The organism is Sphingobium boeckii (assembly GCF_014199215.1).
Classification (GTDB): domain Bacteria; phylum Pseudomonadota; class Alphaproteobacteria; order Sphingomonadales; family Sphingomonadaceae; genus Sphingobium_A; species Sphingobium_A boeckii.
Map to the genome: position 1 here is coordinate 360,070 of NZ_JACIJC010000001.1, position 57,671 is coordinate 417,740.

Below are 57,671 nucleotides of genomic sequence, written 5' to 3' on the forward strand. Positions count from 1 at the left end.
GCTCGTGGCCGAAAAGGGCTTGGATTTCGGCATTGCCTTCGATGGCGATGGCGATCGTATCGGCGCGATCGACGGCAAGGGCCGCGTGATCTGGGGCGATCAGCTTCTCGGCATCCTCGCCGAACCCGTGTTGAAGGCCGTTCCCGGCGGCACGATCATCGCCGACGTGAAGACCAGTCAGGCACTCTATGACCGCGTGGCCGAACTCGGCGGGAAACCGCTGATGTGGAAGACAGGTCACAGCCTGATCAAGGCGAAGATGAAGGAAGTCGATTCGCCCTTGGGCGGCGAAATGAGCGGCCATATCTTCTTCGCATGGGATTATTACGGCTTTGACGATGCGCTTTATGCTGCCGTCCGCCTGATGAGTGCCGTGCGCCAGTCGGGCAAGTCGCTCACCCAGATCAAGGACGACATGCCGGCGATGGTCAACACGCCTGAAATGCGCTTCCAGGTGGATGAAAGCCGCAAATTCGCGGTGGTGGACGAAGTGCTGGATCGGCTGGAAGCCGACGGGGCGGACGTCAACCGCACAGACGGCGCGCGCGTCAACACAGCCGACGGCTGGTGGCTGTTGCGCGCTTCCAATACGCAGGATGTTTTGGTCGCTCGCGCCGAAGCCAAGGATGAGGCGGGGCTAGAGCGGCTGATGGGAATGATCGACGGTCAGCTCGCCGCTTCGGGGATCGAACGCGGCGAACAGGCGGGTCACTGATCACTGCAATTGCGGTTGCAATATTTGCATGTCTCGCGGTGTCTTTCGCACTTGCACAAATAAGTGCTGCGGTGCACAAAGAGGGTGCCTTTCAGGCATCCTCTCCTAAAACTTTCAAGGCCGGTCCTCAGGGACCGGCCCTTTTTTTGTCTGAAGCAGATCGCGACTCACCGGTGCGGGATGGTCAATCCTCAATCGTCCTCGTCGTCATAGCCTACCAGATCGAGCGCACGGGCCTTGATCTGCCGGGTCATGCACCAATGGACGAGCGCATCCTCCCGGCCATGGGTCACCCAAACTTCCCTGGGGGCGATTTCGATCAGCGTATCGGTCAATTCCTCCCAATCGGCGTGATCCGAGAGGATCAACGGCAGTTCCACATTGCGCTGAACCGCGCGCTGGCGCACCCGCATCCAGCCTGAAGCCATCGCCGTGATCGGATCGGGCAGGCGGCGCGACCAGCGATCGTTGAGCGCGGAGGGTGGCGCGACGATGATATGCCCGCGCATTTCGTCCTTGCTGGCATCCGTCGCCGCGCGCAATTCGCCCAGATCGACGCCGTGGGCCACATAGAGATCGCACAGTTTCTGGAGCGCGCCGTGAATGTAGATCGGCGCGGCATGGCCCAGCGCGCGTAGCTCGGCGATCACCCGCTGCGCCTTGCCCAGCGCATAGGCACCCACCAGCACGCAACGCTCCGGATTGGCGTAAAGCGCGGCCAGCAATTTGTCCATTTCGTCATGGGTTTCGGGATGGCGGAAAACCGGCAGGCCGAAGGTCGCCTCGGTGATGAAGACATCGCATGGCACGGGCACGAACCGCGCGCAGGTGGGATCGGGGCGGCGCTTGTAATCGCCCGACACCACCACACGCTCGCCCTTATGCTCGAGCAGGATCTGCGCAGACCCCAGCACATGACCGGCGGGTATGAAGCTCACCGTCACGTCGCCCATCGTCAGCGTTGCGCCATAAGCCACGCCATGTCCGCCCGGCTGCGGGCCATAGCGCGCCTCCATGATCGCCAGCGTTTCGGGTGTCGCCCAGACTTGGTCATGCCCGCCGCGCGCGTGATCGGCATGGCCATGAGTCACCAGCGCACGCGGCACCGGGCGGGAAGGATCGACCCAGGCATCGGCGGCCGGAATATAGATGCCGTGCGGATGCGGCTCGATCCAGGCGCCCAGTGCGGCCATGGGATCAGGGCGTGGGTTCAACCGTCGTTGATCGACCCGCTGCCAGCCATCCGCCGATGACGGCGGAGACCATCACCGCGACATAGCCGGTGATCAACGGCTGGGCATCGGTCTGCTCCGCCCCGCGGAACAGCACAGCCGGCACGAGATCGATCAGGATATAGATGCCAGCGACCAGCGCGCCTCTTTTTGCACCGTCGATCTTCGTCGACGCGCTTCGGCCGATCAGCCAGCCCGCGCCGAGAAAGATCGGCACGCTGACGATCAAACCAAGTTTTGCGCCATTGTCTGTCGCATAAGCCCCATAAAAGGCGAGTTGATGCCCCGGATCGATCGCAGCGGCGTAAATGGCCAGCCATATGACCAAGGCGATGATGGTCAGGATGGTCGCGGCGATGGCGATCAGGATGGCATTTCTGATGATGCGTGCGTTCATGCGGCACCTTCTACCGGCAGCGATACGGGCCGGGCAAGCGGGATCATTGGGATAATTGCGAGGCAGACTATATAGATACGATGGTCTTCACATTTCCGTCATTCCTGCGAACGCTGGAGTCTCTTTCCGCAGACCCGGTCAAAAGAAGCCGGATTGCCGCGCTCGCGGGCATGACGGCGGGTGTGAAATGACGGAGCAAAGCCTTCCGACCCCGCTGACAGACTGGTTCGCCGCCAAGGGCTGGGCGCCGCGGCGTCATCAGATGGAGATGCTGGCGGCCGGTCGCGCTGGACAACACGCCTTGCTGGTCGCGCCGACCGGGGCGGGCAAGACACTCGCTGGTTTCCTCCCGACGCTGGCCGAATTGATCGAGAGGCCGACACCCGGTCTCCACACGCTCTATGTGTCTCCGTTGAAAGCGTTGGCTGTGGATGTGCAGCGCAATCTGCTGACGCCGATTGCCGAGATGGGCGTCGATATCCGTGTCGAGACCCGCACCGGCGATACGCCATCCGATCGCAAGGCGCGGCAGCGGATCAAGCCGCCCCAGATTTTGCTGACCACGCCCGAATCGCTCAGCCTGTTGCTCTCTTATCCGGACAGTTTCCTGATGTTCTCAGGCCTGAAGACGATCGTCGTGGATGAGGTCCATGCCTTCGCCACGGGCAAGCGTGGTGATCTGCTGTCGCTGTGCATGGCGCGGTTGCAGAAGATCGCGCCCGGGATGCGCCGGGTGGCGTTATCAGCCACCGTTGCCGATCCGGACGATTATCGCGCCTGGTTGGCACCCGATGGCGATATCGATGCCGTGACGCTGGTGCAGGGTGAACCGGGTGCCGAACCCAATGTCGCGATCCTGTTGCCCGAAGGCCGCGTGCCCTGGTCAGGTCATTCAGGGCGCTATGCCGCCGAGCAGGTGATGGCGGAGATCGAAACGCATCGCACCACGCTCGTCTTCTGCAACACGCGCAGCCTGGCCGAACTCATCTTTCAGGATCTGTGGAAGGCCAATATGATGAGCCTGCCCATCGGCATTCATCATGGCTCGCTCAGCCGCGAGGCCCGGCGCAAGGTCGAATCGGCGATGGCGGATGGAAAGCTGCGCGCCCTGGTCGCCACTGCCAGCCTCGATCTGGGGGTGGATTGGGGAGATGTGGATTGCGTGATCCAGATGGGCGCGCCCAAGGGATCGTCGCGTCTGCTCCAGCGAATCGGCCGCGCCAATCACCGGCTCGACGAATCGTCCGAAGCTATCGTCGTGCCGGGCAATCGCTTCGAATATCTCGAAGCCCGCGCCGCGCTGGATGCAGTGGAGGCGGGTGAACTCGATACCGATGTTTTCCGGATGGGCGCGCTCGATGTGCTGGCCCAGCATGTCATGGGCTGCGCCTGCGCCGCCCCGTTCGAACAGTCTGTAATGCTGGACGAAGTGCGCTCGGCCTTGTCCTATTCCGCGCTTGATGCCGAGACATTCGATCGCGTGCTCGGCTTCATCCGCGACGGCGGCTATTCGCTGCGGGCCTATGATCGGTTCAAGCGACTGACGCAGGATGCTGATGGCACGTGGCGCGTAAGCCACCCCCGCTTCGTGACCCAGCACCGGCTGAACGCCGGGATCATCGTGGAAGCGACGATGCTCAACGTGCGCTTCAAAAATGGACGTAAGCTCGGCAAGGTGGAGGAGGGCTTCGCCTCCTCCCTGAGCCACGGCGACACCTTTTTCTTCGCTGGGCTCAGCCTTGAGGTGGAAAAGATCGATACCGAGGATCTGATCGTCCGTGCCACCAGCCGCCCGGCGCGGGTTCCCACCTATGGCGGCGCACGAATGCCGCTGTCCACCAATCTGGCGGACCGGGTGCGCGGCTTCCTCGCCCATCCCGCAGAATGGCAGCGCTTTCCCGATGACGTGCGCGAATGGCTCGAGGTGCAGACTTATCGCTCGATCCTCCCTGCACCCGGCCAGCTTCTGGTGGAGACCTTTCCGCGGGAAGGGCGGCATTATATGGTGGCCTACAGCTTCGAGGGCTGGAACGCGCACCAGTCGCTCGGCATGTTGCTGACCCGGCGGATGGAGACGCTGGGCCTGAAACCGCTTGGCTTCGTGGCGAACGATTATGCCATCGCCACCTATTCGCTCGATCCCGTCACTGATCCCGCACCGCTTTTCTCACCCGATATATTGGAGCATGAATTCGTAGACTGGGTCCAGCAATCGCATCTGCTCAAGCGCGCGTTTCGCGAGGTGGCGGTGATCGGCGGTCTCGTCGAGCGCCAGCATCCCGGCAAGAAGAAGACGGGCAAGCAGGTCACCTTCTCCACCGACCTGATCTATGACGTGTTGCGCAAATATGAGCCGGGTCATCTGCTCCTCGAAGCCGCCTGGGCCGACGCCCGCGCACGGATGACCGATGTCGGGCGTCTGGCTTCGCTGATCGAGCGCGCGGTGGATACGATGGTGCATGTGCCGCTGGAGCGCGTATCTCCGCTTGCCGTGCCCGTGCTGACTCTGATCGGCCGCGAACGCGTGGCGACGGGGACGGCGGACGATGCCTTGCTGGCCGAGGCGGAGACGTTGGCGGCGGAGGCGATGCGCATGGATTGAGAGGGCGTTGCGCGCCGCCTGATTCTGTCGTTTAACCTGTAACCCTAAAAAATCGGGGAGCATCTTATGCGCGGATTGGGCTTTTTTACGGTGTCGGCGGCGTTGGCGGTGGTGCAGCCGCTTGCCGCACAGACGCTTCGCCCCGATCAGGCTGCGTTCCGCGAACTCTACAGGGAGTTGGTTGAAACCAACACCACGCTCTCATCAGGAAGCTGCACGCTGGCAGCGGAGAAAATGGCCACCCGGCTCAAGGCGGCGGGCTATGCGGATGCCGACCTGACCCTGTTTTCTATCCCGGAGAATCCGAAAGAAGGCGGTCTGGTTGCCATGCTGAGGGGCAGTGACCCCAAAGCCAAGCCGATGCTGCTGCTGGCCCATCTCGATGTGGTGGAGGCGAAGCGCGAGGATTGGACCCGCGATCCCTTCACCCTGATCGAGGAAAATGGCTATTTCTACGCCCGCGGTTCGGCGGACGACAAGGCCATGGCCGCGATGTGGACTGACAGCCTGATCCGCTTCAAGCAGGCGGGCTATAAACCCAAACGCACGATCAAGATGGCGCTCACCTGCGGCGAAGAGACGACTTATGCTTTCAATGGCGCGCAATGGCTGGCGCAGAACAGGCCGGAACTGATCGCCGCCGAATTCGCGCTCAATGAAGGCGGCGGCGGGGATACGGATGGCAAGGGCAAGCTCGTCAGCCAATCGATGCAGGTCGGCGAGAAAGCGGTGCAGAATTACCGGATCGAGGCGACCAATCCGGGCGGGCACAGCTCGATCCCGGTGCGCGATAATGCGATCTATGACCTTGCCGATGCGATCGCCAAAATTCGCGACTATGAATTTCCCGCGCAATTGACCGACACCACCCGCGCTTTCTTCCGCGCCACGGGCAAGGCCAAGGGCGGCGAGGAAGGCGCGGCGCTGATCGCGGTTGCCGCGAATGTGGAGGACAAGGCGGCCGAAGCGATCGTCTCCAAGGATCGCACCTATCATTCGATGCTGCGCACCACCTGCGTTGCCACGTTGCTGGATGGCGGCCATGCCAATAATGCGCTGCCCCAGCGCGCGGGTGCGAACATCAATTGCCGGATATTTCCGGGCCATCCGGTGGAGGAAATCCAGGAGGAACTGGCCAAGGTGATCGGCAATCCCAAGATCACCATCACTCTGGTGCCGCCGATCCGCCCCGCCGCGCTGCCCACGCCGCTCGATCCCAAGATCATGGGGCCGGCGACCAAGCTCGCGGCGCAATATTTTCCCGGCGTTCCCGTGACCCCGGTGATGTCCACCGGGGGGACAGACGGCATCTTCCTCGCCGCGATCGGCATCCCCGTCTATGGCGTGCCCGGCCCATGGGGTGATCCGGATGGCAATGGCGCTCATGGCCTGAACGAGCGGATCGAGGTTAAATCCGTCTATGTCGGGCGCGATTACCTGTTCGATCTGGTCAAGCTCTATGCAGACAGGAAATAGAACCGTGCGCAGTCTCCCGGTGTTTCTCATCCTTGCCGCCTGCGCGACGCCCGAAGCCGCGCCGCCGCCTGTCGCGATCAGTCCCGCAGCGGTGCATGAGCGTCTACTGGTGCTGGATACGCATCTCGATACGCCGGAGATTTTCGGGCGGCCCGGATGGAATATCGCCGTGCGGCACAGTTATGAGGGCGATCTGAGCCAGGTCGATTTTCCGCGCATGAAAGAGGGCGGACTCGATGGCGGTTTCTGGGTGATCTACACCGCCCAAGGGGCGCTCACGCCCGCCGGTTTCGCCAAAGCCAGGGTCGATGCGCTTGAGCGGTCGGATGAGATCAATGCGATGTTGGCGGCGCATGAGGAGGCGATCACACTGGCGACCACCGCCGCCGACGCCACGAGAATCGCCGCCACGGGCAAGCGCATCGCCTATCTTAGCATCGAGAATAGCTATCCCTTGGGCGAAGACCTGTCGCTGCTCTCCGAATTCTACCGCCGTGGCGTCCGGCTGGCTGGGCCGGTGCACAGCAAGGATAATCAGTTCGGCGATTCGACCACGGGCACGAAGACCTGGGGCGGCCTCAGTCCGCTGGGCAAGCAATGGGTGGCCGAAATGAACCGGCTGGGCATGGTGATCGACGGCAGCCATTCATCGGACGCGACATTCGATCAGATGCTGGCGCTTTCGAAGACGCCGCTCATCCTGTCGCATAGCGGCCCCAAGGCACTGTTCGATCACCCCCGCAATCTGGACGACGGCCGGATCAAGGCGCTGGCCGCCAAGGGCGGCGTGATTCAGATCAACAGCATCTTCCTGGCCCCGTTGAAAAACACGCCGGAACGAGACGCCTTGGACAAGCGCAAGCAGCGCCTGCATGAAATGACGCCCGCCCAACAAGCGGCGCTGGCAGCAGACTATGCCGCGCTCGATGCCGTGGCCCCTTGGCAGGATGCCGATTTCGAGATGTTCATGGCGAGCATGTTGCATTGCCTGAGGCTGGTCGGCCCCGATCATGTGGGCATGGGCGCGGATTGGGATGGCGGCGGCGGCGTGAAGGGGATGAACGACGTGGCGGCGCTTCCCAAGGTGACCGAGCGGCTTTTGAAGGAAGGCTATTCCGAAGCCGACATCGCCAAGATCTGGAGCGGCAATGTGTTGCGGGTTCTGGCCGCGGCGGAGGCGGCCAAAGGGCGTTAGACGCAAACCGCTTGCTCCCGCCCCGGCACAGGCATAGCCTCTCCCTGATAAGCCGCGCTTCGCTTGGAGAGGAGAAGCCGCAGATGAGCGCCCTGTCTTTATTGAGGCCTGCATGGCTTGCCGGCCTGTGTCTGGCCGCCAGCGCGCCCGCGCAGGATGTGGTGCCGCTGGCCGACGAGGCAGCAGCATATGATGTCATTCTCTTGGGTTCAGACCGGACGATGCGGATGACCGTCCCGGTCAGCGTGGGGAGCAGCGGCCCTTATGCGTTCGTTGTGGATACGGGTGCCGAACGCACCGTGATCTCACGGGAGCTGGCAGGCGAGCTTGGTCTCGATCCGGCGGGCAGCATCACCATGCACTCGATGAGCGGCACCGCGCCGGTCGATACGGTGATGATCCCCCGCCTCATCCTCAGCAAAGGCACGGTCAGGGATATTCGCGCACCTTCGATCGGGCGGGTCAGCCTGGGCGCGGCGGGGATGCTGGGGATAGACAGCCTGCAGAAGCAGCGCATCCTGCTCGATTTTCTCAATGGCACGATGACGATCACGCCGTCCAAGGAGCGCGAGCAGCGTCGCGACAATGACGAGATCATCGTCACGGCACAAAGCCGCTTCGGGCAGCTCGTGCTGGTGGACGCCAGCGTGGGAAAGGACAAGATCCACGTCATCATCGATACGGGCGCGCAGGTGAGCGTGGGCAATGAAGCGTTGCGTCGCCGCGTGGCCGGGCGGAAGGCGGGGAAGCTCTTTCAGCCGATCGATCTGATGAGCGTGACCGGGGGGAAGATTTCCGCGGTTTATTCAACCATCCCCAACATCCGCATCGGCGGGGTCAACATGACTGATTTGCCCGTGGCGTTCGCCGATGCGCCCCCATTCAAGAAGCTGGGGCTGGAGCACAAGCCCGCCTTGCTGCTGGGCATGGACGGGCTCAAGCTGTTTGATCGTGTATCGGTCGATTTCGCCAAGCGCAGGGTTCGTTTCCTGATGCCGGAGGGCGGCAATCGCGACAATGATATGCTGGTCTCGACCGATCCTGCCGGGATACCGCGCGGATAAACATCCAGACCTTGCCCCGCCCCCGCCCGCCGCGCTAGAGCGGGGCATGGTTCCCTTTTCGTTCGCAGGTCATGATCTGGTCGCGCTCCCGCAGGGCGCGCTCTACTGGCCTGCGCGCAAGGCGCTGCTGGTGGCCGATCTGCATTTCGAAAAGGCAAGCTGGTTCGCGCGGATCGGACAGATGCTGCCCCCTTATGACAGCATCGCGACGCTCGCCGATCTCACCGCTCTGGCGGTCGCAACGGATGCGAGGGAAATCTGGTGCCTGGGCGACAGCTTTCATGACAGCGCCGGCACGGCGCGTTTGCCGGCACGCGCGCTGGAGATGCTGCGCGCGCTCACCGGCGGCACGCGCTTTACGTGGATCACCGGCAATCATGATGCGCTGATGGCCGAAGCTTTGGGCGGCACCGTGATGGAGGAAGCGCTGGTGGATGGATTGGTGCTGCGCCATGAGGCCGAACCGACCGAATTGCGGCCCGAGCTTTCCGGCCATTTCCATCCCAAGCTGCGCGTGAAGGTCCGCGGGCACATGGTGTCTCGCCGCTGCTTTATCGAAACCGGCACCAAGCTGATCCTGCCGGCTTTCGGGGCGCTCACCGGCGGGCTGGACGCCGCCCATCCCGAAATCATCCGCGCCGTGGGCGGCGGCGAAGCCCGTGCTTTGGTCGCGCTGAAGGACCGGCTGCTGCGATTCCCTTTGGCGGCGTGAGCTACCGCGCCAGCGCCGGGTAGGCCGCGCGAAACGCCGCCACCTTGGGCTTGTCCCAACGCACGATATAGGGGTGGTTCGGGTTCTTGCGCATGAAATCCTGATGATCTTCCGCCGCGGGATAGAAGCGGCCGATCTCGATCTTCGTCACGATCGGTTTTCTGAACACCCCTGATTTGCCGAGCTGGGCAATATAGGCGCGCGCCACGCGCTCCTGATCCGGCCCGACCGGGAAAATCGCGGAACGATAGCTGGGGCCGACATCGGGGGTCTGCTGGTTGAGCTGCGTGGGATCGTGCGCGACGGAAAAATAGATGCGCAGCAGCGTGCCATAGCTCACTTTGGCCGGATCATAGGTGATGCGGATCGACTCGGCATGTTTGGTGCGTTCGCTGCTGACCGCGGCATAATTGGCGGTGCTGGCTGTGCCACCGGCAAAACCCGAGGTGACGCTTTTCACCCCCTTCACATTTTCGAATACCGCTTCCATGCCCCAATAGCATCCGCCCGCGAACACCGCGGTCTGCGTGCCTTTTGCGCTGGTCAGGTCAGCCGCGGGCGCGGCGATCGGCACCGCCTTTTCGGCCGATGCAGGCGCGCTATGCAGCAGCGGCCAGGCAAAGCACGCCGCGGCGGCGGTCATCATGAGCAGCGGCAATATCGGCTTTTTCAGGGTCATCGCAACGCATCCTCTTCAAGTCTTGCCTGAGAGATACGATCGAACAGGCCGAATTATGAGTCGCGCAGGCGAAACAATCTTCGTCCGTCAGGCAATCAGGCCGGTCGCGCTCTTCAGGATGGTGAGCAGATTAGTCGCATCTTCGGGGGTTTGAAACATGATCATTGCGATCGCGCCCACAGCGAAGCCACCGGCAAAGCGGAGGAACAGATCGGATTTGACGAACGATACCATATTGAATTCCCTGGATCCCCGACTGCCTTACCAGCCGAATGCTTTAACAAATGTTGCTGACCATCCCTGTCACACGTCGGATGACGCGGCTGTGAACGGGATCACAGGGCAAATGAAAGGTTCATCCGACCAAGGCCGGGGTGAATCCGACCAACGACATGTTCACGATGGACAGTGGCAAGCCGTGCTCAGCGCAATGCGGCTGACGCCTCCTGGATGCGCTCGCACGCCTTGGTGAGGATTTCCTCGGACGTGGCATAGCTCACCCGGAACGCGGGTTCGAGGCCGAAGGCCGCGCCATGCACCGCCGCCACGCGCGCATCATCGAGATAATAATCGATCAGATCCGCATCATTGGCGATCAGCTTGCCGCCCGGCGTGGTCTTGCCGATCAGGCCGGCGACGCTGGGATAGACATAGAAAGCGCCCTCGGGCTTGGGGCAATGAATGCCCTCCACCTGATTGAGCATTGAAACCACGAGATCGCGGCGCCCCTGGAACGCGATGTTGCGCGCCGCCAGGAAGGACTGATCGCCGTTGAGCGCTGCGGTCGCCGCCGCCTGCGCGATCGAGCAGGGATTGGACGTGGATTGCGACTGCAATTTGGCCATCGCCTTGATGATCCATTCCGGGCCACCGGCAAAGCCGATGCGCCAGCCAGTCATCGAATAGGCCTTGGAACAGCCGTTCACGGTCAGGGTGCGCTCATAGAGATCGGGCGCGACCTGCGCGATCGTGGTGAATTCGAAATCCTCATAGACGATATGCTCATACATATCGTCCGCCATCACCATCACATGCGGATGGCGGCGGAGCACGTCGGCCAGGCCTTCCAGTTCGGCGCGCGCATAGGCTGCGCCCGTGGGATTGCTGGGCGAATTGAGCAGCACCCACTTGGTCCTGGGCGTGATCGCCGCCTCAAGCTGCGCCGGCGTGATCTTGTAATTCTGGTCCGCGCCCGCCTTGATGAACACCGGCGTGCCGCCCGCAAAATTGACGATATCAGGATAGCTTACCCAATAAGGCGCCGGGATGATCACCTCATCGCCCACATCCACACTGGCGACGAGCGCGTTGAACAGGGTGTGCTTGCCGCCCACGTTCACGCTGATCTGGCTGGCCTTGTAGGTCAGATCATTGTCCCGCAGGAATTTGGCGGCGATCGCATCCTTCAGCTCTGCCGTGCCATCGACATTGGTATATTTCGTCTGGCCGTCGCGGATCGCCTTGATCGCGGCTTCCTTCACGAAATCGGGCGTATCGAAATCGGGCTCGCCGGCGCCCAGGCCGATCACGTCAATGCCTTCGCGCTTCAGCGCGATCACGCGGCTGGTCATCGCCAGAGTTGCTGAAGGGTGGATGCGGCCGAGTGCGGCGGAAGTCTGCGACATGGGGAGAATGTTCCTGTGCGAGTGCGGCTCGCGCATAGGCGCAGGCGCGCGTTCGGGCAACAGTTTTGGCGGTGGTTTGCGCAATTTCCTTGCGTCCAACTGCGGGGCGAGGCGCATCGGCACGCCGTCACCAGTCCTGCGGAATCGTCCGGATATTTACCCGCCTTTCATCTTATTGGTCGATCATGGTCGGGCAGGCGCGCCAACAGGACGCACCTCGATGGGGATAGAATGTCGAAATCAATTGCAGCCGTCGCGATGATCGCCATGATGAGCATACCCGCCCAGGCCGCGACATTGCTCGACCCAGCCAGCGTCACCTGGGTCGCACCGGCCCATGGAGAAGGCAAGAACCTCGGACAATCTGGCATCCAAAGTGCTTTCACCAATCCGGGCGCTTCCGAAGCCCGCAACCAGAACTTCGCGGCAGGGCGAAGCGGCAACGGCAGGGCTGCAGACCGATCGATCACGCCCCCATCCATCAGCGCCGTGCCCGAACCCGGCACCTGGGCGATGATCGTGGCCGGTGCGGGCATCATCGGCTTCGCAATGCGCCGCCGCTCGAAAGTGCGCACCAACACCAGCTTCGTCTGAGAATAGTCACATGTGATGGATGCGGTGCATAACGCACAATACCATGCGTTTAAGCTGGTGCTAACGGTTGCCTGCTAAAACAATCGCACAACTGTTGGCACTTAAGATGATGGATGCACAATTCTTATTGCGCGATGCAACCTCGCCCTGGCCGCTCACCATCCTTCTGTTCGCAGCCATTATGCTGGGAGTATATGGAGAGCGATGGAGGGCAAGGAGCCGTTCACGCGCATGGCGATTGCGCCATCGGAATCGCGGCATTCGGAAAGGCTCTGGTCCATTTCCTAAGTTGGTGCCCGCGACGCCCGTGTGGGATGCAGCACACCAACTCCGACAGGTCATGGAGGCAAATTTCACGCGGCGGCGTCTGTTGAATAAAAGCGAAACGCGGGTCTTTGCGGCTCTTGAACGCGCGGTCTCAGAAGAATCACCCCGATGGCGCGTTATGGCGCAGGTTAGTCTGGGAGAAATTCTGGCATCGCCGAATGAAGAAGCGTATCGCGCGATCAATTCCAAGCGGGTTGATTTCCTTCTCATCGACGAAGCTGGAATGCCGCTTCATGCGATCGAATATCAAGGTGCGGGCCATCACCAGGGATCGGCGGCGGCACGGGACGCGGTGAAGCGTGAAGCTCTGCGTCGTGCTGAAATAGGCTATATAGAAGTCATGCCGGGTGACACGCCATCAGAGCTGAAAGGCCTGATCACGAAACTTGTCGCCAAGCAGAAGAACGGATCGATCCTGCCCGCCTAGCTCTGCGGAACGATCCGCGCAGGCATCAGGCCGCGCAGGGCATTGCCGATCAGGAAGCCGCCCGCCAGATCTTCCGCACGAAGATCGGCTTCGATGGCATCGCCCGTCTCGATCAGTTCGGCACGCAATACGCCGGGGAGCAGCCCGCGGCTGAGCGGCGGGGTAAGCAGTTTTCCGGCACGCTCCACGAAAATATTCGTGAAGCTGCCCTCGGTGACGAAGCCCTTTTCATCCAACAGCGCGACTTCGAATGTTCCTGCGGCGGTCCGTGCCGCGGCATAGAAATCGCGGTCGGTCGTCTTGTGCCGCAAGCGAAAATCATCGCGCGCCACGGGCAGGGGCACTGTTTTCACGGTTACCGGGCCTGAGGGCAGAGACGGCATGGGCTGGATCTCGATCGCAATCCGGCCGCTACGGGACAGCAACATGCGAACGCGCGCGGGCGCGCGCAGGCGAAAGGTTGCAGCCTGCAGTTCGTTGCGGGCATCGTGACGGTCGAACACAAAGCCCAGTGCGTCGGCACTCGCCTTCATCCGCGCGATATGCCGCTCCAGCCTGAGCACACCCTCCTTCGGATCGAAGGCCATCGTCTCGATCAGATCGAACGGTCTTGCGCCCGCCGTCACGAAGCGACCCTTGGCATGAGCCTCGGCCCATTCGCCCGCCAGCGTTGAATCCGCGACGATCGCACCGCCCAATCCGATTTGCGCTTCACCGGCCCCCCGTTTCATCGACAGCGTTCTGATCACCACATTGAACGCTGCATTGCCCGCGGGATCAAGCCATCCCATCGATCCCGTATAGATGCCGCGGGCGGACGGTTCCACCTCGGCAATGATGTCCATCGCACGGATCTTGGGCGCGCCGGTGATCGAGCCGCAGGGAAAGAGCGCGCGGATCACGTCGATGGCATTGCGGCCCGGCGCAAGATTGGCGGTGACGGTGGAGGTCAAGGTGTGAACGGTGGGATAGGTCTCCACCCTGAAAAGATCGGGCACTTTCACGGATCCGGCGCTGGCCACGCGGGACAGATCGTTGCGCAGCAGATCGACGATCATCAGGTTTTCGGCGCGCTCCTTCGGGCTGGCGCACAAAGCGGCCGCGGCGGCGCGGTCCTGCTGCGGATCGGCGTCTCGCGCGGCGGTGCCCTTCATCGGACGCGCGACGAGCGCATCGCCACCCAGCGTGAAGAAAAGTTCTGGCGATGCAGACAGCAGCCAATGCTCGCCTGTAAAAATCGCCCCGCCCCAGCCCGATTCCGAAGCGGCGCGCAGTCGGGCATAAAGCGCAAGCGGGTGTCCCTGAACCGGGACGCGCGCCCGGAAACTGAGATTGGCCTGATAGATATCGCCCGCGGCGATATAATCCTGAATCCTCGCGAGCATGTCCGCATAGTCGGCCCGCGAGATTTCCGGTTCGGGAACGCCTGCCCAGACGCCAGCGGGATCGGGCAGGCGATCGACGATCGCGTCTGCCGCAATGGGTTCATAGTTCGGGAAAATGCCGAACCACAGGAGCGGCATGGCACCTGTCGATCTGGCCGAGGCGGCCGCCACGCCGGAACGATGGTTGGCGTCCAGCGCCTGCCCCGCCTCATAGGCGATATAACCTGCAGCGTGCAGCCCTCCGGCTGTGGCCGATGCCAGCCGCTCAAGCGCCATCGGCACATCCGCGAGAGCCGAAGCGGAAATGATGTCCAGCGGATCGTGATACAGCCGGGCCGGTCCCGCGCCTTGAGGCCGGGCATCGTCGAGCAGGATGAAGGGTTTGGTGGAATCCAGCAGCATCGGGCGTGCAATTGCCTCAATTGAGGCGCACCCGTAAAGCGAAAGCCGCACATTCATGGATGGCGGCGGCCGCCGTCCGCGATCGTTCCGCGCCGCCCTGGAGTTCTCTGCCCAATGGTTGCCAGCGTATTCGACCTGTTCAAGATCGGGGTCGGTCCATCAAGCTCGCATACCATGGGGCCGATGACGGCGGCGGCGGATTTCGCAAGCCGGCTCGCGGCTGTGATGGCGCGCGTGGCACGGATCGATACGGCGCTTTATGGATCGCTGGCGCTCACCGGCAAGGGCCATGCGAGCGATAGCGCGATCCTGCTAGGAATATCCGGGAAAATCCCCGCGCAAATCGATCCGGACGAAGCGGAGGCGATCGTGCGGCACATCCGCGAAAGCGGGCGACTGGCGGTGGGCGGCGTGCATGAGATCGGGTTCGACGAGGCGCGGGATCTGCGCTTCCTGCAGCGCGAGCGGCTGGAATTTCACAGCAATGCGATGACGTTCACCGCCTTTGATGCCGATGGCACCGAACTGGCGCGGCGCACCTATTATTCCGTGGGCGGTGGCGCGGTGCTGGATGAGGATCAGATCGGCCGCAATGCTGCGCCCGAAGGCGGATGGGACGTGCCTTATGTATTCTGTTCCGGCAGCGCACTGCTTGCACTTGCCAATGAGAACGGGTTGACGATCGCAGGCCTGATGCGCGCCAATGAGGAAAGCGCGATGACGCCGGCGCAGGTGTCTGCAAAGCTATCGGCGATCCGCGCTGCGATGTCCGCCTGCATTGATCGCGGCGTGCGATCCGATCTGGCCGAACTTCCGGGCGGCCTGCGCGTGAAGCGACGCGCGCCGGGTGTTCACCGAACATTGCTGGAGCGGCAGGAGCGGGCATTGACCGATCCCCTGACCGTGATCGACTGGATCAATTTATGGGCGCTGGCCGTCAACGAAGAGAATGCGGCGGGCGGCAGAGTGGTCACGGCGCCCACCAATGGCGCGGCCGGCATCGTGCCGGCCGTATTGCGCTATTATGAGCGCTTCGCGGCCAAGGCGAGCGAGCAGGGGGCCGAGGATTTTCTGCTGACCGCCGCGGCGATTGGATCGCTGTTCAAGGAAAATGCCTCCATCTCCGGCGCGGAGGTGGGATGCCAGGGCGAAGTGGGCGTGGCCTGCTCCATGGCTGCCGCCGGCCTGGCAGCGGCGCTGGGTGCGACGCCCGAACAGATTGAGAATGCCGCGGAGATCGGGATGGAGCATAATCTGGGGCTGACCTGCGATCCGGTCGGCGGGCTGGTGCAGGTGCCCTGCATAGAGCGCAATGCCGTGGGATCGATCAAGGCAATCGAAGCCACCCGCCTTGCGATGCTGGGCGATGGCACGCACCGGGTCAGCCTTGATCAGGTGATCGAGACCATGCGCAAAACCGGCCTCGACATGTCCGAACGCTATAAGGAAACGTCGCTTGGCGGGCTGGCCGTCAATGTGGTGGAATGTTGAGGGTTAGCCGTTCAGCGTGCGGGCTTGCGCGATCACCAGAATGGGAACGCCGTCTTTGACGGGGTAAGCCAAACCTGCCGCCGCAGAGATCAGTTCATCGTTTACGGTATCATAATCCAGCGACGCACGCGTCGCCGGGCAGACGAGAATTGCCAGCAACGCGGGGTCGAGGCTCATTGGAGCGTCACGGCATCATCGTCCCCGCCCTGATGCCGCCCGAAAAACTGCATCAATTGCACGATCATCTCCGCGCGCTCCGCGAGATTGCGGGTTTCCAGCAGCGCCTGTTTTGCCGCGACGTCGAAGGGCGCGATTTGGGCAATGCCGTTGACGAGGCTTTCATCATCGAGCCGGGCGACGGCCTCCCAATCGACCGCATAGCCTTGTGCTTCGGCGAAGCGGCGCGATTCGATCTCGATCGCGGCGCGCTCGATCGGGGCCAGCGGCGCGGCTTCGGCCGAATCGTGAAATTCCGCGATGCTGATCTCGATCTGGCGAAAAGGCGTGGTGACATCCAGTTCCCGCACCAGCCTGAAGCGGGTGATTCCCTCCAACACTATATTATAGCGTCCATCATCGAGCGCCTCCACATTCGCGATGCGGCCGATACAGCCGATGTCGAACAGTGGCGGCTCCGCATTTTTGCGCGCGCTTTGCGCCGGGCGGGGCTGGATCATCCCAATCCGCCTGTCCCGCGCCATCGCATCGCTCACCAGCGCCCGGTAACGCGGCTCGAAGATGTGCAGCGGCAATTGCATCCGCGGAAACAGGATCGCGCCGCCAAGCGGAAAAACCGATAGCCGGGTGCCCGCGATGACCATCAGGTGAAAAGGATCGCGGACAGGCGCCGCCGCTGTGCGGAAACCCAGGGATCCTGAAGACCGACAACCTCCATGAGCTTCAACAGGCGCTGGCGCGCGGCACCCTCATTCCAATCACGATCACGCGCGATGCTTTCGAGCAACTGATCCGCCGCGCCATCGCGGTCGTCAGCTGCCATCAACGCGCCCGCCAGTTCATAACGGGCCTCATGATCATCGGGATCGGCGGCGATTCGAGCATAGAGCGGGGCCAGATCATCAACCGGAGCGGCTTCACGCTTCAGAGCGAGCGCCGATTCGGCACGCTGTATCGCGGGATCCTTGCGCAACGCCTCGGGCAATGCGTTGAGCATCGCCTCCGCTTCATCCACCTGGCCGAGCGCTACGGCGGCACGGAGCTGGCCCGAAAGCGCGGCAGGCTCCTCAGGCGCCATATCCAAAATCTGTGCGAAGATCGAATACCCCCTTTCCGCATCACCGGCGGCCAATATCTCCTCGCCCATCGCGATCAGCGGCTCGATCTGGCTTTTGAGATCGGCCTCTTCGCTCTGCACCGGCAATTGCCGCAGGATATCGTCAAGCATCTTGGACAACTGCCCTTCGGTCCGCGCGGGCGTAAGGTCCGCTACGATCTGTCCCTGGAACACAGCATACACCGTGGGAATGGATTGAATGCGGAATTGCGCCGCCACCGCCTTATTTGCATCGACATCGATCTTGACCAGCTTCACGCCTTTGGAGGCATAATCCGCGGCAACCTTTTCGATCACGGGGCCAAGCTGTTTGCAGGGGCCGCACCATTCCGCCCAGAAATCGATGATCACAAGCGCGGTCATGGAAGGTTCGATCACATCGCGTTTGAAGCCTTCAAAGGCCTCCTTGTCTTCCGCGCCCAATCCCAGACTTGCCACTTATAAACTCCCTAACCGTGCTTTGGCCTTTATGTGGGGCGGAGGAGCGGGATGCCAAGCCCTAGAATAAGGGGATTGAGCGGTGACGCCCGCCAGAAATGCGCTCTTCGCGATGCGGTGATTCGCGCTGCAGTGCGGCAACAAGCTGATCAAGGTTAACAAAAGACGCAAAAAGATACATTCTGACCCAGTCTGATACAGGAAATTAAGAAAATGGTGCTTTGCACAATCCTTAATTTTGCGTAAATTGCAGGCAAGGGCTACGAGTCGCACCTCGATAGAAAACAGGGTCCATTCGCAGAAAGTTAAATTTCTGGTTTTTTCAAGCCGGAAATCGATCAGAAATTTTCCTAAAAGGGAGTGTGAGATGAAGAAACTAATTCTAGCAGCGTTGGCGACAGTAGCGGCCGTGGCCCCGGCACAGGCGGCCGTGAGCTTTTCGGTAATCGACGGCGGCTCGATTACCTTTGAAAATTCTGCTGGCGTGCTGGGCGTAAACACCTTCGATGGCCTTACGGTTGGAAACCCTTTCAATGGCGGCGTCGTGCGGCAGGGATCGACCCCTTTCGTCAGCGCTGAGCCCATGGGAAGTGATGGCAGCAAGTATCTTCAGATTGGCGCGGGTCAGACCGCAACATTCACTTCTGCAGTTGGAACGAAATTCTTCGGGCTTTACATTGGTTCGATTGATAACTTCAACAAGATCACATTGTATGATACTTTGGGCGGCTTCCTCGCGACTTTTGATGGTACGCAGTTCGGCGATCCCGGGAATGGCGATCAGGCTGCTCCCGAGAATAATCGCTGGGTAATTTTCGAAGATACTGCCAGCTCGCTTGGCAAGGTTGAGTTGTATTCTGACCAACGGAATGCTTTCGAAGTCGACAATGTCGCTTTTTCGAATGCCGTTCCTGAGCCTGCTACGTGGGCGATGATGATCACGGGCTTCGGCTTTGTGGGTGGCGCAATGCGCCGTCGTCGTGGCGAAGAGACGCTCGCGACCGCCTGATCCGTCGATCAGCGATCGTTTGGAAAGCGCCGCGTGCCGCAAGGTGCGTGGCGTTTTCTTTTTGGTTCGGCTACGGGCGACCGCCTCTTGTCCGAATGCTTTCGAAAGTCGCGCAATTCTTTGCATTTTGAGCTTGCCGGGCCTTTGGAGCGATGCTAACAGCCGCGCCTCACCCCCCTGCGGCTTGCCGTATGGGACGCACCGAGCGGGCGTAGCTCAGGGGTAGAGCACAACCTTGCCAAGGTTGGGGTCGAGGGTTCGAATCCCTTCGCCCGCTCCAGTTTTCCATCCCGGATGGCGAACGATCAAAGTCCGAAGACACCTGCCCCTTTACGGGGAGGTGCAAGGCGCGATTTCATTCGCTACACGATAGCCGATGGACACACCTTCCACGGGCACCCCCCTCTCGATCGATGCGGCTTTGGCGCAGGCCAGTGCCCTGCTGCGCCAGTCGCCGGCGCACGCCGCAGCGCAGGCGCGCAAGATCGTTTTCGCGGAATTCGGCAACGCCGATGCGCACAGGCTTCTCGCGCGCGCCCTCCGCGCGCTGGGCGACGTCAGCGCGGCGGAACAGGCTGAACTGGATGCCATCACCGCCTCGACGCGCGATCCGGTGCTGGTGGAGGCCGCTGGCGCGTTGCTCGACAACGATCTTTCCGTCGCAGAGCGCATTCTGCGTCCCCGGCTGAAAGAGAATCCGTTCGATGTGGCTGCGATCCGGATGATGGCCGAACTCGCCGGTCGTCTTCGCCGCTATGGCGACGCCGAAAATTTGTTGCGCCGCGCGCTTGAACTCGCGCCCGCCTTCTCCGCCGCCCGCGCCAACCTCGCCACCGTGTTATATCGTCAGAATCGCCCGGCCGAGGCGATCGGCGAGCTCGATCTTTTACTGGGCGACGATCCGGCCCACGCCGGACATGCCAATCTGAAGGCGGCCGCGCTGGGCCGGGTGGGCGGTTATGATGAAGCCATCACGCTTTATGAGGAGATATTGGCCCAGGCACCCCGCCAGCCCAAGATCTGGATGAGCTATGGCCATGTGCTCAAGACCGTGGGCCGTCAGGCGGATAGCGTTGCCGCCTATCGCGAAGCCCTGGCTCTCGCGCCCGAGCTTGGGGAAGCATGGTGGAGCCTCGCCAACCTCAAGACCGTCAAACTGGACGATGATGATATTGCGGCCATGCAGGGCGTGCTGGCGCGCAGCGCAAAGCCCATCAGCGACGAAGACCGCTTTCATCTCGATTTCGCCCTGGGCAAGGCGCAGGAGGACGCGGGCCGTGTCGAACAGGCTTTTCGTCATTATGCAGCGGGCAACAGCCTGCGCCGCCAATCGATCAGCTATGACGCCGCCGACACCAGGCTCCATGTTGACCGGAGCATCGCGGCGCTGACGCCGACCTTCATCGCGCAGCGTGCCGGGGAGGGGCACCCCGCGCCCGATCCGATCTTCGTGCTGGGGATGCCGCGGGCGGGGTCCACGCTGATCGAGCAGATATTATCCTGTCATTCGATGATCGAAGGCACCCAGGAATTGCCCGAGATGATGGCGATTGCGCTCAGTCTCGATCATGGCAAGCCGATCGGGCCGAAAAGCCGCTATCCCGACATCCTGGCTGATCTCTCGGCCGACGAACGCGCCGCGCTGGGCGCGCGCTATATCGACAATACGCGCGTCCACCGTAAGACCGCCAAGCCGTTCTTCATCGACAAGCTCCCCAACAACTGGCTTCACGCCGGGTTGATCCATCTCGCGCTGCCCAATGCCAGGATCATCGATGCGCGCCGTCATCCGCTCGATTGCGGCTTTTCCAATTTCAGGCAGCATTTCGCGCGCGGTCAGGGCTTTTCCTATGCGCTGGAGGATATGGGCCATTATTATGCCGATTATGTCCGGCTGATGGCGCATCTCGATGGTGTAGTGCCTGGCCGTGTCCATAGGGTGATCCACGAACGCCTGGTCGACGACACCGAGACGCAGGTTCGGGCGCTGCTCGCCTATCTTGGCCTCCCCTTCGAGGACGCGTGCCTGCGCTTCTGGGAAAATGACCGGGCCGTGCAAACCGCGAGTTCGGAGCAGGTCCGCCGGCCGATCAACCGTGATGGGGTCGATCGCTGGCGGCTCTACGAGCCCTGGCTGGGGCCGCTGAAAGCCGCGCTCGGCCCAGTGCTGCCTGCTTATCCGGATGTGCCGCCCTTTTGATTCGTTGCATTTGTGCAACATGATTCCCGCATTTTATGACGGCCGTGCGACGTTCGCCGAAATCCGTTTGACCGCTTGAGAGGAACGCGCTCATCTTGCGGCAACGCACAATAAATGGCGAAGGGGGCTTCGATGAATTCCGGACGCATTTCCAATATCCGCAGCATATTGGCAGCTTTGCTGACATCCTCGGCGCTCGCCGCTTCTCCCGCATTTGCACAATCCGCGGCTGAGGACACGGCTTCTTCAGGCGGCGATATCATCGTCACTGCGCAGAAACGCGAGCAAAATCTGCAGGATGTGCCGATCAGCATCCAGGCCTTGGGCGAAACCCGGCTTGAGAATGCGCAGGTTTCAAGCTTCGATGATTATGCCAAGATGCTGCCGAGCGTCAGTTTCCAGTCCTTCGGCCCCAGCCAGGCGCAGATTTCGTTTCGCGGCGTCACCAGCGGCGGTGACGGGTTGAGGATCGGCCCGCTTCCCACGGCCGGTCTCTACGTCGATGAAATTCCGGTATCCACGATCGCCGGCGCGGTCGATTTCCATATTTATGACGTGGCCCGTGTCGAGGCTTTGTCCGGCCCGCAAGGCACGCTCTTCGGCGCGAGTTCGCTCTCAGGCACGTTGCGCATCATCACCAACAAACCCGATGCCACGGCATTCTCGGGTGCTGTGGACGCCGAAATCAATAAATATGGCAAGGGCGACATGGGGGGGCAGATGGAGGGTTATCTCAATCTACCCCTGTCCGAACGGGCGGCGCTCCGGGTGGTCGGATTCTATCGCAAGGAAGGCGGCTATATCGATAATATTCCAGGCACTCGCACCTTCACGCTGGATGACGCCGCGAGCGATCCCGATAATCTCACCAATTTGACGGTGAGCAACGGCGCGCTTGTCGAGAATGATTATAATGACATCGAAACCTATGGCGGTCGCGCGGCGCTCAAGATCGATCTCGACGAAGACTGGACGGTCACGCCCCAGGTCATTTACCAGCGCCAGCGCGCCAATGGCGGCTTCCTCTTCGACCCACGCAAGGGTGACCTCAAGGTCACTGATTATTTGCCGTCGAAGAATCTGGACCGCTGGTATCAGGCTGCGCTGACGATCGAAGGCAAGCTGAGCGATTGGGATATCGTCTATTCGGGCGGCTATTTTGAGCGCAAGGTCGATAGCACATCAGATTATTCTTATTACACAGTGGCTTACGACACCTATGGCTATTACGCGACCTATTTTCCGGATGCGAATGGCAATTTCATCGATCCCACGCAGAATTCGATCCTGGGCGACAAATTCACCAAACAGACGCATGAAATCCGCGTTTCCTCCCCCGCGACGGACCGGCTTCGCCTGACGGCCGGGCTGTTCTACCAGCGCCAGACGGACAAGGTGTCTGCTGACTATCAGGTGCAGGGGATCAGCAGCATCCCGACGCCGATCTGGTTCACACCCTATCCGACCAGCATCTATCTCGATTCGATCTTTCACACGCGGATCGATCGCGTCGATCGCGATTACGCCGCCTTTGGCCAGGCCGAATTCGATATCACACCCGATCTGACGCTGACGGCCGGCGTGCGCGGTTTCATCGCGAAGAATACGATCTTTGGATATTCCGGCCTTTTCAGCACGAATTATGATCCTGCGGTATGCGTGCCGACTGCGCAGACGGATCGCCCCTGCAACAATGTCGACAAGAAGAATGACGAGAGCGGAGTCACCTACAAGTTCAACCTCCGCTGGAAGGTCACCGACGATGCGATGGTCTATGCCACGCTTTCCAAGGGGTTCCGGCCCGGCGGCAACAACCGCCGTGCCAGCGTCAATCCGTTCAAATCGGATACGCTGACCAATTATGAGGTGGGCGCGAAAACCTCGATCGGCCCCTTCACGTTCAATGCGGCTGCCTTTTACCAGAAATGGAAGGATCTGCAGTTCGGCCTCGTGCCGCTGAACAACAATGGCGTGACCAACACCTACAATGCCGGGGATGCGCGTATCTATGGGGCGGAAGGCGATATCAGCGTCCGCGCCGGCGGGCTCAGCCTCACGGCGGCAGGCACCTATATCGACGCCAAGCTGACCACCGATTTCTGTTCGATCGATCCGGCCACGCTCAATGTCGTCTGCGTGCCGGGAGAGACGCCGGCGGCCTCCAAAGGCACGCGCCTGCCGATTCAGCCGAAATTCAAGGGCAATCTGACCGCGCGCTATGAATTCCCAATCGGCCTCAGCAACACCGCCTTCGTCCAGGGATCGATGCTCCATCAGGGCGGAACACGGTCGTTCCTGACCGACGCCGATTATGCGGCGGTGGGGCCGACCAAAGGCTTTACGAGCTTCGATTTCTCGATCGGCACGACATGGGACAAATGGAAGATAGAGGCCTATATCCAGAATGCGTTCGACAAACGGGGACAACTGACTTGGAACACCGCCTGCGCCACGTCATTCTGTGGCCCTTATGCGCGCATCTATCCCATCAAGCCGCAACTCTTCGGGCTGAAGCTGGGCACCGAATTCTGATCCTGGACAGGGGAGCGTGACAGACGCTCCCCCCGCCCATCCGCGGCTGATGGGGCCGTGGATGGCGACGGCGCTGGTGATCGGCAACATGATCGGCTCCGGGGTGTTCCTGTTGCCTGCCAGCCTGGCCCCGCTGGGCTGGAATTCCCTTTATGGCTGGCTGCTGACGATCGGCGGCACGCTCTGCCTGGCCTATATCTGCGCACGGATGGCGCGCGATATGGCGGGGGGCTGCGGCCCGCTCACTTATACGCGCGCGGCGTTCGGCGATGGCATGGGGTTTATCGTCGCGTGGAGCTACTGGATCTCGGTCTTCGTCGCCAACGCCACGCTGGCGGTGGCCGCGATCAGCAACCTTTCGATCCTGTGGCCCGTGCTGGGCACGACACCGGGCGCACCCGCCATCGCCGCGGTGGCGGTGATCTGGCTCTTCACGATCATCAATTGTCTGGGCGTCCGCACCGCGGGCGGGGTTCAGGTGATCACCACCCTGTTGAAGCTCGTGCCCTTGGCGGGGGCGATCGGGGTCGCGGCCTGGATTCTGCTCAGGGACGGCAGCGGTGCCGTCGCACCCTATGACGCGCAACCAATCACAGCTTATAATATCAGCGCCGCGGCCACGCTCACGCTTTTCGCATTGCTCGGCTTTGAAAGCGCGCTGGTTGCGGGGGATCGGATCGCCAATCCACGCAAGCTCATTCCGCGGGCCACGCTGGTCGGGGTCGGACTCACCGGGTTGATCTATCTCCTGTGCAGTTCGGCGGTCACTTTGCTGTTGCCCGCCGACGCCGTGGCCGGGTCGGCATCCCCCTTTGCGCTGTTCTTCGCGACGTTCGTTCATCCAGCGCTCGGTCCGCTGGTCGCGCTTTTCGCCGTGATCGCCGCCTTGGGCGCGATCAACGGCTATGTTCTGCTCCAGGGCGAAATCCCTCTGGCGCTGGCGCGGGTCAACCTCTTCCCGCACTGGTTTTGCAGGCTGAACCGTAACGAAATCCCGGTGCGCGCGCATATCCTGTCGAGCACGCTGGCCAGCCTGCTCGTGCTGACCAATTATTCGCGAAGCATGGCCGATCTGTTTGTGTTCATGCTGCTGGTGACAACGTCGGTGTCGCTGCTCTTCTATCTTGCCGCCGCGGCCTCCAGCCTGAAACTGGTCCGGCTCGGCAAGATCCAGTCATCACCGGGCTTCGATCTGATCGCGGTGACGGCGTTTATCTATTCCTGCTGGACGCTTTATGGTGCCGGGATCGAGGCCAGCGTGTGGAGCGTGGTGATGACCGCAACCGGGCTGCCGGTCTATTGGTGGATGCGCCGCCGAAACGCCGCCGCACCCGCATAGGAATCAGGCCCGCAATAGCCGCCCGAAGAAGCTGCGATCCGCAAGAATCTCGCGCGCCGCATTATGCCCAGGCGCGCCGGTGACCCCGCCGCCCGGATGCGTGCCCGCGCCGCACATGTAGAGCCCCTTGATCGGGCCGCGATACGCGCCATTGCCCAGCACCGGCCGCGCGGTCCAGAGCTGATCGAGCGACATATGGCCGTGCATGATGTCGCCGCCGACAAGGCCGAATTTGCGCTCCAGTCCCTTGGGCGAAAGCGTCATCGTGCCGAGGATCGATTTTCGGAATCCGGGGGCATAGGCCTCCACCGTGTCGATGATCGTGTCCGCGGCCTTGTCTTCCTCAACATCCCAATCGCGACCATTCGGCAGCACAGGCGCGAATTGCTGGCAGAACAGGCTGGCGACATGCTGGCCCTTGGGGGCGAGACTGTCATCGATGATCGAGGGGATCAGCATCTCGACGATCGGCTTTTTCGACCAGCCATGCGCCTTCGCGTCGATGAAAGCGGCATCCATATAGTCCAGCGTCGGCGCGATGATGATCCCGCTCTGCAGATGTTCACCCGGCTCGGGCAGTGCGGAGAAGCGCGGCAATTCGGAGAGGGCGACATTCATGCGGAACGTGCCCGACCCGGCCTTGAACGCTTTGGAGCGCTTCAGGAATTCCGGACCGATATCCGCTGCGTCGATCAGCCGCTCATAAAGCAGTTTCGGCCCGACATTGGCGATCACGGAATCCGCCATGATCTCTTCGCCACCCACCAGCTTGACGCCTGTCGCCCGATTTCCTTTTGGGCCACCTTCGACGATCACGCGCTCGACGGGTGATTCCAGGCTGATCTCGACGCCGGCGGCGGTACAGACGCGTGCCATGGCCTGTGTGATCGCGCCCATGCCGCCGATCGCATGGCCCCAGGCACCCTTCTTGCCATTCACCTCACCGAAGACGTGGTGGAGCAGCACATAGGCGCTGCCCGGCGTGTCGGGGCTGGCATAATTGCCGACCACGGCGTCGAATCCGAACGCCGCCTTCACGGCCTCGCTCTCGAACCAGTTATCAAGGAAGGTGCGCGCCGATTTGATGAAGATATCCAGCACGTCGCGCTGCTGCTCGATATTCAGCTTGGAAAGCTTGCGCCCCTGCCGCGCGCCATCGATCAGCGTCTTCAGGCCATCGCCGATATTGGGCGGGGATTTGAGCGCAAGATCACGCAGCACCTCGGCCACATTCTCCAGAGACTCATAATAAGCCGGCAGCACATCGGCATCGTGATCGGAGAATTTGCGGAACTCCGCCTGCGTCTTTTCAAGCCCACCGCCGAGCTTCAGATAGCCGCCGTCTTCCTGCGGCAGGAAATTGGAGATCGGGCGTTCGATCACCCTATAGCCCTGATCCACCAGCTTCATGTCGCGGATCACCTTGGGCTGCAGCAGGCTCACGGTGTAGCTCGCCACCGAATTGCGGAAACCCGGATGGAATTCCTCGGTCACCGCGGCACCACCCACGGTGTCGCGTGCCTCGACGATACGGACCTTCAGGCCGGCCTGGGCGAGATAGAAGGCGCAGACGAGGCCGTTGTGGCCGCCGCCGATGATCACGGCATCATATTTCTGGGTCATGAAACGGCACTCACAGAGGAACGGTGGCTCCAGCCGGGGGCCGGTGCATGATGAAGACGGGATTCAGGGATCAGCCCCCGCATCTTCCGGCAGAAGGCGCGCAGGCAGACTTCGCTTGCGCCCAGCGGCCCGACGGTAAAGCTGGACGACGCCATGCCATCCTGCACGCGCTGGATCAGTTCGGTGTCCTCAAGGTTCACCTGCCGGTTGATCCGCCAGTTCAGATAGCGCGCGGCTTTCATCTCGCGGCGCCATTTTTCAGGAGTTTCGGCATCGGGCAGCGCATAGCTGATCTCGCGGATCATCGTTTCCGTCGGCGAGACGGGGATGAACTGCATGAAATCCACCTGATCGGGATAGATATCGAACGCCACATTGGGCCACAGCTTGAAATAGAGCCACAGCCGCTGCGCCTCATCGGGCAGGTGATCCACCCGCGGCAGGATCTTCTGATACATGCGCTCGGAAAGATTGGTGGATGGCTTGTCGATCAGCCCGCCCCACATGCGATCGACATGCTCTTCGGCCTCAATCCCATAGCCCTTGCCAAACAGGCGGGTGAGGCCGGGATGTGCGACGGGGATGTGGAGGCCGTCGGAATAATTGTCCGCCACATTCTTCCAGTTCACGGTGCGCGGGCGCATCGTAACGCGGCCCACCGCGCGGAGATCCTCGAACCGGTAGGGTGCGATCATCTCTTCATAGGGTGCCATCATCGACGCGACCGAAGGCCCGCCGCCTTCCAGCCGCACGAACACGAACCCGCGCCATATTTCGCTCTCGACCGCGGCCAGGCCGCTCTTGTCCATGTCCAGCGTCGGATATTCGCGCTTGCCGGGGACGCCGGAGAGGCGGCCGTCCAGTTCATAGGTCCAGGCGTGATAGGGGCAGATCAGCTTCTTCGCGCAACCCGATGATCCATCCACCAGCCGCGAGCCGCGATGGCGGCAGACGTTGGTAAAGGCGCGGACCTTTGTGTCCTCACCGCGGATGACGATGATATTTTCGCCAAGGAAATCGAGTGTGTGCCAATCGCCGACGCCCGGCACATCGCTTACATGGCACACCACCTGCCAGCTCGGCCGCATGACGCGCGCGGTCTCGATGCGGAAGAATTCGGGATCGTGATACACCCAGGCGGGCAGGCTCCAACCCTCGTCTGGGTCTGCATTATGATGCGCAACTGGCGACAGGCTTGGCATGGCGAGCTCCCTTGTTATACACGTGTATAGTAACGGGGGCGCGCTATCAATCCCTTTGCTTCACTTTCCTTCCGCGTCCGTTTCATCGAAAGGAGAAGGATGAGAGCCAGCTTCACGCGCGAAGATGCCGATACCCGCCGTCAGGCGCTGATCGAGGCCACCGCCGAGAGCCTCGCCGCGGCGGGCGTGGCGGGCACGTCGGTGCGTGCTATCTGCACTCGCGCAGGCGTGTCACCGGGGTTGCTGCGGCATTATTTCGAGGGCATCGACGCGCTGATCGCCGAGACCTATCGTCATGTGACGGCGATGGTTTCGCAATCGCTCGCGCTGGCGGTGGACGGGGCCGGCCGCGATCCCCGGGCGCGGCTGATCGCGCACGTCACCGCCAGCTTCCGGCCGCCGGTCTCCGATCCCGCATTGCTCTCCACTTGGCTCGCCTTCTGGAGCCTGGTGAAGACCGATCCCGCGATCGCCGCGATCCACGCGGACAGCTATGCCGCATCCCGCCGGGATCTGGAGGCGCTGCTGGCCGAAAACGGATTGAGCGCGGCGCGGGCGATCCCCGCCGCGATCGCACTGACCGCGCTGGTCGACGGACTCTGGCTCGAACTGACGCTGGACGCGACCACCTTCACGCCGGAAGAGGCCAGCGCGATGGCGGTGCGCTGGCTAGATACACTGCTGGGCGATCCGAAGATTTAGATTAAATCCTCCCAATCCGTTTGTCCCGAGCGCAGTCTAGGGACGTGCCACCTGCAAAGTGCATGTCTCGACTGCGCTCGACACAGAAGGGTTTGAGTGATTGGTCTATTGGCTCCCGATATCCCGCAGCACCGACTCCCACTGATCGAGCGCCGCGCCCAGGGTCCGGATATCCACGCGCTCATTCAACCCGTGCGCAAAGCTATCCTCGCTGCGTGCAAACAGCGATGACACGCCATAGCTTGGCACGCCCAAAGCCCGGAAATACAGGCTGTCCGTTGCGCCGGCGGACATGCTCGGCGTGATCGTCAGGCCCGGATAGCGCGCGTTGACCGCCTTGGTGACCGCCGCCACGACATCCTTGCGCAGTGGCGACGCGTCGCTTGCCAATGGATCGCCCAGCACGGTGACCTTCGCTGTGGCATCTGCCACCACTTCGGTCAGCTTCGCCTGGATCGCTTCCACCGAGACGCCGGGAAAGATGCGGCAATTGATGTTCGCCGTGGCGCTTTGTGGCAGCGCATTTTGTGCATGGCCCGCATTGACCATCGTCGCCACGCAGGTTGTGCGCACCTGGCCCACATATTCCGGGCGGGTCGCGATGAGGTCGGCCGCCGCCGCATCGTTCGGATTGCGGGCATAACGCGCCATCGCCGCGCCCACCTCTCCGCCGACCTGCGTACTGGCCGCTGTCAGCGAGGCCTTGGTGAGTTCGTTGATCTGGTTGGGAAAATGATAGCCGCCGACACGGTCCAGCGCTTTGGCGAGCCGGTAGACGGGATTGGTGGTGGTCGGTGCGCTCGAATGGCCGCCGGGATCGGTGAATGCGATTTGATAATCGGCATAGGATTTTTCGCCCGCCTGCAGGCCGTAAAAGAGCGGCTTGCCATCTTCGGAGAGCAAGCCGCCGCCGCCGTCGCCGTTCAGCGCGAATTCCGCGCCCTTATATTTCTCGGCCAGCGCAGCCGTGGTCTTCATCTCCGTTTCTTCATCGCCGGACAGCACGAGAATGATGTCCCGCCTGGGCTTGAAGCCCTCCTTCTTGAGCTTCGCCATGGTGGCGATCATCAGCGTGACATCATATTTATTGTCCTCCGATCCACGACCGAAGACATAGCCATTTTCTTCTACCGCCACGAAGGGATCGCGCGTCCAGTCCGCGGCCTTGGCCTCCACCACGTCCATATGGCCCAGCAGCACGATGGGTTTTCCACGCGTGGTGCCTTTCAGCGTGGCGGCCAGCGTCGCCGTCTCGCCCATCGGCGTGATCTCGATATCGGTGTCGGCATACCCCGCTTGCTTGAGCACCGAGGCGATATAGGCGGCATAAGCGGGCACCTGCCCCTGGCCCTCCACGGTGCGGAAGCCGACGCCCTTCATCAGCAATGCCTTGGCGGCGGCCACATCGGCCGCGCTGGCCTTGGCGAAGGCTGCGCTGCCCGATCCCAGCATGAGCGTCGCCACCGCAGCCATTCCAACCCATTTCGCCTTGTGCATGATACTTCCCTTTTTACGCGATGACGCCTGAAGATTGCAGCGCGGCGATCCGTGTTGCGTCATAGCCGATCCCGTTTAGGACGGCCTCGGTGGCAGACTGGCCGTCCGCCATGCGGGGCGCAACTGTTTCCAGCGCGGAATAGCGTGGCGCAGGCGCGGGTTGCATCACCCCGTCCGCTTCGACGAATGTGCCGCGCGCCGCATTGTGCGGATGCGCCACCGCTTCGTCGAAGCCCAGCACCGGTGCAAAGCAGATATCGGTGCCTTCCATCAACGCGCACCATTCTTCGCGTGTCCGCGTCAGAAACAGCGCGGTGAGCTTGTCCTTCAGCACCGGCCATTGCCGCGGATCGAGTTGCGCATCGAAGGCGGGATCGTCTGCCAGTCCGGCCTTCTCCCGCAGCAGCGCATAGAATTGCGGTTCGATCGATCCGATCGAAACCCATTCGCCATCCGCCGTCTGATAGACATCATAGAAATGCGCGCCGGTATCGAGCAGGTTTTCGCCACGCCGGTCGTTCCACATGCCCTGTGCGCGAAACGACCAGATCATCGCCAGCAGCAGCGCGGACCCATCCGTCATCGCGCAATCCACCACCTGGCCCCGGCCGCCATTCTTAACATGGAGCAGCGCGGCCAGCATTCCGAACGCCAGCATCATCGCGCCGCCGCCGAAATCGCCCACGGCATTGATCGGCGGTGTGGGTGGCCCATCCTTGCGGCCAAAGGCATGGAGCGCGCCGGACAGGGCAATGTAATTGATGTCATGCCCGGCGGCGGGTGCCAGCGGTCCGGTCTGCCCCCAGCCCGTCATGCGGCCATAGACCAACGCCGGATTGTCGGCCTGAAGCACCTCCGGCCCCAGCCCCAGCCGCTCCATCACGCCCGGCCGAAACCCCTCCACCAGCCCATCGGCCGAACTTACGAGATCGCGGACCAGGGCGATGCCCTCGGGTGATTTCAGATCGACGCGGACGGTCTTGCGCGATCGCAGCAGCACATCCTGTTTCTCATCCGGCAGGAAATGGATGTTCTTGGCCAGGCGATCGATGCGGATCACCTCTGCGCCATGATCGGCCAGCATCATGCAGGCGAACGGGCCGGGGCCGATCCCGGCCATTTCGATGATCCTGATACCTTCCAATGGTCCCGCCAAGATCGCTCTCCTCATTGTATCATTCTCATTTTTCATTTGAGTTGAAGCCGCGGCGTGACGCAAGCTGATCTCTTGCCGGGATGCCAAGGGGGACTGACGTGAACAGGATCAAATCGACCGTAGCAGCCATGATGCTGCTTTCCGCCAGCCCCGCCACGGCGCAGACCATCTATGTCCATGCTGGAAAGCTGGTGGATGTTGAGAAAGGGCAGGTGCTCCCCGATCGCAGGATCCGCATCGAGAATGATCGGATCGTCGCGGTCGAGCCATGGTCGCCCGCGCCCGAGGGCGCGATCGTCATCGACTGGTCCGGCATGACGGTGCTCCCCGGCCTGATCGACATGCACACGCATCTGGCGGATTGGGGGCAGACCAACAATGTGGCCGAGCCCTTGCTCCATTCAACGCAGGAAATGGCTTATGTCGGCGCGAAGAACGCTTACGCCACGCTGAAGGCCGGGTTCACCACCGTGCATGATGTCGGCTGTTTTCGTGCCTTTGCCGATGTCGCTTTGCGCAATGCGATCAATGAGGGGATCGTGCCGGGGCCGCGCATGAATGTGGTGGGCGCCTATATCACCATTCCCGGCGGCGGCGGCGAAGTAACCGGCCTCGCGCCCGATGTCTCCGTGCCTGATGATATGCGCGTGGGCGTCTATCACGACACCAATGAGGCGAAGCTGAAGACCCGCTATCTCTTTCAGCATGGCGTGGACACGATCAAGATGATCGCGACCGGTGCCGTGCTGGCCGAAGGCACCGAGCCGGGCGAGCTTGAAATGACCGAGGAGGATATCCGCGCGGTGACGCAGCAGGCGGCGATCCACAAAAGCTATGCGACGGCGCACGCGCATGGCGCGGAGGGGATCAAGACCGCGATCCGCGCGGGCGTCCATTCGATCGAACACGCTTCATTGATCGACGATGAGGGCATTGCGCTCGCCAAGGCCAAGGGCGTCACGCTGGTGATGGATATCTATAATGGCGATTTCATCGAGGCGGTCGGCACCAAGGAGGGCTGGCCCGAAGGCTATCTCCGCAAGAATCGCGAGACGACCGATGCGCAGCGCGTGGGTTTCCGCAAGGCGGTGAAGGCCGGCGCGATCATCGCCTATGGCACTGACGCGGGTGTGTATCCGCATGGAGAGAATGCCAAGCAATTCCCGTATATGGTGCGTTATGGGATGACCCCGATGCAGGCGATCCAGTCCGCCACGGTGGTCGCCGCGACCACGCTGGGCTGGCAGACGGATGTCGGCGCGGCGTCCGCAGGGCATTTTGCGGATCTGGTGGCGGTTGCCGGCGATCCTTTGAAGGATATCTCGGTGCTGTCCAGCGTCGCCGCGGTGATGAAGGGCGGGAAATTGGTGCCGTGATCGCGCCCTTCTCAACCTGAAACCGTTCGTCCCTCGACTTCGCTCGGGACAAGCGGATGATGTCGGCCTCAATCCGGCAGCACAGGCGTTTCCGCACTCACCGGCGGCGCTGCGATCGGCGCAGAGGCGGGCAGGGCGGCTGCCTTCGGCTGGACCACCGCCGCGGCTTCCAGCGAATCGAGCGCGCGGCGCACCTCGATATAGCGCCGCGCCGCCTCCATCCAGTTTTGCGCTTCCGCTTGCCCAGGCATCCGCGCGACTTCGGCAAGCGCCGCATCCACCTGACCGCCGCCCAGCTTCTGGCGCGCACGCTGCAGACGCTCAGCCGGCGCGGGGGAGGGGGTGCCGGCGCGACGGATCACGATGAGTTCGGAAATCTCGCGCCGGAAGCTGCCCCACCAATCGCTCTCCGGTCCGCCGCCGCTGAGCGCCGGTGCCAGATCCTCCAGCCCGATCTGCAATTCTTCCAGCGTGACCGGCTGGCGCGCGGCGTCGAGGATCGTCTTGACCGCCAAAGGCTGGCTCTGCGCGAACCGATCGCGCAACTGACCTTCGAGATAGCCGAGCGGCACGCCGCGATCGAGCGCACGGCGCGTGGCGAAGGCGATCAGCAGCGATTCGGCGCGGCCGGCATTGCCGGCGGCGCCCTGCGCGCGCACGTCGATCTGCGCCAGGCGAAGCTCAAGGTCGCGGATGCGTGCGGCCAGCAGATCGGCGGTCGTCAGGTTCATGCCGGTGAGCGCGCCCTGCGCCGTCTGCGGCACGGGCATCGGGGCGCCGCCCGGTTGCTTTACCGCATCGCTGGCGATCGGACGGCCGAAATAGCCGGCACCGCCATTCCAGCGCGTGATGATCCAGCCCATGGCGACCAGCCCCAAGGCAAAGGCGATCAGCCCGACGATCATCGCCGTTCGGTAAGGGCGCGGCGGCTTCGTCGTTTCGGGTTCCGCCGCCAGATATTCGCTCGTCATGCCATTCCTCGTGTTCACGCGATCTTCGCACAGCCGCGCTGCAATCGCCAGCAATGCCTCATCGTCGGGCCGTTCCGCAACCGCGATGGATGCCCATCCCGTTCCGGCGGCTTCCGCGGCAGCCTGGCTGATCGCCGCCAGCGCCATGTCCGCGCGATCTGTGACCAACGCCGCCAGCCGGCGCGCGGCGCGCGGCGAATGCACCAAGGCGACGCCGCCGCGCAAATCCCCCGGCGATTCGATCGCGCGCGCTTCATAGACGGGGATGGGCGTGATCGTAATCCCATCGCGCGCGGCGTCGCGGCGGTCGATCCCGCAGAGATGGAGCAGGCGCAGTGGCGGATCGAGCGAGGCTAGGAGCGCGGTGATCGTGCCCGGCCCCGTAATGACGTCGGCCAAACCGGCGTCTCGCGCAGCCTGCGCCGTCGCCTCCCCCACCGCGTAAACCGGCAGTTTGTGATAGAGCGTCAGCGCCGGGCCGCCCTGCCGAACAGCATTGGCGCTGGTCAGCAAAAGCGCCTCGAACCCCGCGGGATCGGGCGCGGTCCATGCGATCGGAAGAATCTCGAACAGGGGCGCGGCGCGGGCGTCGAGGCCCATCGCCTTGGCGCGCGCCGCGGTGCGGCTGGCACCCGGTTCGGGGCGGAGAACGAGAAGCGGAGCCATCGCCGCTTGTGCTACCGGCGATCAGGACTAGATGAAAGCCCATGGCCATCATCCTCGGCATCGAATCGAGCTGCGACGAGACCGCAGCGGCGCTGGTGACCAGCGAACGGCATATTCTGGCGCACAAATTGGCGGGGCAGGAGGAAGCGCATCGGCCCTTTGGCGGCGTTGTGCCGGAAATAGCGGCGCGCGCGCATGTCGATGCGCTGGAGCCGCTGATCGCCGCCGCGCTGGACGAAGCCGGGCTGGAGTTGGCCGATGTGGACGCGATCGCCGCCACCGCGGGGCCGGGCCTGATCGGAGGCGTGATGGTGGGCCTCGTCACCGCCAAGGCGCTGGCGCTGGCGGCGGGCAAGCCGTTGATTGCGGTCAATCATCTCGAGGGTCATGCACTGACCCCGCGGCTCGCCGATCCTGCGCTGTGCTTTCCCTATCTGCTGCTGCTCGTATCGGGCGGGCATTGCCAATTGCTGCTGGTGGAGGGCGTGGGGCGGTACAAAAGGCTCGCGACGACGATCGACGACGCGGCGGGCGAGGCGTTTGACAAGACCGCCAAGCTGCTCGGCCTGGGCTTTCCGGGCGGCCCGGCGGTGGAGCGCGCCGCGGCGCTGGGCGATCCCAAGGCTGTGAAGCTGCCGCGCCCGTTGCTGGGCAGTGCGGAGCCGCATTTCTCCTTCGCGGGGCTGAAAAGCGCGGTGTTGCGCGCGCGCGACGCGCAGACGCACAGCGCCGAGGATATCGCTGCGGGTTTTCAGCAGGCGGTGATCGACTGCCTGATCGATCGGACGAAGCGGGCCATCGCTGTCGCGCCGGGTGCCACCGCCCTGGTCGTCGCAGGCGGGGTCGCGGCCAATGGCCCGATCCGCGCCGCGCTCCAGCAACTCGCGGCGGCGCACGACCTGCCTTTTTCAGCGCCGCCGCTCTGGCTGTGCACAGACAATGCGGCGATGATCGCCTGGGCGGGTGCAGAGCGCTTTGCGCTGGGGCTGACCGATCCGCTCGACGTGGCGGCGCGCCCGCGCTGGCCGCTCGATCCGGAGGCGGATAAGGTGCGCGGAGCAGGGGTTAAGGCATGAAGATCGGCATTATCGGCGGCGGTGCGTGGGGCACCGCCTTGGCGCAAGTGGCGGCCGCCGGCGGCGAGATTGTGCGGTTGTGGGCGCTCGAACCCGATGTGGTGGCGGCGATCAACACCGGCCATGAAAATCCGGTCTATCTGGCGGGCGTGCCACTCGCGCCCTCCATCCAGGCTACGGGCGATCTGGCCGATCTGGCCGGCTGCGATGCGCTGCTGGTGGTCACGCCCGCGCAACATGTGCGCGCGATGCTCGGCGGGCTGAACGCGGCGGGCAAGCCGCTGGTGCTGTGTTCCAAGGGGATCGAGGCGGGGACGCAATTGCTCGTTTCCGAAGTGGCGGCCGAGGTGCAGCCCGATGCGGCCATTGCCGTGCTCTCCGGGCCGACCTTCGCGCATGAGGTGGCCAAAGGGCTGCCGACAGCGGTCACGCTGGCCTGCGCGGACGAGGCCATGGCGGCGGCGCTCTCCGCGCGCCTCGCCCGACCGCATTTCCGTCCCTATGCCTCCACCGATGTGATCGGGGCCGAGATTGGCGGCGCGGTGAAGAACGTGCTCGCCATCGCCTGTGGCGTGGTGGAGGGCCGGGGACTCGGCCTCAACGCACGCGCGGCGCTCATCGCGCGCGGCTTTGCGGAAATGACGCGCTTCGGCCTGGCGAAGGGCGCACGGGCCGAAACACTCGCCGGTCTTTCCGGCCTGGGCGATCTCGTGCTGACCTGCTCTTCCACCCAGTCGCGCAATTTCTCGCTCGGCAAGGGGCTGGGCGAAGGCCGTGACGCCGCCGTGATGATGGCGGATCGCAAGACCGTGGCCGAAGGGGCGTTCACTGCGCCGGTGCTGCAACAGGCGGCCCGCGCGATCGGGGTGGACATGCCCGTGGTGGATGCGGTGTGTGCGCTGCTGGCCGGCCAGGCGGATGCGGAGGCCGTGGTCGGTGCACTGCTCTCCCGCCCCCTGCGCGCCGAATCGCTTTAACCGCACGTCGCTACAATTTGCGACATTTGAGCAGGCAATTGCCATAATTGCGCGACAGCCTGGCCCTATCCGGACGTCACATGGGCAATCGTTCCGGGGATAGTGACACACATGCGTACACATCGATCAGTCTTCACAATGGCGCTGCTGCTGGGGACTTCTCCCGCCGCGCTGCAGGCGCAGGATGCGGCACCGCCCGCTGCGGCCCAGGTGCCGGGCGAAGAGGAATATGAAGAGATCGTCGTCAATGGACAGGCCAAGGAACGCGGCGCAGTCGAAGGGGATATCACGCCCGAGCAGCGCCTGAACGCCGGGGACGTTCGCGCTTACGGCGTCAGCTCTATTTCAGAATTGCTCACCGAGCTTGCGCCGCAGACCAACGCGGCCGGTGGATCGCCGGTGGTGCTGCTCAATGGCAAGCGGATATCGAGCTTCTCGGAAATCCAGGACATCCCGACCGAGGCGATTCAGCGGGTCGAGATTCTGCCCGAAGAAGTGTCGCTCACTTATGGCTATTCCGCCAATCAGAAGGTCGTCAACATCGTCCTGCGTCGTCGTTTCAATGCGCTTACGGGGGAAGCGCGCGGCGGTGTTACGACCGAGGGTGGTCGCGAGAATGGCCAGATCGAAGCCAATGTCCTGCGCATTCAAAACGACAATCGCCTCAACGTGAACATCAAATATACCGCCGCAGACAGCCTGCTCGAAAGCGAGCGGGATATCGTTCCGGTCACCTCTGCCACGGGCGATCTGGTGATCGGATCCAGCGGCGAAGAGATCGGCAATCTCCCCGATTATCGAACGCTCAGCCCGTCCACGAAGAATCTGGCGATCAACAGCACATTGGCGCGCGCATTGCCCGGCGGCATTTCCGGATCGATCAACGGCCGGCTGGAACTGAGCGACAGCGACTCCCTCCAGGGCCTGCAGGGGCGGCTCTTTGCCTTGCCCGCCGAAAATCCCTTCTCACCCTTCGATGATCCGGCGCAATTATATCGGTATATCGACGAAATCGGCGCGCTGGCACAGGGCGTGAAAGGCACGACGGCGCATTTCGGACTCAGCCTGAACGGCGAGGTGAAGCCATGGCGCTGGTCGTTCACGGGTGCCTATGATTATTCGGATACGCGCACGAAGACGGATCGCGGGATCGACACCAGCGGCATTCAATCGGCGCTCACCGCGGGCGATCCCTCGGTCAATCCGTTTGCCAGCCTTCCCCCCAGTCTGCTGTCCAACCGCCTGACGGACAGCGCGCGCGCCAAATCGTCCGGCCTTACGGGTGATTTTCTGGTCAGCGGGCCGCTTTTCGATCTGCCGGCGGGCAAGGTCACCAGCAGCTTCACCCTGGGACTGTCTTCCAACAGCTTCGACAGCCGTTCGCTGCGCTCGGGCATCGCGCGTTCGGCCGAATTCTCCCGCGATATCGCCAGCGGGCAGGCCAGCATCGACATTCCGATCGCCAGCCGCCGCAATAATGTGCTCTCGGCGATTGGAGACCTGTCGCTGAACGGCAATGCGGGGGTCCAGCACCTCTCCGATTTCGGGACGCTCACCACCCTGGGCTATGGCGCGCGCTGGACGCCGATCCCTGCCATCCGTCTGATCGCCTCGGTTTCCGAAGACCGGAATGCGCCGAGCGGGCTGCAGATCAACAATCCCCAGGTGCTCACGCCCAATATCTCGGTTTTCGATTATGCCCGCGGTGAAACCGTGTTCGTATCGCAGATCGGCGGCGGCAATCCGGCATTGCGCGAAAGCAACCGCCATACCACGCGGCTGGGCCTGACGCTGAAGCCGTTCGAAAAGACCGACATCACGTTGACGGCCAATTATACGCGGTCGCGCACCGACAATCCGATCGCCAGCTTCCCCACGCCGACACCGCAGATCGAAGCGGCTTTTCCTGATCGCTTCGTGCGGGATGCCGATGGTGTGCTGATCCAGGTCGACGCGCGCCCGATCAATTTCGCCAGTGCCCGCAGCAGCCAGCTTCGCTGGGGCGTGAATTATTCCATGGCGATCAAATCTGCACGGCAGAAGGCATTCGAGGCCTGGCGGGCAGCGGGCAGCAAGCCCGAGGACCGGCCGGTGGATCTGCGTGCGCTGTTTGGCGGCAACAATCGGCAAAATCCGCCGGGCGGGGGAGAAGGGCAACAGCCTGCGCGCGAGGGCGGGGATCGGCCCGAAGGCGCTGGTGGTGAAGGCCAGGCGCGCGGCCCGGGTGGCGGCGGCTTCGGCGGGCGTGGCCCCGGTGGTGGCGGTCCGGGCGGTGGTGGCGGGCGCATCCAGTTTGCGCTCTTCCATACCTGGCACCTCACAGACACGATCCAGATCGGTCCGGGCATCCCTAAGCTTGATCTGCTGGACGGAGACGCCGTGGGATCGAACGGCGGATCGCCGCGGCATGAACTGCAGGCACAGGCCGGCTATAGCAATAACGGCCTTGGCTTCCGGATGAGCGCCAATTGGCAGAGCGGCACCCATGTGAACGGCGCGCTCGGCGCGATCAACAGCACCCTGCGCTTTTCCGATCTGGCGACCGCGGATCTGCGCCTGTTCGCCGATCTTGGGCAAATGCCCAAATTGGCATTGGCCCATCCGTTCTTCAGGGGCGCGCGGGTGTCACTGAACATCAAGAACCTGTTCAATAGCCGTCAGGACGTGACCGACGCCACGGGCGCGACGCCTCTGCGCTATCAGCCTGACTATCTCGATCCGCTCGGGCGCACGGTCATGCTCAGCTTCCGCAAGCTGTTTTTCTGACGATGGAGGGGAAAGCGGCTTTGCCACAAGCCGCTTTCCAAATGCCCTGCCCATGTTATCCTTGCGCCTGGAAACCCCGATAGAGGCTGGTCGCACAATGAAAGCCCTGGGCTACGGATGGATATGGCTCTTGCTCTGCGCCGGTGGCGTTTCGGCAAAACCACCGTCGCGTCTTGTCGACATCGACGCTCCCAAGAGCGCGAACTGGCGTCTGGTGGCGACTGATTCAGATCGCAAGCGTATCCGGAACTGGCGCACCGCCTTCACCACCGCGCTCGATCAGGCGCGGGCGGCCGGGCATGATCGTGATATCCTGCGTGAGGGCGTGCTGCTCGATCCCGATGCGGCGATGGCCGGCGCTGAAATTCCGGCGGGCGATTATCGTTGCCGCGTGATCAAGCTGGGCGCGCAGGCCGCAGGCATGGGAGACTATACCGCTTATCCGGCCTTTTCCTGCAAGATCTCGGACGAAGGCGCGGTGTTCAGCTTCACCAAGCTCAGCGGATCGCAGCGTCCCGTGGGCCTGATCTTCGACAATGACGGCTATCGCAAGATTTTCCTCGGCACGATGATGCTGGGCGACGAGCGCCGCGCGCTGGATTACGGTCGCGATGCGGATCGTGATATGGCGGGCGCCATTGAAAAAGTGGGTGTCAGACGCTGGCGGCTGATCCTGCCCTATCCCCGGTTCGAATCGATGATGGACGTGATCGAACTCGTGCCGGCGCGCTGAACGGCACCTGATCCTTTCAAGCCAAAGCGGGAGATTCTGATGCGCTCTATCCTTCTTGCCCTGCCCCTTCTTTTCGCCGCGCCTGCCGCTGCGGAGCCGGTGAAGGACGGCGTGGCGAAGGACATGGCGTCGCTGATGACGCTCTACCGGGACTTTCACACCCATCCCGAACTGAGCTTCGAAGAGGTGCGCAGTGCCGGGATTCTCGCCGCAGAATTCCGGAAGCTGGGCTTCAAGGTGACCGAAAAGGTGGGCAAAACCGGCGTGGTCGCGCTGATGGAAAATGGCCCCGGCCCGGTGCTGATGCTGCGTGCGGACATGGACGGGCTGCCGATCCCCGAGCAGACGGGGCTGCCCTTTGCCAGCAAGGCCGTGGGCAAGACGAGCGAGGGGCAGGCCACGCCCATCATGCACGGTTGTGGCCATGATACGCATATGACGTCGCTGATCGGCACCGCGCGGCGGCTGGCTGCTCTCAAAAGCCAATGGTCAGGCACGCTGATCCTGATCGGGCAACCGGCTGAGGAACTGGGGCAGGGCGCGGGCGCAATGCTGAACGACGGGCTGTTCAAGCGCTTTCCCAAGCCACAATATGTGCTCGGCTTTCACGATTCAGCGGCGTTGCCCGCGGGCGTTATCGGTGTGAAGCCCGGCTTTGCGCTGGCCAATGTGGATTCGGTGGATCTCACGGTGAAGGGATTGGGCGGCCATGGCGCTTATCCCGAAGCGACCAAGGATCCGATCGTGCTCGCCGCCCGCATCGTGGGCGCATTGCAGACGCTGATCTCGCGCGAGCTCGATCCGCAGGATGCGGCGGTGATTACCGTGGGCAGTTTCCAGGCGGGCGCGAAACACAACATCATCCCCGATGAGGCCAGGCTGCTGATCACCGTGCGCAGCTATTCCGAGACCACGCGCAAACATATGTTGGACGGGATCGCGCGCGTGGCCAAGGGCGAGGCGATCGCCGCGGGGATGCCGGAAGACAAGATGCCGGTGGTCAGCGTGAAGGATGAATTCACCCCCGCCACCTTCAACACCGAGCCGCTGTCCGGCCGGCTCGATGCGCTGTTCACCGCGCGCTTCGGCAAGGACCGTGTGGTGACTCCGCCGGCTTCTATGGCGGGCGAGGATTTCAGCCGCTATCATCTGGCCGACAAAAGCATCCAGAGTTCGATCTTCTGGGTGGGCGGCGTGCCGAAAGCGGCTTGGGACAAAGCGGGAGGCGACACGCAGAAACTGCCCTCGCTTCATTCACCCTTCTGGGCGCCCGATGCCGAAGCGGTGATCTCCACCGCAACCGAAGCGATGACCGCGGCCGCGCTGGATATATTGAAGACAGGGTGATGCCAGACGGTCAGCGTTCGATCTCGGCTATTCCTTTGCCGGCTGGCGCGCCTCGCCGTCATGCTGAACTTGTTTCAGCATCCATTTCGCAGCCGCAGACTGGTCGGGACTTTGAAATGGACCCTGAAACGAGTTCAGGGTGACGTCGAGGCTTAGCTAGGCTTCGGAATTACGCCCCCACGGGCTTTCCATCGGTCCGCCGCACCACCACAGTGGACGAACGCGGTTCCTTGCCCGCTTCCGGCCATTGGCCGGTCGGATGCTGGACGTTGATGAAGAAGGTCGTGAGATCGGGCGTATAGGCGAGACCGGTGATTTCCTGGCCATTGGGCCCAACAAGGAACCGCTGAACGCGCTTGGTCGCCTGATCGACGTAGAACATCGCATTCTGGCCGAAAACCTGCTCGATCGTCTTGCCGGTGACACCCGATGTCCCTGGCACCGAATGATCGGTCTGCACCCAGAGACGCCCTTGCGGATCAACGCGAATGCCATCGGGGCTGGACATGGTATCGCCGTTGATGTTGCCGGTCAGGTTGTTGGCGGGGGTTACGAGCGAGGGGTCGCCCGCCAGAAACAGGATCTCCCAAGCGAAGCCGGTGGCCAACGGAGAATCGCCAGTCTCTTTCCATTTGACGATGTGGCCATGACGATTTTGGATCCGCGGGTTGACGGCATCGACCACAGCACGCCCTGAATTGTTTGTAAGCGTGCACAGGATGGTTTTGTCGGGTGCAACCGTGATCCATTCAGGACGATCCATGACCGTGCCGCCCGCCACACGTGCCGCAGCCTTGGTATTGATCAGGACATCGGCCTGCGTGTTGAAATCGACAGTCACCGGGGTAACCGGACCCTGCGACACGTTGCCTGGATCGATGGCTCCGGTCACCAGGCCATTCTTGCCTTGCGTCAGTTCGATCCAGTCGCCTGAACCATTGGCGTTGAAACGTGCGACATAGAGCGTACCCTGATCGAGCAGATCAGTGTTTGCGGCGCGGTTGCTGGGCGAAAAGGCGCGGCTGGGAATGAATTTGTAGATGCAGCCCGGCGTGCCGTCATCACCCATATAGAAAGCGACGCGATTGTTGGTATCCGTCAGATAGGCGGTATTCTCATGATCGAAGCGCCCCATGGCGGTCCGCTTGGTCGGTTCGGCCAGCTCGTTCAGCGGATCGATTTCGACCACCCAGCCATAGTGATTGTCCGGCCGTGTGGGATCGAGATAATTATCAGTCGATTCCTCACACGTAAGATAGGTGCCCCATGGGGTGTGGCCGCTCGCGCAATTGTTCAACGTGCCGATGGCGGTCGATCCGGTGATGCCGGAAGCAGGGCCGCCCATGCGGTATGTGGTGTTGCCGGTGTAGCGCTTGTTATAAGTGGAGGTGCGGTTCACCGCCCACTGGCCATTGGTGCCCTTGCTCACCTCGATCACGGAAACGCCGACCGCGGAGAGCGCGATCTTCTTGTCTTCGGCGCTCGCTGTGGCGGCGTTATAGGTCTTGCTGGCGAACAGGATGTTATAATCCGGGAGTTCGTGGTTCATCACCAGCAGACCGCGCACATTCGCATCGGCATTGGGAATGGCGTAATAGTGCATCCCGTCATGGTTGCCGCCGGCCACCTGCTCGGTCTGCGCCGACGTGAGGTAGCTGCCCTGCGTCCAGGCGGTGGCACCGGCAACAACGGCATCGCCAGCAGAGAACAGTGTTTCTGCGACATAGCCGGTCGGCACCGTGACCTTGTCGTCCATATTGGCAGGCACGGGCGTAAAGCTCACGGCATAGCTGGTCGGGGTTGGCGTGGGGGTTGGCGTCGGGGTCGGCGTGACGGGTTTGTCCTCATCGTCGCAGCCGGCCATGAAGCCGGTGAGGCCGAGCGCGGAGACCAGCCCGAAGCCCTTGAGGATCGTGCGACGCGCCGGATTGGCGGCGACGATGGCTTCCAGCGAGTGTGCGCCAAGGTCGATTTCGGGTTCTGCCGCGCGGCTGGCCGCACGGGCTTGGTCTGTCAGATATGACATGGGGAGGCCCTTCTTTCTTATCGTTTCGAGCAGGATCGGGGCGCGATCTGATTCACCCCCCGGTGCGCGTGGCCGTCCTAGCCGCGCACCGCGTCGATCCGGCGAAACGCCCAAGGCGTTCCCGTGAAAGTCTTATGTCACTTTTGTTGAAGCCTTTATCCGACGGTGGCGGTCACCGGTTCCCGCTCGGCCGGACGCGCGATCGGTGCCGGATTGGAGAAGATCATGGTCCCGTCATCCACCTTGCCATATTTCAGCATCACCAGATCGCGGGCGTAATTCTGATGCACCTTCCACGGCAGCTTCGATCCCTGACGCGGCAATTTGCCTTTGGCACGCTGGACATAGCCGGAGGTGAAATTGAGGAAATCCTCGTCGGTCACTTTGGGATCATTGAGTATCGGCGTGCACTGACGCATCCCCATCCTGTCCATGTGTTTGAGCAGACGGCAGACATATTCGCAGGTGAGATCGGCCTTCAGCGTCCAGGAGGCATTGGTGTAGCCGAATGACGTGGCGAGATTGGGCACGCCGGAAAACATCATCGCCTTGTAGCTCATCGCCTGCGCATAATCGACGCGCGCGCCGTCCACGCTCACTTCTGCGCCGCCCAGCATTAGCAGATCGAGCCCGGTGGCGGTCACGATGATATCGGCTTCCAGAGACGTGCCGGAGCCGAGCGCGATACCGGTCTCCGTGAAATGCGCGATCGTGTCGGTCACGATCTCCGTTTTGCCCTGCCCAAGCGCAATGAACAGATCGCTGTCGGGCACCAGGCACACGCGCTGATCCCAGGGATTGTAGCTGGGCGTGAAATGCGTGCCCACGTCATAGCCCGCGGGCAAAGCCTGACGCGCCAGATCGATCATCTTCGCCTTCACCTTGGCGGGCTTCTTGCGCGCCAGATTGTAGAAGAACATCCCCATCAGCACATTCTTCCAGCGGGTGATCCCATAAGCGAGCTTGGATGGCAGCAGGGATCGCAAGCCATTGGCGATCCGGTCTTCGGACGGTCGCGATACGATATAGGTGGGGGAGCGCTGCAGCATCGTGACGTGCGCCGCACGCTTCGCCATTTCGGGCACCAGCGTTACCGCGGTCGCGCCGCTGCCGATCACCACCACGCGCTTGCCGGCATAATCCAGATCGTCCGGCCAATGCTGCGGATGGATGATCCGCCCCTGGAAATCCGTGCTCCCGGAAAATTCGGGCGTGTAGCCTGCGGCATAATTATAATAGCCCGAACACATGAAGAGGAAATGGCAGGTGAGCATGACCGGCGCGCCGTCACGCGTGGCTTCCACCGTCCATCGGGCATCCGCCGAAGACCAATTGGCCCGCACGACCGCATGATCGAAGCGGATATGGCGCTCGATCCCCTCATCCCGCGCCGTGTCTTTCACATATTGCAGGATGGACGGGCCATCCGCGATCGCCTTCGCCCCTGTCCACGGGCGGAAAGCATAGCCCAGCGTATACATGTCGGAATCGGAGCGCACGCCGGGATAGCGAAACAGATCCCATGTCCCACCCATGCTGGTCCGCGCTTCGAGGATCGCATAGCTTTTGTCCGGGCAATTGGCCTGAAGATGATGGGCCGCGCCGATGCCGGAAATCCCCGCGCCCACGATCAGCACGTCGAAATGCTCTACCGTCATATTGCCCTCTCATGCGGTCGTCAGTCGCTCGGGTCCGTTGCTAACACAGATGTCAGGAAGCGGGTAGCGGCCAGGTCACTTTGTCGCCAATTGGCCTTTTGCGGGGATTTTCGTTAGTCCGGCGGATCATGAACGCTCCGTCCCGCCTGTCCAGCCGCAATGGCCTGCTTTCGCGAGCCTGGGTCTGGCTGGCTTGTTTGCTGCTCGCCGCGCAAGGCGCGGTGCCGGCTGTCGCATCCCAGGCGGAGATCCGGCAGACGCCTTCCGGCATTTTCGCCCTCCGCTTCGTGCGCGAACATCGCGCGATTCTCCAGGCGCGCTTTGCACCGGCAGCCCATGTCACGCAGGAACGCGCTTCCTTTAAGGACCAGCGCGCCGGAGACGGTGGCAATGCGCCTTTCCTTTCAGCGCCGGTGCCCGGCTTTGCGCCGCCCTCAGCGCCCGGTCGTGCCTGGCGCACTGTCTCTGCGGCCGAACACGGCAGCGGCAACGCCCCGCAAGCTTATCGCGCTCGCGCGCCACCGCGCGACGCCTGATCCGGCCGCTCCGGCGGTTTTACCCATGCTCACTCCGGCCGCTCGCACCGACGCGCGCTCTTGCGCGCGCCGCTTTGCGTGCGCCTTGCAAGAAAGTCATTTCCATGACCGTTGAAACCTTGACCGAAACCAGAAGCCCGCAACGAATCCGTGCCGAATCCCTGCTTCACTTTTATCCCGATGTGGATGGTCAGGAGTGCGAAGAGATCCAGCAATTCCTTGATAAGGGGCCGATCCTCGAAATCGGGCTGATGTCTGGCGATCCCGCACTCAAGCTGAAGATGGATCGCTTCAGGCAAGAGAATGCCGCGGCATTCCGTCTCGGGGTCGGCAAGCAAATCGCTTTGATGCTGATGCTGTGCATCCCGTTCATCGCCCTTTGCTGGTATATCTGGGATTCGGGCGCAAAGCGCTGAATGACCCGATAAAATTGCGCCCGCCGGTGAGTGTTCACCGACGGGCGCGTTTTTTCCTCCCCAGGAAACTTTCAAGGCCGATAGTGCGGTCCTCGGGTAACAGCGTGCGGCTTATGCCGCTTCGCTGAACTGGTTCATCGTATTATCCTTGCCGCCCGCTTTCAGCGCGGCTTCACCGGCGAAATAATCCTTGTGATCGTCGCCAATGTCCGATCCGGACATGTTCTGATGCTTCACACAGGCGATGCCCTGGCGGATCTCCTTGCGCTGCACCCCGGCGACATAGCCGAGCATTCCCTGATCGCCGAAATAATCCTTGGCCAGATTATCCGTGCTGAGCGCGGCCGTATGATAGGTGGGCAGCGTGATCAGGTGATGGAAAATCCCGGCGCGCTTGGCGGAATCGCGCTGGAAAGTGCGGATGCGTTCATCGGCCTCGGTCGCCAGATCGGTTTCATCATAGCTGGCGCTCATCAGGCCGGCGCGATCGAAGGCCGAGACGTCCCGGCCTTCCGCCGCCCAGGCATCATACACCTGCTGCCGGAAATTCAGCGTCCAGTTAAACGACGGCGAATTGTTATACACCAGCTTGGCATTGGGCACGACTTCGCGGATGCGATCGACCATCCCAGCGATCTGCTCGATATGCGGCTTCTCGGTCTCGATCCACAGCAGGTCTGCGCCATTCTGCAGCGCATTGATGCAATCGAGCACGCAGCGATCCTCACCCGTTCCCTTGCGGAATTCGAACAGGTTGGATGGCAGCCGCTTGGGACGCAGCAATTTGCCGTCGCGGTTCAGGATGACATCGCCATTGCGCGCTGTAGCAGGATCGATCTCTTCGCAATCGAGGAAGCTGTTATACTGATCCCCGATATCGCCGGGCGTCTTGCTGACGGCGATCTGCTTGGTGAGGCCCGCGCCCAGAGAATCGGTGCGCGTGACGATGATGCCATCCTCGATCCCGAGTTCGAGAAAGGCATAGCGGCAGGCACGGACCTTCGCGAGAAAATCCTCATGCGGCACGGTCACCTTGCCATCCTGATGGCCGCACTGCTTTTCGTCAGACACCTGATTTTCGATCTGGAGCGCGCAGGCCCCCGCCTCGATCATCTTGCGGGCCAGCAGATAGGTGGCCTCCGCATTGCCGAAGCCTGCATCGATATCGGCGATGATCGGCACGACATGGGTCTGGAAATTCTCGATCTTGCTGAGCGTTTCGGATTCCCGTGCGGCGTCCCCGGCGGCGCGCGCGGCGTCGACCTCGCGAAACAGGCCACCGAGTTCGCGGGCATCGGCCTGGCGCAGGAAAGTGTAAAGTTCCTCGATCAGCGCGGGCACGCTGGTCTTTTCGTGCATCGACTGATCCGGCAGTGGACCGAATTCGGAGCGCAATGCAGCGACCATCCAGCCGGAGAGATAAAGATATTTGCCCTTGGTGGTGCCGAAATGCTTTTTGATGGAGATCATCTTCTGCTGGCCGATGAAGCCGTGCCAGCACCCAAGCGATTGCGTGTAATTCGCGGGATCGGCATCATAGGCCGCCATGTCGTTGCGCATGATCGTGGCGGTATAGCGCGCGATATCGAGGCCGGTCTGGAAGCGGTTCTGAAGCCGCATCCGTGCGACGGATTCCGCGCTGATCCCGTCCCATGTTCCGGATTTCGATCGGATAAGCTGATCCGTCCTCGCAATGTGATCCTGATATGACATGGCGCTCGCCCTTCGTGTAATATTGGGAACGGAGTGAACCGTCTGTTGAGTGTCAGATGCCGCGTCTCTGGCCCTATCGCGACTCAATTTTGTAAAGTTTCGTGTCGTCATGTGCCGCATCCGGCGAATTTAATTGTAATATTGTAATATAATTGACAATCTATGGCATGGCTGAAGGCAAGCTCTTTGCAGGACATGCGGTCAAACGGCTGCGGCGCGGCGCGGGGGTGACCCAGGCAGCGATGGCCGAGATGCTCGATATCTCGCCCAGCTATCTCAATCTGGTTGAGCGCAACCAGCGCCCGCTGACCGCAACGCTAATGCTGCGGCTGGCGGAGCAATTCGATTTCGATCCGCGGAGTCTCTCTGCGGCGGAGCCCGGTGGCGGTGCCGATGCGGTGCGTCGCCGTCTTGCCGATCCTTTATTCGCCGATCTGGATGTCGATCGGCGCGAGGTGGAGGAGTGGCTCGCAGCGGCCCCGGGCGGCGTTGAAGCCTTTGCGCGCGCCTTTGATGCGTTGCGCTCCGGAACCGGGCCGGCGCAGGCGGATGACGGCATTTCGGACGTGCGTCGCGAAATCGCGCGCTGGCGCAATCATTTTCCCGATCTCGATGCGCAGGCTGAGGCGCTGGCCGATGAACTGCGGCTGGGCGCGGCCGATCTTTATGGCGCGATTGCCGAGCGCTTGCGTGCCAAGCATCAGATCGCGATCCGCATCCTACCCGTGGACGTTATGCCTGATATGCTGCGCCGGCTGGATCTTCATGCGCGCCAGTTGCAAGTGTCCGAAACGCTGGATCCCGCGTCGCGCACCTTTGCAGCGGCGTTCCAGCTCGCACAGATCGAAGCGCGGGCGGAGGTGGATGCGCTGGTGAAGGGGGCTGCTTTCGGCGCGCGCGTTCATGAGCGCCTCTATCGCCGCCATCTGCTGGGCTATTTCGCCGCCGCACTGATGATGCCCTATGCGCGTTTCCTGCGTGCCTGCGAGGCGACGGGCTATGATGTGGAGCTGTTGCAGCGGCGCTTCGGCGCGGGGTTCGAGCAGGTGGCGCACCGGCTGACCACGCTCCAGCGCGTCGGCGCGCGTGGCCTGCCTTTCTTCATGATCCGGATCGATCGCGCGGGCCAGGCGAGCAAGCTCTATGCCGGGGCCAGCGCGACGCCGTTGGTGGATGCGCCCGCGCGCTGCCCGCTCTGGCGGCTGCACAATGCGTTTGATCGGCCCGGACATATGATCCGCCAATTGGCGGAGCTTGAAGATGGCACCCGCTGGTTCACGCTGGCGCGCACCGTGCAGCCGCAGGGGCGGCGCGTGGGCGGGGTCGGCGCGGAGTTCGCGATCGGGATCGGGCTGGACGCGGCACTTGCGGGCAGTCTGGCGGCTGCATCGGGGATTGATCTAAAGGCTGGCCGGGCGACCCCGATCGGCCTGGGCTGCCGCCCCTGCACGCGCATGGATTGCCCGCAAAGATCGGCCCCGCCCGCCGGTCGCGCGCTCACGATCAACGATCGCGAGCGGGGGGTGTCGCCGTTCAGCTTTGCGGGGGATTAACCCCGCGCGGCGACGATCGGATCGGGCGCGGTGGTGACGTCCGCGCGCGACTCTTCCAGCGCTTCGGTGACATTGTAGCGCACCAGCTTCAGGCATCCCCGCTTTCCCGCATGGGCGTCGAACCGATATTCGGTGATCGAGCAATTCGCCACATCGCCGTCCGCGTCGATCGCCAATATCTGCGCCTCGTCCAGCTCCTCCAATATGTAGCGCAGGCACAATACGATCACCTGATGCGCCACGATCATCACCCGCTGACCAGAATAATGGAGCGAGATCGTGTCCATCATCGCGCGCAGCCGCAGGATGACATCGCACCAGCTTTCGCCGCCGGGCGCGCGGTGATAGAATTTGCCGAGGATGTGGCGAAATTGCGCCTGTTCGGGATTGATCGCGGCGACGCCTTCCGGCGTCAGCCCATCCAATATTCCCATCTCCTTTTCGCGCAGCCGTTCATCGAGGATGATCACCTCGTCCGTATCGCCGCCGCCCGCATCCCGCAGACGCTTGGCCGTATCATGCGCGCGCAGATAGGGTGATGAGAGGATGATCGCGGGCAGGGCACCCGCCTTGCCTTGCGCAAACCAGCGACCGAGCGCGTCGGCCTGCTGCGCGCCCCGCGGAGACAGCGGGATATCCACGTCACGGCCTGCCAGCGGTATCCGGTCCAGCCCCGATTCCACCGCCAATCGCGCCGCGACATTGCCCGCGCTTTCGCCGTGGCGCACGAGCCAGAGCGTCGAGGGCCAGCGGGCCGCCATGGTCAGCCGGCGCGCCCGATCGGGTTGCTCACGCCTTTTGGGCTTTCAGATGCTCGGTCACCTGCTTGACCTTTTGGGAATCGCCGCGCGGCAAAATCAATATGTCATTGCCGCTGACCACCACGATCAGATCCTCCACACCGACCAGCGCCACGCGGGGGCCATCGGTGCGCACCAGGCAATTGCTGCTGTCGATCGCGATCACATTATCGTCGCACACATTGCCATCCGCATCGCACACGCTGATGGCATGGAGCGCATCCCAGCTTCCCAGATCGGACCAGCCCATCGCGACGGGCACCACGGCCACGCGCTCGGCCTTTTCCATCACCGCATAATCGATCGAATCATCGGGGCTGCGCGCAAAGGCCGCCGCGTCGGGATGGATCTGCGTGCCCTGACGCCGCGCGGCGGCCATCGCCTCCTGCGCGGCGGCCAGCATGGCGGGGGCATGGATCGCCAGCGCCGCCAGAAAGGCGTCAGCGCGAAACAGGAAGATGCCGCCATTCCAGGCGTGATCGCCCGAGGCGATCATCGCGTCCGCCGTGGCGCGATCAGGCTTTTCGACGAAGCGCGCGACCTTGTGGACGCCGGCCCCGATCGGTTCGCCGATCTTGATATAGCCATAGCCGGTTTCGGGCGCATCGGGCGTGATCCCGAACGTGACCATCCATCCTTCCGCCGCCAGCGGCAGCGCGGCGGCGATCGCCTTCTCGAAGGCGGCCTCGTCGGCGATCACATGATCGCTGGGCATCACCAGCAAGGGACTGGCCGGATCGGGCGCGGCCAGCGCGGCGAGCGCGATCGCCGGTGCGGTATTGCGCGCCAGTGGCTCCAGGATAAGGGCCTGCGGGGTCACGCCCACCTTGGCGAGCTGGGTTTCGATCATCTCGGTATGCGCGCCATTGGCCACCACGATCGGATCGGCAAACCGCGCCTTATCCTGCACGCGGAGCGCGGTAAGCTGCAGCATCGTCTCCTCGGCGGTCAGCGCGAGCATCTGCTTGGGGCTTTCGGGGCGGGACATCGGCCATAGCCGGGTGCCGGAGCCACCCGACAGGATCACTGGAATGATTCGCGTCTGACCTGTCATGCTGAGTGATTCTCCCGAAGATGATCCGTCTGCGTTAGCGCTTCTACGTTACCACCGGCTTTCCGTCATGCCCGCCTTCGCGGGAATGACGGAAATATCGCGGAGGCTTCACCCCAAAGCCCGGCGGCATGGATTGGTTTCTTTCTTTTCCGGCATCTTCAGGAAATTTTTGTCAATTTGGGCGACACTCAGGCCGTGTCGGTAAATCTTACAATGAGAGTCGCGGAGCGCAGGGTCCGGTGATCAGGCTGTTCAAGCATTATGTGCCCCATGCCGTGCTGCTGCTCGGCATGATGGATTTCATGCTGCTGCTGCTTGCGGCCGAGCTGGGCTGGGTGCTGCGCGCGCATCAGATCGGCATGGAGGTCAGCCCGGCGACTGAGCGGATCCCCCAGTTGCTGAGCTATGCGGTGGCGCTCGAAATGGCGATGATCGCGGTCGGCGTTTACGGCAGCGATGCGCTCCAGTCGCTGCGCTTCGCCGCCGCGCGGCTGCTGGTGTCGATCTCGCTCGGCATCATCCTGCTCTCTGCGCTATTTTTCATCGTGCCGTCTTTCAGCCTGTGGCGATCGAATCTGCTTTACGCCATGGGCCTTTCCGCGGGAATGCTGATCGCGCTGCGCATCCTGCTCGGCAAGACGCTCGGCGGGCAGGCGTTCAAACGCCGGCTGGTGGTGCTGGGCGCGGGGCCGCGGGCGGAGCGCGTGAAGGCGCTGGCGCGCGTGCATAATGCCGGCTTCGTCGTGGTCGGCTATGTCGGCATGAACGATGGCCCGCAACTGATCCCCGAAGCGATCAACCGCGACGCGATCTACAATCTGGCGGATCATGTGGTGCTGCTCAACGCCAGTGAAGTCGTGCTCGCGCTGGAGGAGCGGCGTAACGCCCTGCCGCTGAACGATCTGCTGCGGATCAAGACCACGGGCGTCCATGTGAACGAGATCTCGACCTTTCTCGAACGCGAGACGGGCCGGATCGATCTGGCGAGCGTCAATCCGAGCTGGCTGATCTTTTCCGATGGCTTCTCATCCGGACGCCGTCTTTCGAGCGTGGCCAAACGGCTGTTCGATATCGCCGCCAGCGCCTTGCTGCTGCTCCTGACCGGCCCGCTGATTGTGATCGCGGCGATTCTCGTGAAGCTGGAGACGCGCGGCCCTGCCTTTTACCGCCAGTCGCGCGTCGGGCTGTTCGGACAGGATTTCAACATCCTGAAGCTGCGTTCGATGCGGCAGGATGCGGAAGCCGGCGGCCGGGCGGTGTTCGCGCAGGAGAATGATCCGCGGATCACGCGCGTCGGCCGCTTCATCCGCAAGACCCGCATTGATGAATTGCCGCAAACATGGAGCGTGTTGAAGGGCGAGATGAGCTTCGTCGGCCCGCGTCCCGAACGCCGCCAGTTCGTCGAGGATCTGGAGCAGAAGCTGCCTTATTATGCGGAGCGCCATATGGTGAAACCGGGCATCACGGGCTGGGCGCAGATCAATTATCCTTATGGCGCCAATCTCGACGACAGCCGTAACAAGCTGGAATATGATCTCTATTACGCCAAGAATTACACGCCCTTCCTCGATCTTCTGATCCTGTTGCAGACGTTGCGCGTGATCCTGTGGCCGGATGGCGTGCGATGATCGCGACATGGAGCATTCCCCTGGCCGCGATCCTCTTCGCCGCGGTCGCAATCCTCTACATGCGGCTGTCGCGGGCGTTCGCCTTCCAGATGCTGCTGCTGTTCGCGCTGGGCGGCTATATCCTGCTGGTGTCGCTGATCAACAATGCGCTGGGCGATCTGCTCGGCCCTTCGGCATGGCTGATCCAGTTCGGCTTCATCGCGGGCGCTACGGTGGCGGCGCTGGTGATGCTGCTTTCCCGCGCCAACCGCGCCGCGATCAAGGTGCAGGTGGCCAAGCATCTGTTCGCACACCGCTATGAATATCGTGACGAGTGGATGCGCTTCACCGGCACGATCGGGCGACCGGGCGACGATGCTGCGCCGCTCGACGTGCGGATCGTAAAGGCGGTTGCGGACATCACCGAATCGCCGGGCGGATTGCTGTTGATCGCGTTGGAGAGCGGCGGGTTTTCGGTGGATGCCCGCTGGAACTGGCCGACGCTGGATGCGCCGGCCCATGCTGGGGGAGAGGCGCTGGCCCGCCATCTTCAGGCGTCGGGACGGATCATCGAGCTTGCGCCCTTGCGCGATACCGGCACGGCGCGGGATGACGAGGCCGCGCTGGTGCCGGAATGGATGACCGGCGCGGCGGAAGCCTGGGCGCTGGTGCCGCTGGTGCATTATGACCGGCTGCAGGGTGCGGTGCTGCTCGCGCGTCCGATGATCGATCGCAAGCTGGACTGGGAGGATTTCGATCTGCTGCGCGTCGTCGGACGGCAGGCGGCCAGCTATCTGGCGGAGGCCAACGGGCAGGAGGCGTTGAGCGACGCCCGCCGGTTCGACGAGTTCAATCGCCGTTTCGCCTTCATCATGCACGATATCAAGAATCTGGTGAGCCAGTTGAGCCTGGTCGCGCGCAATGCGGAGCGCCATGCCGATAATCCGGAGTTCCGCGCAGACATGGTGGCCACGCTGCAAAGCTCGGTCGGCAAGATGAATGATCTGCTCGCGCGCCTGTCCCAGCATAACAAGGGCAAGCATGAGGATCCTCGCTCGGTCTCCGCCACCCGTCTGGTGGAAAGCGTGGCGGCGTCGCGCAAGGGCCAGCATCCCGTGGTCTCCATGGTCACGGGCGATCCCGTGTTGATGGCGGAGCCGGTGCGGCTGGATCAGGCGCTGGGCCATCTCGTCCAGAATGCGATCGACGCCAGCCCGGCCAATGAACCCGTGGTGCTGAAAGTGATCGACCGGGGGAGCGAGATCGCGATCGAGGTGCGCGACAAGGGCGTGGGCATGTCGCGTGATTTCATCCGCACCAAATTGTTCAAGCCCTTCGCCTCCACCAAGAATGACGGTTTCGGCGTAGGTGCCTATGAGGCGCGTTCGCTGGTGATGGCGATGGGCGGCCGCGTCGAGGTGGATAGCGACGAGGGCATGGGCAGCGTGTTCACGGTGATCCTGCCCGCCGCAGGCCTATCCCTGCATCCTGAAAAACAGTTGGAGCCGCAATGAGCGAGGCCAAGCCCAAACTTCTGATCATCGAGGATGATGAAGGGCTGCAGCGGCAATTGCGCTGGGCCTATGATGATTATGAAGTGATCGTGGCGGGGGATCGCACGTCGGCTATCGCAGCGCTCCGCGCCGAAGAGCCGGTGGTGGTCACGCTCGATCTCGGTCTGCCGCCCGATCCCGACGGGACGAGCGAGGGCTTCGCCACGCTTTCCGAAATCCTCGCGCTGAAACCCGATACCAAGGTTATCGTGGCCTCAGGCCATGGCGCGCAGGAAAGCGCCCTGCGCGCGATCTCGGGCGGCGCTTACGATTTCTATCAAAAGCCCGTCGATATCGACGAACTGGGCCTGATCGTGCGCCGCGCCTTTCATCTCCATGCGCTGGAAGCGGAAAATCGGCGGCTGGCCGAAGCGGCGGGCGGCTCGAACACCGTGCTGGGCGGGATGATCACGGCGGCACCCGAAATGCTCAAGGTGGCGCGCACGATTGAGCGCGTGGCCAATGCAGATGTCTCGGTCATGCTGCTGGGTGCCAGCGGCACAGGCAAGGAATTGCTGGCGCGCGGCGTTCACAATGCCAGCGGCCGGCGCAAGGGCGCGTTCATCGCGATCAATTGCGCGGCCATTCCTGAAAATCTGCTCGAAGCCGAATTGTTCGGGCATGAGAAGGGCGCGTTCACCGGCGCGATCAAGACGACGGAAGGCAAGATCGAACAGGCGCACGGCGGCACGCTGTTTCTGGACGAAGTGGGGGATATTCCGCTGCCCCTGCAGGTCAAGCTGTTGCGCTTCCTTCAGGAGCGCGTGATCGAGCGCATCGGCGGGCGCAAGCCGATCGCGGTGGACACCCGGATCGTGTGCGCCACGCATCAGAATCTGGAGGCGATGATCGCCGCCAACGCCTTTCGCGAAGACCTGTATTACCGGCTGGCCGAGATCGTGGTGCCCATCCCGACTCTCGCCGAGCGGCCCGGTGATGCGACATTGCTCGCGCGCCATTTCCTGTTGCGCTTCGCCCGGGAGATGAACCCTGCGGTGAAGGGGCTCGCGCCCGATGCGTTGACCGCGATCGATGCCTGGGGCTGGCCGGGCAATGTGCGCGAACTGGAAAATCGCATGAAACGCGCGGTGATCATGGCGGACGGCAAGATGGTGGGCGCGGCCGATCTCGATCTGCCATCCAGCGCGCCGGATGAGGGCAATGTGATCAATCTGAAGGCGGCGCGCGAAGGCGCTGACCGCAAGGCGATCCGTCGGGCGCTGGCGCGCAGCGAAGGCAATATTTCCAACACCGCCAAATTGCTCGGTATCAGCCGCCCGACGCTTTACGATCTGCTGAAGCAATATGATCTGCACGGTTGACGGCGTGGTTTATGTCTGATTCTTCTCCCCTCCACGTCTTCGTGGAGGGGCCGGGGGTGGCAGCTTCTTGCTTTCTTCAATGACGATCAAAGAAGTAGAGCCACCCCCGGCCCCTCCAGCAAGGACTGGAAGGGAGAAAACAGGTTCAATCCTTCAACTGAAACCCTATTGGCTGGTCATGACCGATACTGATCTCGCCCGAATCGCCGCTGCGCTCGAACGTCTGGCACCGCCACCCGCCATTCAGGCGGACGCGCAGGCGCACGCCGCTTATGTGTGGCGCGGCGACGGCCTGGCCGCGGCGCGCGCCTTCGACCCGATGCCGATTGCGCTGCTGACCGGTGTGGATCTCCAGAAGCGGGCGGTTCTGGAAAACACGCGCCGTCTGGCCGCCGGCAACGCCGCGCATGATGTGTTGCTCTGGGGCGCGCGCGGGATGGGCAAATCGGCCATGGTGAAAAGCGCGGTCGGCGCGGTGCGCGGCGAAGGCGGCGATATCGCGCTGGTCGAGGTGCCGGAGGATCGGGTGGCCAGCCTGCCCGGCCTGTTCGCCGCCATTGCCGATGTGCCGCGCGCCTTTGCGATCTTCATCGACGATCTGGGTTTTGATGATAATGGCGGCGAGGCGCGCCTGCTCCGCTCGGTGCTGGAAGGCGGCGCGGAGGCGCGTCCGGCCAACGCCCGGATCCATGTCACGTCCAACCGCCGCCATATCGTGGCGCGCGCGATGGAGGAGCAGCAAAGCGCGATCAATCCGCGCGACGTGATCGATGATCGCATGGCGCTGGCGGATCGCTTCGGGCTGAGTCTCGGCTTTCACAATTGCGATCAGGATGCCTATCTGGCGATGGTGGAAACCTATGCGCGCATCCACGATCTCCCCTATGATCCCGCAGACGCCCTGCTCTGGTCGCAGCAGCGCGGCAGCCGGTCCGGACGGGTGGCGTGGCATTATGCCAATGAACTGGCGGGCCGCGCCGGAAAGCGGCTTTAGGCGGTTCTTCCATTTCCCGCGCTTTGGCGCTAAGGCGTCGCGGATTTTTTGACTAAGAATTAGAGATTCCATGGCGAAAGAAGAACTTCTGGAAATGCGCGGGCAGGTGGTGGAGCTTCTGCCCAACGCCATGTTTCGCGTGAAACTCGAAAATGATCATGAGGTTTTGGGCCACACCGCCGGCAAGATGCGCAAGAACCGCATCCGTGTCCTCGTCGGCGATGAAGTGCTGGTCGAACTGACACCCTATGACCTGACCAAAGGCCGTATTACCTATCGCTTCAAGTAACGCCCCGCGCCTCATCCTGGCTTCGGCCAGCCCCCGCCGTGTGGATCTGCTTGCGCTGATGGGCGTCGTCCCCGACGCGATCGATCCCGCCGATATCGACGAAACACCGCTCAAGGCCGAGCGGCCGGATGTCTATGCGCGGCGCGTGGCGGCGGATAAGGCGGCGGTCGTGGGTGCGCGGCATCCCGGCGCGCTGGTGCTCGCCGCCGATACAGTGGTCTGCGCCGGACAAAGGATTCTGCCCAAGGCCGAAACCGAGGCGGAGGCACGCGCTTGCCTCGCGCTGCTTTCGGGCCGGCGCCACCGCGTCCATAGCGCGGTCACGCTGATCGATGCCGCGGGCACGGCACGGCACAAGCTCTCCACCAGCATCGTTACCTTCAAGCGCCTCTCCGCCCAGGAGATCGATGCCTATATCGCCAGCGACGAATGGCGGGGCAAGGCGGGGGGCTATGCCATACAGGGCCGCGCCGCCGGCCTGATCCGGGCGCTGTCCGGCAGTCATTCAGGCGTGATGGGCCTGCCCATGTTCGAAACGCGCGCTTTGCTGATCACCGCCGGTCACCTCGCCCTTTCGGGTGGGAATCAACAGGAACTCCCCCTTGGCTGAATGGCTGTATGAAGCGGGCATCGGGGAAGATCGCGCCGCGCTGATCGAGGATGACCGGATCGTCGAAGCCCTGATCGCGCCGGAGGACGCAGGGCCGCGCGCCGGCGCCATCATCACCGCGCGTCTCGTTGAAATCCTCGTGCCGCGCCTTCAGGGCCGCGTCTCGCTCGAAGGCGGGGGAGAGGCGCTGCTGGACGGCATTCCGCCGGGCATGACACAGGGCGCGGCCTTGCCCGTGCGGATCGTGCGCGAAGCCATTCCCGAACGCGGCCGCGCCAAATTGCCCAAGGCGATCGCGGCGGTGGACGATGTC

49 protein-coding genes and 1 tRNA gene (2 of these 50 only partly in view) are annotated in these 57,671 nt (G+C 62.8%); 31 read left to right on the forward strand and 19 right to left on the reverse strand.

Translation table 11 applies throughout. The features are described from left to right. Positions 1-715, forward strand: the 3' portion of a protein-coding gene (gene pgmG / locus FHS49_RS01890; protein ID WP_184014627.1) for a phosphoglucomutase/phosphomannomutase PgmG. The gene continues 668 nt to the left of window position 1, outside the view; only the last 715 of its 1,383 coding nucleotides appear in the window; its start codon lies off the left edge, out of view; its stop codon occupies positions 713-715. A gap of 191 nt (positions 716-906) precedes the next feature. Here the strand turns inward: pgmG and FHS49_RS01895 are convergent, their stop codons facing one another. Together FHS49_RS01895 and FHS49_RS01900 are read right to left on the reverse strand one after the other, a co-directional pair. Further along, a complete protein-coding gene (locus FHS49_RS01895) occupies positions 907-1,908 on the reverse strand; it encodes a ligase-associated DNA damage response exonuclease (RefSeq protein WP_184014629.1) in 1,002 nt (333 codons plus the stop codon). A gap of 4 nt (positions 1,909-1,912) precedes the next feature. Then, positions 1,913-2,344 carry a hypothetical protein gene (locus FHS49_RS01900; RefSeq protein WP_184014646.1) on the reverse strand — a complete coding sequence of 144 codons (432 nt, stop codon included), beginning with the start codon at positions 2,342-2,344 and terminating at the stop codon, positions 1,913-1,915. Positions 2,345-2,531: 187 nt separating this feature from the next. On the opposite strand from FHS49_RS01900, the gene FHS49_RS01905 reads away from it, so the two are divergent. From FHS49_RS01905 to pdeM, 5 genes are all read left to right on the forward strand, one after another. Then, positions 2,532-4,946 carry a ligase-associated DNA damage response DEXH box helicase gene (locus tag FHS49_RS01905; RefSeq protein ID WP_184014648.1) on the forward strand — a complete coding sequence of 805 codons (2,415 nt, stop codon included), beginning with the start codon at positions 2,532-2,534 and terminating at the stop codon, positions 4,944-4,946. 66 nt (positions 4,947-5,012) lie between these two features. Next, positions 5,013-6,422 carry a M20/M25/M40 family metallo-hydrolase gene (locus FHS49_RS01910; protein WP_184014650.1) on the forward strand — a complete coding sequence of 470 codons (1,410 nt, stop codon included), beginning with the start codon at positions 5,013-5,015 and terminating at the stop codon, positions 6,420-6,422. A 4-nt stretch (positions 6,423-6,426) separates the two neighbouring features. Continuing rightward, positions 6,427-7,617: a dipeptidase gene (locus FHS49_RS01915; RefSeq protein WP_343052876.1), complete on the forward strand. Its 1,191-nt coding sequence runs from the start codon at positions 6,427-6,429 to the stop codon at positions 7,615-7,617. 83 nt (positions 7,618-7,700) lie between these two features. Continuing rightward, positions 7,701-8,681 carry a retroviral-like aspartic protease family protein gene (locus FHS49_RS01920; RefSeq protein WP_184014654.1) on the forward strand — a complete coding sequence of 327 codons (981 nt, stop codon included), beginning with the start codon at positions 7,701-7,703 and terminating at the stop codon, positions 8,679-8,681. Between the two features lie 46 nt (positions 8,682-8,727). Beyond that, positions 8,728-9,393: a ligase-associated DNA damage response endonuclease PdeM gene (gene pdeM, locus FHS49_RS01925; protein ID WP_184014656.1), complete on the forward strand. Its 666-nt coding sequence runs from the start codon at positions 8,728-8,730 to the stop codon at positions 9,391-9,393. A gap of 1 nt (position 9,394) precedes the next feature. Here pdeM and msrA read toward each other — a convergent pair whose 3' ends face one another. The 3 genes from msrA to FHS49_RS01940 form a co-directional block, all read right to left on the reverse strand. Then, positions 9,395-10,039: a peptide-methionine (S)-S-oxide reductase MsrA gene (gene msrA / locus FHS49_RS01930; protein ID WP_425502667.1), complete on the reverse strand. Its 645-nt coding sequence runs from the start codon at positions 10,037-10,039 to the stop codon at positions 9,395-9,397. 120 nt (positions 10,040-10,159) lie between these two features. Beyond that, the gene (locus tag FHS49_RS01935; protein WP_184014658.1) at positions 10,160-10,306 is read right to left on the reverse strand and encodes a hypothetical protein; all 147 of its coding nucleotides are present in this window, start codon (positions 10,304-10,306) and stop codon (positions 10,160-10,162) included. Between the two features lie 188 nt (positions 10,307-10,494). Beyond that, positions 10,495-11,697, reverse strand: coding sequence for a pyridoxal phosphate-dependent aminotransferase (locus tag FHS49_RS01940; RefSeq protein WP_184014659.1), 1,203 nt, complete (start codon positions 11,695-11,697; stop codon positions 10,495-10,497). Positions 11,698-11,928: 231 nt separating this feature from the next. Between FHS49_RS01940 and FHS49_RS01945 the strand changes: the two genes are divergently transcribed. Continuing rightward, entirely contained in the window at positions 11,929-12,291 is a 363-nt protein-coding gene (locus FHS49_RS01945; RefSeq protein WP_184014660.1) for a PEPxxWA-CTERM sorting domain-containing protein, read from the forward strand. Positions 12,292-12,661: 370 nt separating this feature from the next. Further along, positions 12,662-13,045, forward strand: a complete 384-nt coding sequence (locus tag FHS49_RS01950; protein ID WP_246350195.1) for a DUF2726 domain-containing protein — start codon at positions 12,662-12,664, stop codon at positions 13,043-13,045. On the opposite strand, the gene pabB is transcribed toward FHS49_RS01950, so the two are convergent. Next, positions 13,042-14,832 (reverse strand): aminodeoxychorismate synthase component I, encoded by a 1,791-nt coding sequence (gene pabB / locus FHS49_RS01955; RefSeq protein ID WP_184014663.1) that lies wholly within the window; start codon positions 14,830-14,832, stop codon positions 13,042-13,044. The genes FHS49_RS01950 and pabB overlap by 4 nt on opposite strands. A 114-nt stretch (positions 14,833-14,946) precedes the next feature. Here pabB and FHS49_RS01960 point away from each other — a divergent pair, with 114 nt between their 5' ends. Then, on the forward strand, positions 14,947-16,323 hold the full coding sequence (locus FHS49_RS01960) for an L-serine ammonia-lyase (RefSeq protein WP_184014665.1): 1,377 nt from the start codon (positions 14,947-14,949) through the stop codon (positions 16,321-16,323). A 3-nt stretch (positions 16,324-16,326) separates the two neighbouring features. Here FHS49_RS01960 and FHS49_RS01965 read toward each other — a convergent pair whose 3' ends face one another. From FHS49_RS01965 to FHS49_RS01975, 3 genes are read right to left on the reverse strand one after another with little or no spacing between them, the layout of a single operon-like run. Next, on the reverse strand, positions 16,327-16,500 hold the full coding sequence (locus tag FHS49_RS01965; protein ID WP_184014667.1) for a Trm112 family protein: 174 nt from the start codon (positions 16,498-16,500) through the stop codon (positions 16,327-16,329). After that, on the reverse strand, positions 16,497-17,144 hold the full coding sequence (locus FHS49_RS01970) for an LON peptidase substrate-binding domain-containing protein (RefSeq protein WP_184014675.1): 648 nt from the start codon (positions 17,142-17,144) through the stop codon (positions 16,497-16,499). The genes FHS49_RS01965 and FHS49_RS01970 overlap by 4 nt, the downstream gene beginning before the upstream one ends. Beyond that, on the reverse strand, positions 17,144-18,055 hold the full coding sequence (locus FHS49_RS01975) for a tetratricopeptide repeat protein (RefSeq protein ID WP_184014677.1): 912 nt from the start codon (positions 18,053-18,055) through the stop codon (positions 17,144-17,146). Before FHS49_RS01975 ends, FHS49_RS01970 begins: the two co-directional genes overlap by 1 nt. A gap of 367 nt (positions 18,056-18,422) precedes the next feature. On the opposite strand from FHS49_RS01975, the gene FHS49_RS01980 reads away from it, so the two are divergent. The 5 genes from FHS49_RS01980 to FHS49_RS02000 all read left to right on the forward strand — a co-directional run bounded on the left by FHS49_RS01980 (position 18,423) and on the right by FHS49_RS02000 (position 25,135). Continuing rightward, the gene (locus FHS49_RS01980) at positions 18,423-19,064 is read left to right on the forward strand and encodes an Npun_F0296 family exosortase-dependent surface protein (protein ID WP_184014679.1); all 642 of its coding nucleotides are present in this window, start codon (positions 18,423-18,425) and stop codon (positions 19,062-19,064) included. 205 nt (positions 19,065-19,269) lie between these two features. Beyond that, positions 19,270-19,344 (forward strand) — tRNA-Gly (locus FHS49_RS01985). Positions 19,345-19,440: 96 nt separating this feature from the next. Further along, positions 19,441-21,264: a tetratricopeptide repeat-containing sulfotransferase family protein gene (locus FHS49_RS01990; RefSeq protein WP_184014681.1), complete on the forward strand. Its 1,824-nt coding sequence runs from the start codon at positions 19,441-19,443 to the stop codon at positions 21,262-21,264. A 132-nt stretch (positions 21,265-21,396) separates the two neighbouring features. Continuing rightward, on the forward strand, positions 21,397-23,796 hold the full coding sequence (locus tag FHS49_RS01995) for a TonB-dependent receptor (protein ID WP_246350198.1): 2,400 nt from the start codon (positions 21,397-21,399) through the stop codon (positions 23,794-23,796). 16 nt (positions 23,797-23,812) lie between these two features. Then, positions 23,813-25,135, forward strand: coding sequence for an APC family permease (locus tag FHS49_RS02000; RefSeq protein ID WP_343052877.1), 1,323 nt, complete (start codon positions 23,813-23,815; stop codon positions 25,133-25,135). Positions 25,136-25,138: 3 nt separating this feature from the next. Here FHS49_RS02000 and FHS49_RS02005 read toward each other — a convergent pair whose 3' ends face one another. Together FHS49_RS02005 and FHS49_RS02010 are read right to left on the reverse strand one after the other, a co-directional pair. After that, positions 25,139-26,758: a phytoene desaturase family protein gene (locus FHS49_RS02005; protein ID WP_184014685.1), complete on the reverse strand. Its 1,620-nt coding sequence runs from the start codon at positions 26,756-26,758 to the stop codon at positions 25,139-25,141. Beyond that, complete coding sequence (locus FHS49_RS02010) at positions 26,755-27,960, reverse strand: aromatic ring-hydroxylating oxygenase subunit alpha (protein WP_184014687.1); 1,206 nt, start codon at positions 27,958-27,960, stop codon at positions 26,755-26,757. The genes FHS49_RS02005 and FHS49_RS02010 overlap by 4 nt, the downstream gene beginning before the upstream one ends. A 99-nt stretch (positions 27,961-28,059) precedes the next feature. Between FHS49_RS02010 and betI the strand changes: the two genes are divergently transcribed. Then, complete coding sequence (gene betI / locus FHS49_RS02015) at positions 28,060-28,662, forward strand: transcriptional regulator BetI (protein ID WP_184014689.1); 603 nt, start codon at positions 28,060-28,062, stop codon at positions 28,660-28,662. Between the two features lie 105 nt (positions 28,663-28,767). Here betI and FHS49_RS02020 read toward each other — a convergent pair whose 3' ends face one another. Together FHS49_RS02020 and FHS49_RS02025 are read right to left on the reverse strand one after the other, a co-directional pair. Continuing rightward, positions 28,768-30,135 (reverse strand): M20/M25/M40 family metallo-hydrolase, encoded by a 1,368-nt coding sequence (locus FHS49_RS02020; protein ID WP_184015922.1) that lies wholly within the window; start codon positions 30,133-30,135, stop codon positions 28,768-28,770. Between the two features lie 37 nt (positions 30,136-30,172). Next, complete coding sequence (locus FHS49_RS02025; protein ID WP_184014691.1) at positions 30,173-31,315, reverse strand: CaiB/BaiF CoA transferase family protein; 1,143 nt, start codon at positions 31,313-31,315, stop codon at positions 30,173-30,175. Between the two features lie 128 nt (positions 31,316-31,443). Here FHS49_RS02025 and FHS49_RS02030 point away from each other — a divergent pair, with 128 nt between their 5' ends. Beyond that, entirely contained in the window at positions 31,444-32,691 is a 1,248-nt protein-coding gene (locus FHS49_RS02030) for a Xaa-Pro dipeptidase (RefSeq protein WP_246350314.1), read from the forward strand. A gap of 68 nt (positions 32,692-32,759) precedes the next feature. On the opposite strand, the gene FHS49_RS19515 is transcribed toward FHS49_RS02030, so the two are convergent. Continuing rightward, complete coding sequence (locus tag FHS49_RS19515; RefSeq protein ID WP_246350201.1) at positions 32,760-34,328, reverse strand: uroporphyrinogen-III synthase; 1,569 nt, start codon at positions 34,326-34,328, stop codon at positions 32,760-32,762. A gap of 41 nt (positions 34,329-34,369) precedes the next feature. Between FHS49_RS19515 and tsaD the strand changes: the two genes are divergently transcribed. From tsaD to FHS49_RS02065, 5 genes are all read left to right on the forward strand, one after another. Further along, positions 34,370-35,404 carry a tRNA (adenosine(37)-N6)-threonylcarbamoyltransferase complex transferase subunit TsaD gene (gene tsaD, locus FHS49_RS02045; protein ID WP_184014696.1) on the forward strand — a complete coding sequence of 345 codons (1,035 nt, stop codon included), beginning with the start codon at positions 34,370-34,372 and terminating at the stop codon, positions 35,402-35,404. Next, complete coding sequence (locus tag FHS49_RS02050; RefSeq protein WP_184014698.1) at positions 35,401-36,381, forward strand: NAD(P)H-dependent glycerol-3-phosphate dehydrogenase; 981 nt, start codon at positions 35,401-35,403, stop codon at positions 36,379-36,381. Before tsaD ends, FHS49_RS02050 begins: the two co-directional genes overlap by 4 nt. Before the next feature lie 111 nt (positions 36,382-36,492). Continuing rightward, on the forward strand, positions 36,493-39,147 hold the full coding sequence (locus FHS49_RS02055) for a TonB-dependent receptor (RefSeq protein WP_184014700.1): 2,655 nt from the start codon (positions 36,493-36,495) through the stop codon (positions 39,145-39,147). A gap of 97 nt (positions 39,148-39,244) precedes the next feature. Beyond that, the gene (locus FHS49_RS02060; RefSeq protein ID WP_184014702.1) at positions 39,245-39,880 is read left to right on the forward strand and encodes a DUF4893 domain-containing protein; all 636 of its coding nucleotides are present in this window, start codon (positions 39,245-39,247) and stop codon (positions 39,878-39,880) included. A 39-nt stretch (positions 39,881-39,919) separates the two neighbouring features. After that, the gene (locus tag FHS49_RS02065; protein ID WP_184014704.1) at positions 39,920-41,227 is read left to right on the forward strand and encodes an amidohydrolase; all 1,308 of its coding nucleotides are present in this window, start codon (positions 39,920-39,922) and stop codon (positions 41,225-41,227) included. A 169-nt stretch (positions 41,228-41,396) separates the two neighbouring features. On the opposite strand, the gene FHS49_RS02070 is transcribed toward FHS49_RS02065, so the two are convergent. Further along, on the reverse strand, positions 41,397-43,253 hold the full coding sequence (locus tag FHS49_RS02070) for a PhoX family protein (RefSeq protein WP_184014706.1): 1,857 nt from the start codon (positions 43,251-43,253) through the stop codon (positions 41,397-41,399). Positions 43,254-43,408: 155 nt separating this feature from the next. Next, positions 43,409-44,911, reverse strand: a complete 1,503-nt coding sequence (locus FHS49_RS02075; protein ID WP_184014708.1) for a flavin-containing monooxygenase — start codon at positions 44,909-44,911, stop codon at positions 43,409-43,411. A 128-nt stretch (positions 44,912-45,039) separates the two neighbouring features. On the opposite strand from FHS49_RS02075, the gene FHS49_RS02080 reads away from it, so the two are divergent. Beyond that, positions 45,040-45,447 (forward strand): hypothetical protein, encoded by a 408-nt coding sequence (locus FHS49_RS02080; RefSeq protein WP_184014710.1) that lies wholly within the window; start codon positions 45,040-45,042, stop codon positions 45,445-45,447. A gap of 104 nt (positions 45,448-45,551) precedes the next feature. Continuing rightward, positions 45,552-45,863, forward strand: a complete 312-nt coding sequence (locus FHS49_RS02085; protein WP_184014712.1) for a hypothetical protein — start codon at positions 45,552-45,554, stop codon at positions 45,861-45,863. A 111-nt stretch (positions 45,864-45,974) separates the two neighbouring features. Here the strand turns inward: FHS49_RS02085 and FHS49_RS02090 are convergent, their stop codons facing one another. Beyond that, entirely contained in the window at positions 45,975-47,576 is a 1,602-nt protein-coding gene (locus tag FHS49_RS02090) for an isocitrate lyase (RefSeq protein WP_184014714.1), read from the reverse strand. Positions 47,577-47,743: 167 nt separating this feature from the next. Here FHS49_RS02090 and FHS49_RS02095 point away from each other — a divergent pair, with 167 nt between their 5' ends. After that, positions 47,744-49,129 carry a helix-turn-helix domain-containing protein gene (locus FHS49_RS02095; RefSeq protein WP_184014717.1) on the forward strand — a complete coding sequence of 462 codons (1,386 nt, stop codon included), beginning with the start codon at positions 47,744-47,746 and terminating at the stop codon, positions 49,127-49,129. Here FHS49_RS02095 and FHS49_RS02100 read toward each other — a convergent pair. Both FHS49_RS02100 and FHS49_RS02105 read right to left on the reverse strand, forming a co-directional pair. Further along, positions 49,126-49,890, reverse strand: coding sequence for a histidine phosphatase family protein (locus FHS49_RS02100; RefSeq protein ID WP_184014719.1), 765 nt, complete (start codon positions 49,888-49,890; stop codon positions 49,126-49,128). The genes FHS49_RS02095 and FHS49_RS02100 overlap by 4 nt on opposite strands. Positions 49,891-49,918: 28 nt before the next feature. Then, positions 49,919-50,983, reverse strand: coding sequence for a mannose-1-phosphate guanylyltransferase/mannose-6-phosphate isomerase (locus tag FHS49_RS02105; protein WP_184014721.1), 1,065 nt, complete (start codon positions 50,981-50,983; stop codon positions 49,919-49,921). Between the two features lie 239 nt (positions 50,984-51,222). Between FHS49_RS02105 and FHS49_RS02110 the strand changes: the two genes are divergently transcribed. The 7 genes from FHS49_RS02110 to FHS49_RS02140 all read left to right on the forward strand — a co-directional run. After that, complete coding sequence (locus tag FHS49_RS02110) at positions 51,223-52,611, forward strand: TIGR03013 family XrtA/PEP-CTERM system glycosyltransferase (RefSeq protein WP_184014723.1); 1,389 nt, start codon at positions 51,223-51,225, stop codon at positions 52,609-52,611. Continuing rightward, on the forward strand, positions 52,608-54,104 hold the full coding sequence (prsK, locus tag FHS49_RS02115; protein WP_184014725.1) for an XrtA/PEP-CTERM system histidine kinase PrsK: 1,497 nt from the start codon (positions 52,608-52,610) through the stop codon (positions 54,102-54,104). Before FHS49_RS02110 ends, prsK begins: the two co-directional genes overlap by 4 nt. Continuing rightward, entirely contained in the window at positions 54,101-55,465 is a 1,365-nt protein-coding gene (prsR, locus tag FHS49_RS02120) for a PEP-CTERM-box response regulator transcription factor (protein ID WP_184014727.1), read from the forward strand. Before prsK ends, prsR begins: the two co-directional genes overlap by 4 nt. A gap of 178 nt (positions 55,466-55,643) precedes the next feature. Then, positions 55,644-56,459 (forward strand): ATP-binding protein, encoded by an 816-nt coding sequence (locus FHS49_RS02125; protein ID WP_184014729.1) that lies wholly within the window; start codon positions 55,644-55,646, stop codon positions 56,457-56,459. A gap of 70 nt (positions 56,460-56,529) precedes the next feature. Continuing rightward, positions 56,530-56,748, forward strand: a complete 219-nt coding sequence (gene infA / locus FHS49_RS02130) for a translation initiation factor IF-1 (protein ID WP_184014731.1) — start codon at positions 56,530-56,532, stop codon at positions 56,746-56,748. Beyond that, positions 56,735-57,358, forward strand: coding sequence for a Maf family nucleotide pyrophosphatase (locus FHS49_RS02135; protein WP_184015926.1), 624 nt, complete (start codon positions 56,735-56,737; stop codon positions 57,356-57,358). Before infA ends, FHS49_RS02135 begins: the two co-directional genes overlap by 14 nt. Then, positions 57,351-57,671, forward strand: the beginning of a protein-coding gene (locus tag FHS49_RS02140; protein WP_184014733.1) for a ribonuclease. It continues 681 nt past the right edge of the window; 321 of the gene's 1,002 nt are visible here — the first part of the coding sequence; it begins with the start codon at positions 57,351-57,353; the stop codon falls past the right edge of the window. The genes FHS49_RS02135 and FHS49_RS02140 overlap by 8 nt, the downstream gene beginning before the upstream one ends.

Bases quoted from the DNA above. Each gene is read 5' to 3' on its own strand.
- FHS49_RS01895 (WP_184014629.1), bottom strand. From the start codon at position 1,908: ATGGCCGCACTGGGCGCCTGGATCGAGCCGCATCCGCACGGCATCTAT.
- FHS49_RS01900 (WP_184014646.1), bottom strand. From the start codon at position 2,344: ATGAACGCACGCATCATCAGAAATGCCATCCTGATCGCCATCGCCGCG.
- FHS49_RS01905 (WP_184014648.1), top strand. From the start codon at position 2,532: ATGACGGAGCAAAGCCTTCCGACCCCGCTGACAGACTGGTTCGCCGCC.
- FHS49_RS01910 (WP_184014650.1), top strand. From the start codon at position 5,013: ATGCGCGGATTGGGCTTTTTTACGGTGTCGGCGGCGTTGGCGGTGGTG.
- FHS49_RS01920 (WP_184014654.1), top strand. From the start codon at position 7,701: ATGAGCGCCCTGTCTTTATTGAGGCCTGCATGGCTTGCCGGCCTGTGT.
- pdeM (WP_184014656.1), top strand. From the start codon at position 8,728: ATGGTTCCCTTTTCGTTCGCAGGTCATGATCTGGTCGCGCTCCCGCAG.
- msrA (WP_425502667.1), bottom strand. From the start codon at position 10,039: ATGATGACCGCCGCCGCGGCGTGCTTTGCCTGGCCGCTGCTGCATAGC.
- FHS49_RS01935 (WP_184014658.1), bottom strand. From the start codon at position 10,306: ATGGTATCGTTCGTCAAATCCGATCTGTTCCTCCGCTTTGCCGGTGGC.
- FHS49_RS01940 (WP_184014659.1), bottom strand. From the start codon at position 11,697: ATGTCGCAGACTTCCGCCGCACTCGGCCGCATCCACCCTTCAGCAACT.
- FHS49_RS01945 (WP_184014660.1), top strand. From the start codon at position 11,929: ATGTCGAAATCAATTGCAGCCGTCGCGATGATCGCCATGATGAGCATA.
- pabB (WP_184014663.1), bottom strand. From the start codon at position 14,832: ATGCTGCTGGATTCCACCAAACCCTTCATCCTGCTCGACGATGCCCGG.
- FHS49_RS01960 (WP_184014665.1), top strand. From the start codon at position 14,947: ATGGTTGCCAGCGTATTCGACCTGTTCAAGATCGGGGTCGGTCCATCA.
- FHS49_RS01965 (WP_184014667.1), bottom strand. From the start codon at position 16,500: ATGAGCCTCGACCCCGCGTTGCTGGCAATTCTCGTCTGCCCGGCGACG.
- FHS49_RS01970 (WP_184014675.1), bottom strand. From the start codon at position 17,144: ATGGTCATCGCGGGCACCCGGCTATCGGTTTTTCCGCTTGGCGGCGCG.
- FHS49_RS01980 (WP_184014679.1), top strand. From the start codon at position 18,423: ATGAAGAAACTAATTCTAGCAGCGTTGGCGACAGTAGCGGCCGTGGCC.
- FHS49_RS01990 (WP_184014681.1), top strand. From the start codon at position 19,441: ATGGACACACCTTCCACGGGCACCCCCCTCTCGATCGATGCGGCTTTG.
- FHS49_RS01995 (WP_246350198.1), top strand. From the start codon at position 21,397: ATGAATTCCGGACGCATTTCCAATATCCGCAGCATATTGGCAGCTTTG.
- FHS49_RS02005 (WP_184014685.1), bottom strand. From the start codon at position 26,758: ATGACCCAGAAATATGATGCCGTGATCATCGGCGGCGGCCACAACGGC.
- FHS49_RS02010 (WP_184014687.1), bottom strand. From the start codon at position 27,960: ATGCCAAGCCTGTCGCCAGTTGCGCATCATAATGCAGACCCAGACGAG.
- betI (WP_184014689.1), top strand. From the start codon at position 28,060: ATGAGAGCCAGCTTCACGCGCGAAGATGCCGATACCCGCCGTCAGGCG.
- FHS49_RS02020 (WP_184015922.1), bottom strand. From the start codon at position 30,135: ATGGCTGCGGTGGCGACGCTCATGCTGGGATCGGGCAGCGCAGCCTTC.
- FHS49_RS02030 (WP_246350314.1), top strand. From the start codon at position 31,444: ATGATGCTGCTTTCCGCCAGCCCCGCCACGGCGCAGACCATCTATGTC.
- FHS49_RS19515 (WP_246350201.1), bottom strand. From the start codon at position 34,328: ATGGCTCCGCTTCTCGTTCTCCGCCCCGAACCGGGTGCCAGCCGCACC.
- tsaD (WP_184014696.1), top strand. From the start codon at position 34,370: ATGGCCATCATCCTCGGCATCGAATCGAGCTGCGACGAGACCGCAGCG.
- FHS49_RS02050 (WP_184014698.1), top strand. From the start codon at position 35,401: ATGAAGATCGGCATTATCGGCGGCGGTGCGTGGGGCACCGCCTTGGCG.
- FHS49_RS02055 (WP_184014700.1), top strand. From the start codon at position 36,493: ATGCGTACACATCGATCAGTCTTCACAATGGCGCTGCTGCTGGGGACT.
- FHS49_RS02060 (WP_184014702.1), top strand. From the start codon at position 39,245: ATGAAAGCCCTGGGCTACGGATGGATATGGCTCTTGCTCTGCGCCGGT.
- FHS49_RS02065 (WP_184014704.1), top strand. From the start codon at position 39,920: ATGCGCTCTATCCTTCTTGCCCTGCCCCTTCTTTTCGCCGCGCCTGCC.
- FHS49_RS02070 (WP_184014706.1), bottom strand. From the start codon at position 43,253: ATGTCATATCTGACAGACCAAGCCCGTGCGGCCAGCCGCGCGGCAGAA.
- FHS49_RS02075 (WP_184014708.1), bottom strand. From the start codon at position 44,911: ATGACGGTAGAGCATTTCGACGTGCTGATCGTGGGCGCGGGGATTTCC.
- FHS49_RS02080 (WP_184014710.1), top strand. From the start codon at position 45,040: ATGAACGCTCCGTCCCGCCTGTCCAGCCGCAATGGCCTGCTTTCGCGA.
- FHS49_RS02085 (WP_184014712.1), top strand. From the start codon at position 45,552: ATGACCGTTGAAACCTTGACCGAAACCAGAAGCCCGCAACGAATCCGT.
- FHS49_RS02090 (WP_184014714.1), bottom strand. From the start codon at position 47,576: ATGTCATATCAGGATCACATTGCGAGGACGGATCAGCTTATCCGATCG.
- FHS49_RS02095 (WP_184014717.1), top strand. From the start codon at position 47,744: ATGGCTGAAGGCAAGCTCTTTGCAGGACATGCGGTCAAACGGCTGCGG.
- FHS49_RS02100 (WP_184014719.1), bottom strand. From the start codon at position 49,890: ATGGCGGCCCGCTGGCCCTCGACGCTCTGGCTCGTGCGCCACGGCGAA.
- FHS49_RS02105 (WP_184014721.1), bottom strand. From the start codon at position 50,983: ATGACAGGTCAGACGCGAATCATTCCAGTGATCCTGTCGGGTGGCTCC.
- prsK (WP_184014725.1), top strand. From the start codon at position 52,608: ATGATCGCGACATGGAGCATTCCCCTGGCCGCGATCCTCTTCGCCGCG.
- prsR (WP_184014727.1), top strand. From the start codon at position 54,101: ATGAGCGAGGCCAAGCCCAAACTTCTGATCATCGAGGATGATGAAGGG.
- FHS49_RS02125 (WP_184014729.1), top strand. From the start codon at position 55,644: ATGACCGATACTGATCTCGCCCGAATCGCCGCTGCGCTCGAACGTCTG.
- infA (WP_184014731.1), top strand. From the start codon at position 56,530: ATGGCGAAAGAAGAACTTCTGGAAATGCGCGGGCAGGTGGTGGAGCTT.